The 57,189-nt window shown below is 60.0% G+C and carries 54 protein-coding genes, 1 pseudogene and 1 riboswitch (2 of these 56 running past the window's edge); of the genes and pseudogenes, 34 read left to right on the top strand and 21 right to left on the bottom strand.

Features of this window, described 5'->3' with window-relative positions:
* From P3T20_RS06470 to P3T20_RS06450, 5 genes are all read left to right on the top strand, one after another.
* Positions 1-954: the 3' portion of a glycosyltransferase gene (locus tag P3T20_RS06470; RefSeq protein WP_429286439.1), read on the top strand. The gene continues 420 nt to the left of window position 1, outside the view; only the last 954 of its 1,374 coding nucleotides appear in the window; its start codon lies beyond the left edge, outside the window; it ends in the stop codon at positions 952-954.
* 266 nt (positions 955-1,220) lie between these two features.
* The gene (locus P3T20_RS06465) at positions 1,221-2,066 is read left to right on the top strand and encodes a glycosyltransferase family 2 protein (RefSeq protein ID WP_429286438.1); all 846 of its coding nucleotides are present in this window, start codon (positions 1,221-1,223) and stop codon (positions 2,064-2,066) included.
* A complete protein-coding gene (locus P3T20_RS06460) occupies positions 2,063-3,019 on the top strand; it encodes a UDP-glucose 4-epimerase family protein (RefSeq protein WP_429286437.1) in 957 nt (318 codons plus the stop codon). Before P3T20_RS06465 ends, P3T20_RS06460 begins: the two co-directional genes overlap by 4 nt.
* 8 nt (positions 3,020-3,027) lie before the next feature.
* On the top strand, positions 3,028-4,062 hold the full coding sequence (locus tag P3T20_RS06455) for an MraY family glycosyltransferase (RefSeq protein WP_429286436.1): 1,035 nt from the start codon (positions 3,028-3,030) through the stop codon (positions 4,060-4,062).
* A 5-nt stretch (positions 4,063-4,067) separates the two neighbouring features.
* Complete coding sequence (locus P3T20_RS06450) at positions 4,068-5,954, top strand: polysaccharide biosynthesis protein (protein WP_429286435.1); 1,887 nt, start codon at positions 4,068-4,070, stop codon at positions 5,952-5,954.
* A gap of 70 nt (positions 5,955-6,024) precedes the next feature.
* Here P3T20_RS06450 and P3T20_RS06445 read toward each other — a convergent pair whose 3' ends face one another.
* Positions 6,025-7,125 (bottom strand): MraY family glycosyltransferase, encoded by a 1,101-nt coding sequence (locus P3T20_RS06445; protein ID WP_429286434.1) that lies wholly within the window; start codon positions 7,123-7,125, stop codon positions 6,025-6,027.
* A 213-nt stretch (positions 7,126-7,338) separates the two neighbouring features.
* Between P3T20_RS06445 and P3T20_RS06440 the strand changes: the two genes are divergently transcribed.
* The 6 genes from P3T20_RS06440 (at position 7,339) to P3T20_RS06415 (ending at position 13,384) form a co-directional block, all read left to right on the top strand.
* Positions 7,339-7,725, top strand: coding sequence for a hypothetical protein (locus tag P3T20_RS06440; RefSeq protein WP_074265658.1), 387 nt, complete (start codon positions 7,339-7,341; stop codon positions 7,723-7,725).
* A gap of 170 nt (positions 7,726-7,895) precedes the next feature.
* A complete protein-coding gene (locus P3T20_RS06435; protein ID WP_429286433.1) occupies positions 7,896-9,548 on the top strand; it encodes a methyl-accepting chemotaxis protein in 1,653 nt (550 codons plus the stop codon).
* 204 nt (positions 9,549-9,752) lie between these two features.
* Entirely contained in the window at positions 9,753-10,025 is a 273-nt protein-coding gene (locus tag P3T20_RS06430) for a hypothetical protein (RefSeq protein WP_429286432.1), read from the top strand.
* A 426-nt stretch (positions 10,026-10,451) separates the two neighbouring features.
* On the top strand, positions 10,452-10,928 hold the full coding sequence (locus P3T20_RS06425; protein ID WP_429286431.1) for a GtrA family protein: 477 nt from the start codon (positions 10,452-10,454) through the stop codon (positions 10,926-10,928).
* Positions 10,929-11,004: 76 nt separating this feature from the next.
* Positions 11,005-11,748, top strand: coding sequence for a polyprenol monophosphomannose synthase (locus P3T20_RS06420; RefSeq protein WP_429286430.1), 744 nt, complete (start codon positions 11,005-11,007; stop codon positions 11,746-11,748).
* A complete protein-coding gene (locus P3T20_RS06415) occupies positions 11,738-13,384 on the top strand; it encodes a hypothetical protein (RefSeq protein ID WP_429286429.1) in 1,647 nt (548 codons plus the stop codon). Before P3T20_RS06420 ends, P3T20_RS06415 begins: the two co-directional genes overlap by 11 nt.
* 74 nt (positions 13,385-13,458) lie before the next feature.
* Here the strand turns inward: P3T20_RS06415 and P3T20_RS06410 are convergent, their stop codons facing one another.
* On the bottom strand, positions 13,459-14,367 hold the full coding sequence (locus P3T20_RS06410; protein WP_429286428.1) for a glycosyltransferase family 9 protein: 909 nt from the start codon (positions 14,365-14,367) through the stop codon (positions 13,459-13,461).
* 319 nt (positions 14,368-14,686) lie between these two features.
* Between P3T20_RS06410 and P3T20_RS06405 the strand changes: the two genes are divergently transcribed.
* Positions 14,687-14,869, top strand: a complete 183-nt coding sequence (locus P3T20_RS06405; protein ID WP_429286427.1) for a hypothetical protein — start codon at positions 14,687-14,689, stop codon at positions 14,867-14,869.
* Between the two features lie 34 nt (positions 14,870-14,903).
* Here the strand turns inward: P3T20_RS06405 and P3T20_RS06400 are convergent, their stop codons facing one another.
* Entirely contained in the window at positions 14,904-15,128 is a 225-nt protein-coding gene (locus tag P3T20_RS06400) for a hypothetical protein (protein ID WP_143787552.1), read from the bottom strand.
* A 75-nt stretch (positions 15,129-15,203) separates the two neighbouring features.
* Complete coding sequence (locus tag P3T20_RS06395; protein WP_074265648.1) at positions 15,204-16,166, bottom strand: LysR family transcriptional regulator; 963 nt, start codon at positions 16,164-16,166, stop codon at positions 15,204-15,206.
* A gap of 450 nt (positions 16,167-16,616) precedes the next feature.
* Between P3T20_RS06395 and P3T20_RS06390 the strand changes: the two genes are divergently transcribed.
* Together P3T20_RS06390 and P3T20_RS06385 are read left to right on the top strand one after the other, a co-directional pair.
* Complete coding sequence (locus tag P3T20_RS06390; protein WP_429286426.1) at positions 16,617-17,303, top strand: winged helix-turn-helix domain-containing protein; 687 nt, start codon at positions 16,617-16,619, stop codon at positions 17,301-17,303.
* A gap of 626 nt (positions 17,304-17,929) precedes the next feature.
* Positions 17,930-19,051: a porin gene (locus tag P3T20_RS06385; RefSeq protein WP_429286425.1), complete on the top strand. Its 1,122-nt coding sequence runs from the start codon at positions 17,930-17,932 to the stop codon at positions 19,049-19,051.
* A gap of 134 nt (positions 19,052-19,185) precedes the next feature.
* Here P3T20_RS06385 and P3T20_RS06380 read toward each other — a convergent pair whose 3' ends face one another.
* The gene (locus P3T20_RS06380) at positions 19,186-20,430 is read right to left on the bottom strand and encodes an amidohydrolase family protein (RefSeq protein WP_429286424.1); all 1,245 of its coding nucleotides are present in this window, start codon (positions 20,428-20,430) and stop codon (positions 19,186-19,188) included.
* 58 nt (positions 20,431-20,488) lie between these two features.
* On the bottom strand, positions 20,489-21,886 hold the full coding sequence (locus P3T20_RS06375; RefSeq protein ID WP_429286423.1) for an MFS transporter: 1,398 nt from the start codon (positions 21,884-21,886) through the stop codon (positions 20,489-20,491).
* A gap of 601 nt (positions 21,887-22,487) precedes the next feature.
* Here P3T20_RS06375 and P3T20_RS06370 point away from each other — a divergent pair.
* The 5 genes from P3T20_RS06370 to P3T20_RS06350 all read left to right on the top strand — a co-directional run bounded on the left by P3T20_RS06370 (position 22,488) and on the right by P3T20_RS06350 (position 27,786).
* Positions 22,488-23,792, top strand: coding sequence for a gallate dioxygenase (locus P3T20_RS06370; RefSeq protein ID WP_429286422.1), 1,305 nt, complete (start codon positions 22,488-22,490; stop codon positions 23,790-23,792).
* A 123-nt stretch (positions 23,793-23,915) separates the two neighbouring features.
* Complete coding sequence (locus tag P3T20_RS06365; protein WP_429286421.1) at positions 23,916-25,265, top strand: MFS transporter; 1,350 nt, start codon at positions 23,916-23,918, stop codon at positions 25,263-25,265.
* Positions 25,266-25,331: 66 nt separating this feature from the next.
* Positions 25,332-26,357 carry an amidohydrolase family protein gene (locus tag P3T20_RS06360; protein WP_429286420.1) on the top strand — a complete coding sequence of 342 codons (1,026 nt, stop codon included), beginning with the start codon at positions 25,332-25,334 and terminating at the stop codon, positions 26,355-26,357.
* Positions 26,358-26,374: 17 nt separating this feature from the next.
* The gene (gene ligK / locus P3T20_RS06355) at positions 26,375-27,058 is read left to right on the top strand and encodes a 4-carboxy-4-hydroxy-2-oxoadipate aldolase/oxaloacetate decarboxylase (protein WP_429286419.1); all 684 of its coding nucleotides are present in this window, start codon (positions 26,375-26,377) and stop codon (positions 27,056-27,058) included.
* Between the two features lie 20 nt (positions 27,059-27,078).
* The gene (locus P3T20_RS06350) at positions 27,079-27,786 is read left to right on the top strand and encodes a substrate-binding domain-containing protein (protein WP_429286418.1); all 708 of its coding nucleotides are present in this window, start codon (positions 27,079-27,081) and stop codon (positions 27,784-27,786) included.
* Positions 27,787-27,939: 153 nt separating this feature from the next.
* On the opposite strand, the gene P3T20_RS06345 is transcribed toward P3T20_RS06350, so the two are convergent.
* Together P3T20_RS06345 and P3T20_RS06340 are read right to left on the bottom strand one after the other, a co-directional pair.
* A complete protein-coding gene (locus P3T20_RS06345; protein WP_429286417.1) occupies positions 27,940-29,061 on the bottom strand; it encodes a porin in 1,122 nt (373 codons plus the stop codon).
* A gap of 51 nt (positions 29,062-29,112) precedes the next feature.
* Positions 29,113-29,655, bottom strand: coding sequence for a hypothetical protein (locus P3T20_RS06340; RefSeq protein WP_429286416.1), 543 nt, complete (start codon positions 29,653-29,655; stop codon positions 29,113-29,115).
* Positions 29,656-30,191: 536 nt separating this feature from the next.
* On the opposite strand from P3T20_RS06340, the gene P3T20_RS06335 reads away from it, so the two are divergent.
* The gene (locus P3T20_RS06335) at positions 30,192-31,469 is read left to right on the top strand and encodes a LysR family transcriptional regulator (protein WP_429286415.1); all 1,278 of its coding nucleotides are present in this window, start codon (positions 30,192-30,194) and stop codon (positions 31,467-31,469) included.
* A 190-nt stretch (positions 31,470-31,659) separates the two neighbouring features.
* The gene (locus tag P3T20_RS06330) at positions 31,660-32,916 is read left to right on the top strand and encodes an MFS transporter (protein ID WP_429286414.1); all 1,257 of its coding nucleotides are present in this window, start codon (positions 31,660-31,662) and stop codon (positions 32,914-32,916) included.
* Positions 32,917-32,922: 6 nt separating this feature from the next.
* On the opposite strand, the gene P3T20_RS06325 is transcribed toward P3T20_RS06330, so the two are convergent.
* The 7 genes and pseudogenes from P3T20_RS06325 to P3T20_RS06295 all read right to left on the bottom strand — a co-directional run bounded on the left by P3T20_RS06325 (position 32,923) and on the right by P3T20_RS06295 (position 37,720).
* Positions 32,923-33,324: a hypothetical protein gene (locus tag P3T20_RS06325; protein ID WP_429286413.1), complete on the bottom strand. Its 402-nt coding sequence runs from the start codon at positions 33,322-33,324 to the stop codon at positions 32,923-32,925.
* Positions 33,325-33,376: 52 nt separating this feature from the next.
* Positions 33,377-34,093, bottom strand: coding sequence for a GNAT family N-acetyltransferase (locus P3T20_RS06320; protein WP_429286412.1), 717 nt, complete (start codon positions 34,091-34,093; stop codon positions 33,377-33,379).
* A gap of 22 nt (positions 34,094-34,115) precedes the next feature.
* Positions 34,116-34,877: an SDR family oxidoreductase gene (locus P3T20_RS06315; protein ID WP_429286411.1), complete on the bottom strand. Its 762-nt coding sequence runs from the start codon at positions 34,875-34,877 to the stop codon at positions 34,116-34,118.
* A 74-nt stretch (positions 34,878-34,951) separates the two neighbouring features.
* Positions 34,952-35,833, bottom strand: a pseudogene (locus P3T20_RS06310) (NmrA family NAD(P)-binding protein).
* Positions 35,834-35,916: 83 nt separating this feature from the next.
* On the bottom strand, positions 35,917-36,489 hold the full coding sequence (locus P3T20_RS06305; RefSeq protein WP_074265632.1) for a TetR/AcrR family transcriptional regulator: 573 nt from the start codon (positions 36,487-36,489) through the stop codon (positions 35,917-35,919).
* 110 nt (positions 36,490-36,599) lie between these two features.
* Complete coding sequence (locus P3T20_RS06300; protein WP_074265631.1) at positions 36,600-36,887, bottom strand: GCG_CRPN prefix-to-repeats domain-containing protein; 288 nt, start codon at positions 36,885-36,887, stop codon at positions 36,600-36,602.
* 146 nt (positions 36,888-37,033) lie between these two features.
* A complete protein-coding gene (locus P3T20_RS06295) occupies positions 37,034-37,720 on the bottom strand; it encodes a TetR/AcrR family transcriptional regulator (RefSeq protein WP_429286410.1) in 687 nt (228 codons plus the stop codon).
* A gap of 120 nt (positions 37,721-37,840) precedes the next feature.
* Here P3T20_RS06295 and P3T20_RS06290 point away from each other — a divergent pair, with 120 nt between their 5' ends.
* Positions 37,841-38,146 (top strand): hypothetical protein, encoded by a 306-nt coding sequence (locus P3T20_RS06290; RefSeq protein ID WP_429286409.1) that lies wholly within the window; start codon positions 37,841-37,843, stop codon positions 38,144-38,146.
* Positions 38,147-38,307: 161 nt separating this feature from the next.
* On the opposite strand, the gene P3T20_RS06285 is transcribed toward P3T20_RS06290, so the two are convergent.
* The 4 genes from P3T20_RS06285 to P3T20_RS06270 form a co-directional block, all read right to left on the bottom strand.
* Positions 38,308-39,300 carry a sugar-binding protein gene (locus P3T20_RS06285; protein ID WP_429286408.1) on the bottom strand — a complete coding sequence of 331 codons (993 nt, stop codon included), beginning with the start codon at positions 39,298-39,300 and terminating at the stop codon, positions 38,308-38,310.
* Between the two features lie 258 nt (positions 39,301-39,558).
* Positions 39,559-40,584 (bottom strand): ABC transporter permease, encoded by a 1,026-nt coding sequence (locus tag P3T20_RS06280; protein ID WP_429286407.1) that lies wholly within the window; start codon positions 40,582-40,584, stop codon positions 39,559-39,561.
* Positions 40,585-40,610: 26 nt separating this feature from the next.
* Positions 40,611-41,351, bottom strand: a complete 741-nt coding sequence (locus P3T20_RS06275) for an ATP-binding cassette domain-containing protein (RefSeq protein ID WP_122152164.1) — start codon at positions 41,349-41,351, stop codon at positions 40,611-40,613.
* A 123-nt stretch (positions 41,352-41,474) separates the two neighbouring features.
* Positions 41,475-42,371, bottom strand: coding sequence for a LysR family transcriptional regulator (locus P3T20_RS06270; protein WP_429286406.1), 897 nt, complete (start codon positions 42,369-42,371; stop codon positions 41,475-41,477).
* A 152-nt stretch (positions 42,372-42,523) separates the two neighbouring features.
* Between P3T20_RS06270 and dld the strand changes: the two genes are divergently transcribed.
* Complete coding sequence (gene dld / locus P3T20_RS06265; protein ID WP_429286405.1) at positions 42,524-44,263, top strand: D-lactate dehydrogenase; 1,740 nt, start codon at positions 42,524-42,526, stop codon at positions 44,261-44,263.
* Positions 44,264-44,280: 17 nt separating this feature from the next.
* Here the strand turns inward: dld and P3T20_RS06260 are convergent, their stop codons facing one another.
* Entirely contained in the window at positions 44,281-45,174 is an 894-nt protein-coding gene (locus P3T20_RS06260) for a LysR substrate-binding domain-containing protein (RefSeq protein WP_429286404.1), read from the bottom strand.
* A 153-nt stretch (positions 45,175-45,327) separates the two neighbouring features.
* On the opposite strand from P3T20_RS06260, the gene P3T20_RS06255 reads away from it, so the two are divergent.
* Both P3T20_RS06255 and P3T20_RS06250 read left to right on the top strand, forming a co-directional pair.
* Positions 45,328-46,323 carry an alcohol dehydrogenase catalytic domain-containing protein gene (locus P3T20_RS06255; RefSeq protein ID WP_429286403.1) on the top strand — a complete coding sequence of 332 codons (996 nt, stop codon included), beginning with the start codon at positions 45,328-45,330 and terminating at the stop codon, positions 46,321-46,323.
* A 73-nt stretch (positions 46,324-46,396) separates the two neighbouring features.
* Positions 46,397-46,580: riboswitch (yybP-ykoY riboswitch) on the top strand.
* 12 nt (positions 46,581-46,592) lie between these two features.
* A complete protein-coding gene (locus tag P3T20_RS06250) occupies positions 46,593-47,183 on the top strand; it encodes a TMEM165/GDT1 family protein (RefSeq protein ID WP_429286402.1) in 591 nt (196 codons plus the stop codon).
* 48 nt (positions 47,184-47,231) lie between these two features.
* Here P3T20_RS06250 and P3T20_RS06245 read toward each other — a convergent pair whose 3' ends face one another.
* A complete protein-coding gene (locus P3T20_RS06245) occupies positions 47,232-48,194 on the bottom strand; it encodes a LysR substrate-binding domain-containing protein (RefSeq protein WP_429286401.1) in 963 nt (320 codons plus the stop codon).
* A 178-nt stretch (positions 48,195-48,372) separates the two neighbouring features.
* On the opposite strand from P3T20_RS06245, the gene P3T20_RS06240 reads away from it, so the two are divergent.
* The 9 genes from P3T20_RS06240 to P3T20_RS06200 form a co-directional block, all read left to right on the top strand.
* On the top strand, positions 48,373-49,743 hold the full coding sequence (locus P3T20_RS06240) for an MFS transporter (protein ID WP_429286400.1): 1,371 nt from the start codon (positions 48,373-48,375) through the stop codon (positions 49,741-49,743).
* 44 nt (positions 49,744-49,787) lie between these two features.
* Positions 49,788-51,032, top strand: coding sequence for a CaiB/BaiF CoA transferase family protein (locus P3T20_RS06235; RefSeq protein WP_429286399.1), 1,245 nt, complete (start codon positions 49,788-49,790; stop codon positions 51,030-51,032).
* Positions 51,033-51,055: 23 nt separating this feature from the next.
* Complete coding sequence (locus P3T20_RS06230) at positions 51,056-51,853, top strand: enoyl-CoA hydratase-related protein (protein WP_429286398.1); 798 nt, start codon at positions 51,056-51,058, stop codon at positions 51,851-51,853.
* Positions 51,854-51,924: 71 nt separating this feature from the next.
* Positions 51,925-52,695, top strand: a complete 771-nt coding sequence (locus P3T20_RS06225) for a short-chain dehydrogenase/reductase (protein ID WP_429286397.1) — start codon at positions 51,925-51,927, stop codon at positions 52,693-52,695.
* 172 nt (positions 52,696-52,867) lie between these two features.
* Positions 52,868-53,887, top strand: coding sequence for a LacI family DNA-binding transcriptional regulator (locus P3T20_RS06220; RefSeq protein WP_429286396.1), 1,020 nt, complete (start codon positions 52,868-52,870; stop codon positions 53,885-53,887).
* 65 nt (positions 53,888-53,952) lie between these two features.
* The gene (locus P3T20_RS06215; RefSeq protein WP_429286395.1) at positions 53,953-55,317 is read left to right on the top strand and encodes an ABC transporter substrate-binding protein; all 1,365 of its coding nucleotides are present in this window, start codon (positions 53,953-53,955) and stop codon (positions 55,315-55,317) included.
* Positions 55,318-55,409: 92 nt separating this feature from the next.
* The gene (locus P3T20_RS06210; protein WP_429286394.1) at positions 55,410-56,249 is read left to right on the top strand and encodes a carbohydrate ABC transporter permease; all 840 of its coding nucleotides are present in this window, start codon (positions 55,410-55,412) and stop codon (positions 56,247-56,249) included.
* The gene (locus P3T20_RS06205; protein ID WP_429286393.1) at positions 56,246-57,079 is read left to right on the top strand and encodes a carbohydrate ABC transporter permease; all 834 of its coding nucleotides are present in this window, start codon (positions 56,246-56,248) and stop codon (positions 57,077-57,079) included. The genes P3T20_RS06210 and P3T20_RS06205 overlap by 4 nt, the downstream gene beginning before the upstream one ends.
* An 86-nt stretch (positions 57,080-57,165) precedes the next feature.
* Positions 57,166-57,189: the beginning of an ADP-ribosylglycohydrolase family protein gene (locus P3T20_RS06200; RefSeq protein WP_429286392.1), read on the top strand. It continues 2,073 nt past the right edge of the window; 24 of the gene's 2,097 nt are visible here — the first part of the coding sequence; the start codon lies at positions 57,166-57,168; the stop codon falls past the right edge of the window.

Below are 57,189 nucleotides of genomic sequence, written 5' to 3'. Positions count from 1 at the left end.
AACGTAATTCAGGTGGCTCCGGACTTCGTGCCCGAGGTGTTCAAGACGCTCCGCCGGGAATTGACGGCACAGTCCTACAACATCCTCTGCACGTATTGGGAACTCGCCAAGGCGCCGAAGGAATGGCGGGAACACCTGGCCAACATCGACGAGATCTGGGCGCCCAACCAGTTCATCGCCGATGCATTCGCACATATTTTCGCCGGCCCGATCGTCATCATGCCTCCGGCCATGGAGGACACGGGCGGAGAGCACCCCGGGCGAGCGTACTTCGGACTGGAGGAAGGACGCTTTTACTTCATGTTTAGCTTCGATTACTACTCCTCGCCTTTCCGAAAAAACCCGCTCGGTGTGCTTGAGGCTTTCCAGCGCGCTTTCCCACGCGGCGACGAAAACGTTGGCCTGGTGATCAAGTCGACGGGGGCGCCCGATCACTATCCCGACATGAAGGCCGTGATCGCAGACGCGATGGCCCGTGATCCCCGCATTGCGAGCTTCGATCGAAACATGCCCCGCGAGGAAGTGCTCGGCTTGATACGTGCTTCAGACTCCTACGTATCGTTACACCGGGCCGAAGGTTTTGGCCTTGGAATGGCCGAGGCGATGACCTTTGGGCGCATTGTTATCGGGACCGGTTACTCAGGCAGCGCCGACTTCCTGACAGATGAAACGGGCTATCCGGTTCCCTACAACCTGCGTCCGCTGGAGGCGCACGAATATCCCTGGTCTCGTGGCCAGTACTGGGCTGAACCCGATCAGGATGCCGCTGTAGAAATCATGCGAAAAGCAGTATCAAATCCGGTGGAAGGCAAACAACGCGGAGAGAGAGCCCGCGAGTATGTGTTGCACAGGTACAACCCCGCTGCCGTGGGGGAGGCGATGCGTAAGCGGCTTGATGTCCTGTTTGGAACAGGTGAGGCCGGTGAGATGCCTGGAGAGCACGGTACCCGTTGAGTCGCAGCCAGGAAGACCAAGCCGCAGGGTGGGCCACATCCGGCCTTGGGGCGGCAAGAAATCCTTCACGACCTTACACGTGTAAGTCCATTTATTTTGCAGTCTGCAGCCTGAATTGAGGCAAAATAACTGGGGCTTGATAGTGGCTTCGTGCGCAGTAACAAAAGGAAAATCGGGTTGCCGAACTGCACAACATTGCGCACACTCGGGGGTTGTTGCGGCCACACAACGAAGTGTCGTCCATAAGACACGCAGTTCTCACTTACATGAATGCTACAAGCGCGCCGCGTCCAGAAACTGAAGGGCTGTCCGTCTCCGTTGTCGTCTATCGGCCGGAGCTGGCCCAATTAACGAGTACGCTCGCGAGCCTTGGCGCCGCCTGTGAAGCGCTGCGGGTCGTACGTCCCGGTCTGCCGGTTGCACTGTATATCGTCGACAACGGTGGCTTGCCGGACGTCCAGCGCGAGCTCGACGCACTGAAAACACGTCGCATCGAGACGTCCATTCTCAGCGGTCATGGCAATGTCGGCTACGGTCGCGGCCACAATCTGGCTATCGAGCGTACAGCTAGCCGTTATCACCTCGTGCTCAACCCGGACATCGATCTGGACCGTGACGCACTGCTGCGCGCAGTCGACTTCTTCGAAGCCAACCCCGAGGTCGGTCTTTTGACGCCATGGATCGGCGACGAACAGGGCCGTCAGCAGTTTCTGTGTCGCCGCTATCCGACCTTGCTCGACCTCTTCGTACGGGGCTTTCTGCCGGGCAGCGTCCGCCGTCTGTTCACGCGCCGTCTTGCCCGTTATGAAATGCGCGATGTGATCAACGAACGCGACATCGTCTGGGACCCACCCATCGTGAGTGGCTGTTTCATGTTGTTCCGCACTGGCGTGCTCAAGCAACTGGCGGGTTTCGACGCTCGCTATTTCCTGTACTTCGAGGATTACGACCTGAGCCTGCGTGCGCATGACGTAGCTCGCGTCGTCTACGCACCGGCTGTGCGTGTACTGCACCACGGCGGCGGCGCCGCGCGCAAAGGTTCGGCCCATATCAAGATGTTTATGGCGTCGGCGTACAAGTTCTTTAGCCGCTTCGGCTGGAAGTGGCTATGAGCCAGATCCTCGTAACCGGCGCAAATGGTTTTGTCGGGCGGGCGCTGTGCCGTGCGCTCGTTGACGGCGGACACGCAGTCACAGGCCTTGTGCGGCAGGCAGGCAGTTGTCCTGATGGCGTGCACGAGTGGGTGAGCGCCGGGAAGGATTTCGAGGACGTGAAGACCGATTGGCCGCAAGGCCTGCGACCCGAGAGCGTAGTGCATCTGGCAGCGCGCGTGCACGTCCTCAATGACGATGCCGTGGACCCCGATGCGGCCTTCCACGCTACCAACGTTGACGGTACTTTGCGGATCGCCGAGGCGGCCTTGCACAACGGTGCCCGGCGCTTTGTTTTCGTCAGCAGCATCAAGGCCTTAGCCGAGGGCGATTTGGGGCGACCGCTGCGCGAAGACGATCTGCCCGCTCCGCAAGACGCCTATGGCCGTTCGAAGTACGCCGCCGAACAGGCTCTGCTGCGCTTCGGCGAGGAAACCGGGCTCGACATCGTGATTGTGCGGCCGCCGCTGGTCTATGGCCCGGACGTGCGTGCCAACTTCCTGCGCCTGATGGATGCCGTCTGGAAGCGTATGCCGCTGCCCCTTGGCTCAGTTCGCGCAAGGCGCAGCCTGGTGTATGTCGACAACCTCGCGGACGCGCTGGCGCGTTGTGCGACCGATCCGCGTGCTGCGCGTCAATGCTTCCACGTCGCGGATGGTGACGACCCGACGGTCGCTGGACTGGCGCGCTCGTTGGGCAAGCATTTGGAGAGGCCCGCGCGGCTCGTGCCGGTGCCGACGAGCTGGCTGCGATTGGCAGGACGGCTGACGCACCGCTCGCCGCAGATCGAGCGCCTCGTGGGGAGTCTTCAGGTCGATTCAGGCCGGATCCGCTCCGTTCTGGGTTGGCAACCTCCGTATTCCACCGAAGACGGCCTGGCTGCGACGGCCCGTTGGTATCGATCGACGCGTTGAGGTCGTCCATGCTCATGCAAGTTTTTGGAAATTCACTTTGGACAGATGTCGGCGTGGTCGCAGCGGCAGCCGCGGTCGTTTGTGCGGCGATCCTCCTCGCGTTGTTGAAGACCGGTCTGGCATGGCGTCTCGCCACTGACATCCCGAACGACCGTTCGCTGCATGTTCGCCCCACGCCACGAGTGGGTGGCTGGGGGCTGGTGCCGGTATCGGTGGTAGCAACGCTGCTCATGGCGCCGAGCCTGTGGAGCGCCGCCGTGGCGGCGGCATTCCTGGCGGCGGTTTCGCAGATCGACGACCGCCGTGGACTACCCGCCCGGGTCAGATTTGCCGCGCATCTGATCGCGGTGGTGGGATTCGTCGTGCTCAATCCTGCGCCGGTGCCGTGGTGGGTGCTCGCCGTCCTGTCGTTTTTGATGCTCTGGCTGGTCAATCTTTACAATTTTATGGATGGCGCGGACGGTTTGGCCGGTGGCATGGCGCTATTCGGCTTCGGCGGTTACGCCGTGGCCGCGCTCATCGGCGGCCATGCGCTGCCCGAACTGGCAATGGCGTGCGCCGCGGTCGCCGGCGCGGCGCTGGGCTTTCTGTTGTTCAATTTCCACCCGGCGCGAATTTTTCTCGGCGATGCAGGCTCGATCTCGCTGGGCTTTCTGGCCGGCGCGTTAGGGTATTGGGGCTGGCTGGGCGGTGCCTGGCCTATCTGGCTCCCTTTCATGGTGTTTGCGCCGTTCATCACCGACGCCTCGATCACGCTCGCCCGCCGCCTTTTGCGTGGTGAAAAGTTTTGGCAAGCGCACCGGGAGCACTACTATCAACGCATGGTGCGCTCGGGCGTGGGTCACGCTGGAACCGCTAGCTTGTGGTATGCGGTGATGGCCACAGGCATAATGATTGCTTTAAGCATACTTGGCCGTTCTGCGGCTGTTCAATGGTGCGCGGTCGCGGCATGGATCGTCGTTCTGTGCCTGATGGGCGCGGCGGTCGATTTGCGCTGGCGTCGTTTTCAATCAACACTGTCTGAACAATCAACTGAGGTATAACGCTGATGCTAAGAAACAAGGCCTCGCTGCTATCTCTCAGCGCATTTCTATTCGACCTGTGTGCGGTCTGCGCGGCGTGGCTCGTCGCGTACGTCATCCGTTTCAACGGTTCCGTCCCGGTGGATTTCCGGGCGGGCGCATTGCATTCGCTGGTCTGGGTGCTCCCCGTCTACGGCGTGATGTTCCGGATTTTTGGCCTATACCGGGGCATGTGGGTGTTCGCGAGCCTGCCGGACCTAATCCGGATTGCGAAGTCGGTCGCAACCGGCGCAGTAGTCGCGATGGTCGTGTCGGTGATGGTTCAGCCGATTCCGATCGTTCCGCGCTCCGTGCTGGTGGTTTCGCCGCTGTTTCTTTTCCTTGCAATGGGCGGCTCGCGCGCGCTCTATCGGGCGACCAAAGAGTTTTATCTTTACGGTGGCCTGGTTGCGCAGGGTAAGCCCGTCGTGGTTCTGGGCGCAGGTTCCGCAGGCGCGAGCCTCGCTCGTGAACTCTCGCGCTCGAGCGAGTGGCGGCTCGTGGGGCTGCTCGACGACGATGTGTCCAAGCATGGCCGAGAGATTTACGGCTACAAGGTGTTAGGCCCGATTAGCGAATTGCCGCAGCTCGCCGAATCGCTCAAGACCGAATACGCGATCATCGCCATCCCTTCAGCTTCAGTCGAAGCGCAGCGTCGCGTCGCAACGCTCTGCGTGCGTGCAGGCGTGCGCGCAATGGTGTTGCCGGCGTTGACCACGCTGACGCAAGGGCAGGCGTTCCTGTCGCGCGTGCGCCAGATCGACCTTGAAGACTTGCTGGGCCGCGATCCGGTGAAGATCGATACGCCGCACGTGGAGGCGCTGCTCCGCAATCGCGTGGTGATGGTGACCGGAGCGGGCGGTTCGATCGGCTCGGAACTGTGCCGTCAGATTCTTCGCTTCGAGCCGGCTCAACTCATCGCCTACGATTTGTCCGAGTTTGCGATGTACAAGCTCACGGAAGAGTTGCACGACCGCTTCCCTGGCTTGTCCGTGGTGCCGGTGATCGGTGATGCGAAAGATTCGCTGCTGCTCGATCACGTGCTGTCGCGGTACACGCCGCATATCGTCTTTCACGCCGCGGCCTACAAGCATGTGCCGCTGATGGAAGAGCAGAACGCATGGCAGGCAGTGCGCAACAATGTGCTCGGTACCTACCGTGTGGCGCGTGCGGCGATCCGTCATGACGTCAGGCACTTCGTGTTGATCTCGACCGACAAGGCGGTCAACCCGACCAACGTCATGGGCGCGAGCAAACGGCTCGCGGAGATGGCGTGCCAGGCCTTGCAGCAAACAAGTTCGCGGACGCAGTTCGAGACGGTGCGTTTTGGCAATGTGCTCGGCAGCGCCGGCAGCGTGATTCCGAAGTTCCAGCAGCAAATCGCGAAGGGTGGTCCGGTCACCGTGACTCACCCTGAGATTACGCGTTTCTTCATGACTATTCCCGAGGCTTCGCAACTTGTGTTGCAGGCGTCAAGCATGGGACGCGGCGGCGAGATTTTTATTCTCGACATGGGCGAGCCGGTGAAGATCGTGGATCTTGCCCGCGACCTGATTCGGTTATACGGCTTCAGTGAGGAGCACATCCGCATCGTCTTTACGGGTCTGCGGCCGGGCGAGAAGCTGTACGAAGAATTGCTGGCGGACGACGAAACGACCACGCGTACCCCGCATACCAAGTTGCGGATCGCGCAGGCGCGCGGGGTGCCCGACAACCTGCTGGACGAACTGCTGCCGTGGCTGATGCAGCACCGCGTGCCGGCAGACGACGAAGTGCGCCGCGATCTGCGGCGCTGGGTGCCTGAGTATCAGCCAAGCCTCGCGCCGCCGCTGCAAGGTGTTCCGGCGGTGACGGATGTTCGCGCCGCGCTGTGAGGGATTGAATTACCTCGACCGCAGGCACTTCGTTGAGAGACAAAAAAAGGCGCCCAGTGCGCCTTTTTTGTTATTTCCTACCCTTCCGGACCACCAGCCACCGCGGCGACTTGAACCGCACAATGCTTACGTACAACCACACATAAGTTGCTGCGAAGACCATCACAAAGCAGAACAGGTGTAGCGTGTGCCGCCAGAACAACGTGGCCGGAACCACAGCCACCAGACACAGCAGCCACAGGTAGGGCGAGGTCAGCGAATTGCGCCGCGTCAATTCGCGCGCAGTCCGTACCCCAACGGCCCAGCGCATCAACCGCTTGTACACCAGCATGTGGAGATGCACGCCGTCCGGAATTCCCGGTGACATCCCGCGAATAAACTTCTTCCGGTAGATCGAGAAGCAGGTCTCGAAGATCGGGTACATGAACAGCAGAACCGGGTACCACGCCGAGACGTCGCGGTTGCGCATCACCAGCATGATCGAGAGTTCGGCGAGCATGAAGCCGATGAAATACGCCCCCCCGTCCCCGAGAAAGATCAGACCGGCCGGGAAATTCCAGATAAAAAAGCCCATCACCGCGCCCATCATGATGAGCGACGCGGACAGGACGACCGGGTCCGATACCTCGAACGCCACATACGCGAGCGATGCGAACATCATGAACGCGACCATCGACGCCAGTCCGTTGAAGCCGTCGATGATATTCACCGCGTTCGCAAGTGCCGCAACGGCGAGCACCGTCACCCCACACGAAATGACTGCGTAGGAGAGCAGAAAATCGAGCGGCGGCACGCTGATTCGCGTAACGGCAATATTCAGCAGGAAGTAGGCGAGGGCCGCTGCGGCCATCGTACAAACGAGCCGCACGAGCGGGGAAACCTTCTTGGTCAGGTCTTCGACGAGCCCCGACCCGAACGCCGGCAGACCGCACGCCACGAGACCCAGAATGCCTCCGGAGACGGCGGGGTAGGAGTAGTGCAACTGCAAGGCCGATACCACCAGTCCGATCAGAATGCCCGTTCCGCCGATCCGCGGCACTGGGCTGGCGTGAAATTTCTGCACGCCGGAGAGGTCGGTATCGGTGGAGAATTTTTCATGCAAATGCGCGTAGCGCACGATCAACAGGGTGACCAGCAGTGAGACGAGAAACCCGAGCGCGAAACTAAGCATGAAAGTGAGCCTGAGCGAAGACGCCGAATTATACAAACGAAATGTGCGGGCCTCGAAAAAGCGCGCGGGGACGGACTACAGTTCAGTCAGTGACCACGGCCAGTGGTCTCATCAGGCCCAGTCGACGGCGCCCGTAGGGCTACCGCGTCGCCACTGAAAAGAATTGGCCGTTCAGTCATACTTTCGGCTTGTTCGTCTGACAGAGTGCGCCCTATGTTTGGGAAGTTTCACGTTGCTTTCATTCTGCTTTTTGTAGCGTGCGTTGCCATGGCCGATGGTTATTCGCATCCCGTGGTAATGACCGGTGTCACCCAAATGGCCGATACGGCCGAGTTGCATTTCGACCCCGCCCCTGCGCATAGCGGCACGCTGGTCGTTCTTGGTGATCACTCGAAAACACCGCGACAGAGCTATCCCTTTGTCTACAACGTGCCGGCACCGCAACACACAGAGGTTGATCCGCCGGTCAACCTCGATTTCACCAATAAGCAAAAACTGACCCTCTTGTGTGATCCACGCTCTGATAACTGCATGGCGACCGGCTATCTGACCATGGGGGAGACGACGTTCTCCATTCTGTGGAAAGTCACCCAGCGGTAACGACAGCCTCCGTCAGTCCCACATACTGACTCCGTCTCTCCCGGCAAACCCCTGTCTGTCATGGATTCCCCCTATCTAGCACGGGGTCCGCTCGTCCGTTAACCCAGAGGCGGCGAAGTGTAAGGGAGCCTAGGTCATGCGCCGCAGGACCAGGACGATACGGAGAAACAATGCTAAATAACATCACTATTCGGGGCGGATTGACGCTGGTCATCGGCGTGTTTGTCGCGTTCTTGCTGACTGTGATTGGAGTCGGTTACGGCGCGCTCAAGCTCGCGAGCAATGGTCTGCAGGATGTGCAGCGCAATTCGGCTGCGCTGACGCACCTGAACGAAAGCTCTGCGAAACTGCTCCAGGCGCGCCTCGCGCTGGGCACTTACGAGACCTTGTTTAGCGTCGGTAAGAGCACGGACGATCTGTTGCCGGCTGCGCACAAGGTGCTGGTCGAATCGAACAACGACTTCCATGCCTATGCAGACGGTCCCTTCGGCAGCGCAGACGAGGAGCGGCTCGCCCACACCGTGGCGACGGCACGCGCCGCCCTGGTCGATCAGGCAATCGAACCGGAATTCAAGGCGCTCGCGGACAACGACTTCAATACCTTCCGCAACATCCAGGGCGAAACGGCCAACGGCTTCTACGCCACTTATTCGAAAGCGATTGATTCGCTCGAACAGCTGGAAGCCGATAACCAGCGACTTCAGGCCGAAACGGCTGCTTCGCGTTTTCGCATCTCGACGCTGTTGTTCGCAGCGATCGGTCTGGTTTCGATCGTGATTGGCGTGATGGCGCGCGTCGGTCTTTCGGCCGCCGTGATCAAGCCCGTTAACCAGACCATTCGGCATTTCCAGCGCATTGCTGCCGGCGATCTGACGATTGCCGTGAAGGTGAGGTCGCGCAATGAGATGGGCCAGTTGCTCGCTGCCCTGACGCAGATGCGCGATGGCCTGGTCGACACCGTATCGAAGGTGCGCGGCAGCACGGGCGCGATTACTCAGGGGGCCAAAGAAATCGCTTCAGGTAACGCTGATCTGTCGAGCCGGACCGAGCAGCAGGCGGCCGCGCTCGAGGAGACGGCGGCCAGCATGGAGGAGTTGTCGGCGACGGTGAAGCAAAACGCCGACAACGCGCAGCAGGCTAATCGGCTTGCTCACGGCGCTCTGGAGACGGTGACGCGCGGCGGCACCGTAGTGGGCCGTGTGACGGAGACGATGGACGGCATCACCACCTCATCGCGCAAGGTGGCTGAGATTATCGGCATGATCGAAGGTATCGCTTTCCAGACTAACATTCTCGCGCTGAACGCGGCGGTCGAGGCCGCGCGAGCGGGCGAACAGGGGCGGGGGTTTGCGGTGGTGGCGTCCGAGGTGCGTAGCCTCGCACAGCGCTCAGGCACGGCAGCGAAGGAGATCAAGGAGCTGATCGGCGAGTCGGCTGCGAAGGTCGAACAGGGCGCGTCGCTGGTAGCCGAAGCGGGCAAGACGATGCGTGAAGCGATGCAGTCGGTGGAGCGCGTGACCGGCATCATGGGTGAGATCGAAGCGGCAGCGCTCGAACAGAGCGAGGGTATCGCGCAGGTTAACAAGGCGATTACCCAGATCGACGAGGTCACGCAACACAACGCGGCACTGGTCGAAGAGGCCGCTGCGGCAGCGAAGTCGCTGGAAGAACAGGCGGCTGTGTTGAGAGAGGCGGTGGCGGTGTTCAGGCTTGAAGATGACACGTCGGCAGCGCCAAGCGCGGGCTTTGCTGCGATGCCGTCTGGCGTGAGCGAGAGTTATTCGGGACAACTGCACGGCAGTGCTGCTCTCCAGACTGCCTAAGTGCAAATTTGCCACGCTTTGGATCGACGTTTCGCAATCGATGTTTCGACTGAGGACCGAACTCATGGTATTTTGAATTGACACATGACCGACCGTCTGTGCGGATAGAATCACGCTGCCTTGGTCCTCTCTTCAGCACTTATGTCCAATTCCTTCTTCCGTTTGCAACTCACGGTCCCCTCCGGCGCTATCTGGCGGGGAACCGTGAAGCAAAGCGCAGCGGCCGCGGGGATCACCCTGCTTGCAGCATGCACGACCGTCTCGACCGTGGGCTCACGGCAGGACGGCCACCTGAGCCTGACGAGTCGCGCGCGCAACTCTTTCACCTCGTGGTCCCATGTCAAAAGCGCTGGATTGAAGCATGCGGCTGCCTACTGCAATGCGCGAAACGCCCAGCTTCACGTAGTCACTGTCCATACCGATAGCGTATGGGGTGTGACGGATGAGATGGTCGAAGTCGTGTTCGACTGTTTCTGAGCGTCAAAACCTTAGCTGCTATAAAGCCGTAAATTCCATTTGCTCGCAAGCGCCGCTACCTGCCGAAGTCGTCGCGGGTGGGAGAATTGAGTACAATGGCCGCTGCTTTGCCGGGCTGTTCTACGGCAAATCGGTAAAACATGCGAATCGGCGGCTGCGGTTCGGCAGATGCGAAAGGCAGCATAGGTTCCGGCCACAGCGCTCCAGGTGTTAAGCAGTTCGAACACTTGAGTGCCCTCTGCTTTATTCCCCGTGCTTCCGCCTGTCGTCGCATCGTCAGCATTACCGAAAATTGCTTTGAAGTTGCGGTGATGCCGTCCAGCCTCATACTGGGTTGGCACGGGAAATGAGTTTGGAGATTCGGATGTCAGCGTAGGATTGTCGCCATCGCGATAAGCCGCGTGGGCGGTGAACATGCGGATAGACATGGAAATCGAGATGAGCGGCTATTTACATTTACCAAAGAAAGTAATTAATCATAGGTTTGTCAAATTTGGCCTAGTAGGTGTCTCGGGTATCCTTGTCAATATTTGCATGCTGTTTGTTGGGAAAGAATGGTTGTTCAGGGGAGTAACCAGCAATTTCCATGGTGTGGATCTGAGATTGAATCTGGCTTTGACAGTCGCGATTCTGGTCTCCATACTGAACAATTTCATCTGGAACCGTCACTGGACATGGTGTGACCGGAAGCATGAAACTTTCGAGGCAAACATTTCCATTGAGTTTCTCCGATATGCCATGGCTTCATGGCTCGGCATTGGCGTACAGTTTTTCCTGACAAATTTTTTGATCAAAATTGGTGTTTATTATTTGATCGCAAATCTGTGCGCAATATTGGTCGCAAGTGGCTTCAATTTTGTCTTGAACGATAAATGGACCTTTCGTAAAAAAGTCAAATATTGATTGCGAGAGCCGGCTGGTGGCCTATTTTGTTTGTACTGGTGAGAGGGAATCGGAGGGTGAAATATGGGACATTTCTATGAAAATTGCCGTCTTAGTCCCCACGTACAATGAATCGGGGAATATCGGAATATTGCTCGAGGCGCTCAGAAAAGTAAGCGACAGATTTCTTGACGTAAATTTTGACGTTGTCGTGCTCGATGATTCTTCTCCTGACGACACGGCAGTGCTTGGAAGGGATGTCGGCCAGCAGTTGAAATCGGACAATTATTCCGTAACCATCACGATTAGGGAGAAAAAAGAGGGTTTGGGCAGGGCGTATATTTACGGATTCAAAGCGGTGATGAATTTCGAAGATACACCTGACTACATTTTGCAGATGGATGCTGATCTTTCCCATAATCCCGAATATATAGATCAATTTATACTCGCGGCAAGGAATGGCGCCGATTTTGTGACCGCTACCCGGTATATTGACGGTGGCGCGACACCTGATTGGAGCTGGTACAGAAAAATACTGAGCCGAAGTGGCAATTTTTATGCGAAAACCATCCTAGGCCGGGAACTAACCGACTATACCGGCGGGTTCAATATGTACAGCACAAAGCTGTTGGCACAGATTGATTTCGATTCGCTCTACAGCGCCGGGTATGGCTTCCTGATCGACCTAAAGCATCGGGCTGCGATGAAAAGCCAGAAAATTGCTCAAGTGCCGATCGTGTTTCATGACCGCCAACATGGAAAGTCAAAGATGCCGACCAGAACGATCATTGACAGCCTGTTTCTGGTTGTGAAAATAAGGTTCGCAAAAAATGACCGATGATATGCGAAAAACGGACGAGATTTCGTCTCCCATTGTGGGATACGCTCGTATTCTCGGATTATCCGCAATCGTATTGCTGATTACGGGAATTGCTCTGGCACATCTGTATCTGACGCCATGGGCGAGTTTGCTTCTCTACAATGGTGATTCGCTAACACTGGCTCTCATTGCGAAATCTATCCGCGCCGGGGAAGATTTTCATTGGATCTTGTCTTCTCAGTTGTTCCTGTTTCCAGAAGGATTGTTTTATGCGGTGAGCAGCATTCTGGTGCCAGCAACCAAGTATTCGTTCTTGTTCAATGCTTTTCTTAACCTGCTTTCTCTGTTTGTGCTATATTTTTTTATAGCGAAGTCAATTCTTAAGGATGTGGGAAAAAGCGAAGCTTTTGCGATGACTGGATTGTGTCTTGCTGTTTTTTATATGCTTTGCGAGGTACAGCCTGAGGTTAACCGACGAACCATCGCGTCAGTTTTCCTGATTACAACCTACTACTATGGAGTGATCCTCGCATCGCTCCTTTTGCTTTATTTGCATACTGCACTCATAAAAAAGGGCAACGTCGACACCAGTGGCCGAGTGAATAGGTTACTCGGGAGCTCTATCGTGGTCGTCACAGGGTTAACTTATTTTTCGGACCCGTTGCTGTTACTTCAGTTTTCTCTTCCATTCCTCGCAACAATTTTCCTAGTCTGGACTCTCGGGCGACTCTCATTTCGCCAGTTGGTAGTGGCCATTGCGCTCCAATTGTTTGGCCTGATTGCGGGCCAGATATTTCGACATCTGTGCCGCGATCTAATAGGGAGTGCCGTTGCAGGCTATATCGACTTTGGTAACATTATCGCAAGCATTATGGATTGCTGGGGCATTTTAGTGGAGATCGTGAGGAATGGCCCGAGCCTGCTCGAATATGGCACCATGACTGGTGTGTTCCTGATTTCCCTAGGCATTGTGATATTTTTATGCACGGAGAGGCGGCGAAATTTTTTTCACGGCGATAGCACCTTAAGCGCTATTGCGTTGATTGTTATGCTTTTTTCTGTGATTTGCCCGCTATCTACGATATTTGGGACAATTGTTAGTGGGAATTCGTACACGCGTTATTTTGTTCCACTGGTGTTTATCCCGACGCTGGGTTTAGTCCCTTTGTTTTACGTATGGAAAGGTTTTTCCCGTGAAAAAGCGCTCGCGTTCTTCTTCGTTTTTGTCCTGATTGTGTTTGTCTGGTATGTGCCTTCGCGACTGGCTGATGCCGGGGCGGCTAGCTATTCTGATTCGGAATCTGTTGATTGCTATAACCATTATATGAGTCAGCAGCCGTTCAACGCTGCCGGCGGATTCTGGACCGTTCGAGCGCTTGATTTATATTCAACTTCTGGCAGTAGAGTGCTGCAGATCGTTGGCCTTGGCCGCACGAGATGGATGAACAATAGTTCCCCATATTTCAATTTGTCTTTCAATGGAGTGATAGTAGATAAATCGACGAGCGGTGAACGAGCTCGTGACTTTATCTATGCGGAAGATGTGGCGCCGCTTGGGCCGTACACAAAGAAATTAAGCTGCCAGAAGTTTGATATCTATTACTACGCCGAAAATTCACCAGGATTCCGTCTGCTGAATTCCGCGCTGAAGAAATAAGCAATATATTGACTTCCTTGCCCGGGGGCGATCCAGCCATGCAGGGTCGCCCCCCAACACGCATAACAACGCCCTCAACCCCGTTCCGCCGCATCCTGCAATTCCGAAAACGCCTTCACGACGCGAGACACCGGTAAAAAATATTTCCAGAGTTTATCCTTCGCGATTTTCCCAGGCAAAATCGGGAACGGCAGCACAGCTCTGCTCTCAGTCCAATCGGGTCGCCAGCGCTTGGCAATCTTGTTTCGAACCATCAGCGAAACCGCCGGCGTCCCTATATTGGATGCCAGGTGCGCGAGACCGGAGTCGTTACCTACAAATCGACCCGACTCATAGATGTACGCGGCAACATCGCTCAACGACTGGAAATCCGGCATCCCGAAGCCACGAGCTTCCACATGACGCCACGCTTCCCGCTCATTCGGGGCCAGGATGAACTCTGGCTGGAACCCTCTATTGCGCAGCTGGCTGGCTAACGCAACGAAGCGGCGCGGCACCCACATCTTCCCCTTCAAGGTTGCGCTTGGGTGAATCGCCACGCGCCCGGGATGAGCCCTCATCCGCAAGTGGCGGGGTGCCTGACATCCATTGCCACGAATGACGTCTTTCAGGCCAAGCTCGTTCTCGCAAATCTCAACATGAATGTCGACCATGCTCTTCACCTGACGGAAGATGGGCCACTCGTCCATCACCAGCACTCGACGGTGCCAGTCACGTGTATTCCCAACCACGTTACGCGGGTAGGTGTGCAGCACCACGTCGAAGTCACTGTAGGCGGCATACGCCTCATCATCCTTCGGAGTGCGATGAATCTCGAAGTCCGGGAACCAGTCGCGCAAGGAGTACATGTAGTCGCCGAAAACGACGACGCGATGACCGTTTCGCGCCAGGTTGTTGACAACGATCATTGCCAACAGAGAGTCGCCCAGGGACTGAGACATCTGGAAGGCTACGCTCTGACCCATTTCGATACGATTTGTCATGAATACGCGGTATGTGAGCTCTGGGGCGTTTAGTTAAATACTTCCACAGGTCGTGCGCCGGTTCTTTCGCACGCTCTGCTCCGAACGGATTTACCACCCGTGCATGGAGTGCGGCGGCGCACGTTGTAGGCGACATCTTACTCATATGTCGTGTCGACTGTTCGATGCACCACCAAGCCGAATAAAGTGCCCCATCTCGTTTCGGACAAATTCGAGGTCCTGGCCGCACATTCCGCTTGCACATGTGCGCCGGACAACGTACTTAATCCGGGCCGCGCGCACAATACGATCTCCTCTTCAAGGAAAGCGAGGTGAGATCATGGAAAACACAATCTATTGGCATGATCGCCAGGTCGGAATCGAATGCGCGGGACGAATCTCATGGTTTCCCTCTGCACCGACAGAGGCGATCGAGGAGTATGAGCTGCATGCGCATGCAGAAGTGAAGGCGGTGACCGCCGACAGCGACAAAACGGCTAGCATCCTCAGGGTCGCGAACTAAGACCCTTTCAGGCAAAACGCTCGCCCCTCGCGCTCTAGTTGTCCGAAACGTAGATCTCGACAGCCTGCGGACGGGTGAACTGAAAAGTGTTCACCCGCGCGGCGCGCACGTCGAGAATGAGCTGCGCTAGCAACTCCACTTCCTGCCGCTCAAATTCAACATCGCCGCCCGGCGTGGTCTCAATCTTCTGCAACCAGCGCCGACGCCGATCCATTAAATATGCGACGGCGCTTGCGCGTTGCATAAAGAAGCGATCCATTCACATGTACATCAATATTGATCGGACGAAACTATAGCGTGGCGATCGCCGCAGCGCATTCGTCCGACCACAGCCTCAGATGGAATGCGGTTCGCGAATCAAACCATGCCCGAACGCATCCAGCTCGCTTTCCTGCGCAGCCAGCGAGAGCGGTACCTGTTCCCGAAAAAACTCCACAAGGGTTTTGATCTTGGCGTCGAGGTAGCGTCGTGACGCGTACAACGCGTAGACGTTGTTGGCGCGCAGACGATGCTCAGGCAGCACGCGCACGAGGCTGCCGTCGCGTAGCGCCGGAAGCGCGACCGAGATGGGCAACGGCCCGATACCCATCCCTTCGCGAATCGCCTCTGCCAGCGCTTCGGAGACATTGACCGTGAACGGCACCGGCCGCGCGAGACGAAACACAGGATCGTCCACATCTTCGAAATGCCATTGTCCGAGCGGAACATCGGGTAGAACCAGTTGCAGGCACGTGTGCTTGTTGAGGTCCGCGAGGCGCAGGGGAGTGCCATGCCTCGCCAGGTATCGCGGCGAAGCGCAGAGGATCGTATAAAGACTGCCGATGCGTTGCGACACCAGCGCCGAGTCTGCCAGGCTGCGCGCCACCACCACCGAGACGTCGAAACCTTCGTCGACCATATCGGGCACACGTTGCGCGAGTACCAGTTCGATCAGAACGTCAGGAAAACGCCGGTTATACCGTGCAATCAGCGGCGCCAGATGGTGCTGTCCAAATGTGGTTGTTGCGTGAACCCGCAGCTTCCCTGACGGCTGGCCACCCGCGCCTGCCGCTTCCGCTTCCGCCAGATCAACCTGCGCCAGAATCTGCTCGCAGTGTTGCAGATAGCGTTCGCCGGCTTCGGTCAGCGACATATGCCGTGTTGTTCGATGAAGCAGACGCGTGTGCAGCCGAGACTCGAGGTCGGTGATCGCACGCGACATCTGAGGCGTGCTCACAGAGGAGAGCGACGCCGCTTTGGTAAAGCTGCCCGCCTCGACGACTCGAACGAACATCCGCATGCTTTCCAACGTATCCATCGGAATCCTGACTACAGAAATAGGGGGTGACGCAGATACACGCCAGGCAGTGGGGCGGGGCCCTGACGCCGCTTCCGGGACCGGTGGCCTCCGGTCTGCGCGCACGTACGTTACTGCATTGAGCTTGATGGACGGATTGAACCGTGACGCGCTGGCGCTTCGAGAATAGGCCCTTTCGAAAACTTACCCGATTGTATCTTGATGGGTATTTCCAATATTGCTGTGATATCGATCAAAACAGTATTGCAACACTCGAAATGATTCCGGTTTTAAAGGGTTGTCGGTAATCATGGTGCCTTGACATGCACGCTGAATGTGCCTAAATCAGATAGGACGCTGCCACGTCGCGCACGCTGTTTGCGAGTTGCGAGTATTGTTTACGCGAGTTATTGAGCGGGAAGAATGATGAAGCTGGTCACACTCGAGAATGATCCTGATAATCCATGGTCGATGACCACTATGCTTCGGCATGCCGGTTATCACTGTCGCGGCTATGGCAGTCCTCATGCGCTGATCGATAGTCCATGGGTACTCGAAGCCGATCTGGCAATTGTCGATAGCGACGCAATGAAGCTCGACAAACGGCTCGTTTCGTATCTGGCGGAGATTTTCTGGCCCGACCGGAGAATGCTGCTGGTCGGAAGCGACGAGCGCCGGCTGAGCCAGATGATCCGCGAAAAGGATGGGCTGCTTGTCAAACCCGTTTCCGCGCGAGCGTTGGTCGCGTCAGTGAAGAGCACTCTCAGCGGGACGTGGGATGGCTACGCCACCACCACTGCCACCCAGTTTGGCCGCTACGCCTTCGAGACGCGCGGGCGAGGCGTGCTGGTGGGTGAGACACGGGTTCCCCTGACGCAGAAGGAGTACCAGCTGGCCCTGATCCTTTTCAGGAACCTCGCGAGGCCCGTGTCACGCGTCTACCTCGCCGGGGCCGTGTGGCGGCACAACGAGCGCATCAATGCCCGCACGATGACGGCACACATCTCCGCGATCCGCTCGAAACTGCAGTTGCGCGACGACGGCGACTTCGTCCTCACACCCATCTACAACTACGGTTACCGGCTCGACCCGGTATCTGGATACCAGTCGCTCAGCCAACCGCACGCTTCGCCGCGGATGCCCGCCGAAGCGTTCTGACCGTCCGCATCACCGTCCCCGTCCCTGTAGTCCCCGAACCTCGCGCGCCCGCTGGCGCAGCGAGGCGGGCGTCGTTGCGCCCGTTTTCAATGTCATCAGATCAGGAAAATAACTATTGCTAAATTAGCAATCAAATTCGCATTGATATTGCACGTGCGGCGATTGTTAGCGAATTCGATAATCAGCTGTTTCCGGTTTTATTTCTAATCGCCACAATGTGAAAAATTTTGCCGCTTTAGCGCTGAGGCATCCTGTTATGTGAAATTCGATGGCATCCGATTGACAAATGGAGTGGCGAGTTTCTTTCAATCAGGTTGTGTTGCGGTTTGGGCACATGCGATTAAACCGGACTGGATTGTTGTGCCTCCTGAAAGGTGTTTTGGTAGACTGGTAACCAAAGTAGTAAAAGAGACACAATTAAAAGTAGTTTTGCTCCACCCATTGGGCGGATTGCAGACAGGAGACCGGCTGCGAGGCGCCACGCCCGCAATTGCCGAGACGAATTTCTGTGCCCGTCCTCCACGTGAAGCTCCTAATAAGTTGATGCCCATTCGGGTATTGCCGGCGAGGCAATACCGCATGTAGTCGGTCATTCCTTTTAAAACGGTATGGAGGAGAGGATGAAGGTGAAGAAGAGTTTGGTTGCCGCCGCGTTGATGTCGGTCGGTGTGGTTGCGCAAGCTCAAACGAGCGTGACGCTGTATGGCCGGCTGGATGCCGGCATCGAGTATATAAGCGGCTTGCCGGGCAACAACGGTACCGGGTCTACCTCGCGCTGGCGGCAGGAGAGTGGCGACTGGGGTACGAGTCTGTGGGGCCTCAAAGGCTCCGAGGATCTGGGTGGTGGTACCAAGGCCGTGTTTCAGTTGGAAGGTGCGTTTAGTACTGCTACAGGCTCGCTGGGCTTGTCGGGCTCGCTCTTTGACCGGATTGCTAACGTTGGACTTTCGAACGACCAGTTCGGTACGTTCCTGATGGGGCGTCAGTTGCAGATCGCTAACGGCGACTGGGACTTCGATCCGTTCGGCCAGTCGAACTGGTCGTCGGCCTCGCTGGTTCGCGGTCGCAACTGGGAACACACCAGCAACAACTTGTCGTACCAGTCGCCGAAGATCGCTGGCTTTGACGCGTATGGCCAGTATGGTCTCGGCAACTCCACCAACTGGAATGAAGGCGTTGCCGGTGCGGCAACCGGCCGTAGCGACGGCCTGCAGGTCACGTATACCAATACGTTGTTCCAGGTGCGCGGTATCTACGACGAAATTCGCGACCCGCTCAACGGCCAGCTCGACAATCCGTTCACGGCATCGCGTGAATACTTCGTCGGTGCAAACCTGTTCCTCGGTCAATTCAAGGTCCAGGCCAGCTATACGGCTGAGCGCACCTCGGGTGGCGTGGTCACGCCAGTCGGTTCGCCAACGTCGCCGAGCACGGCCGACATGGAATGGGGCGGTGTGACGTGGCAGGCCACGGCGGCTGCGGCGCTGATTGCTGCGGTCTACCACGTGAACACGAACAACGGCGGCGGCAACGCGACCATCTACACGGTGGGCGGCACGTACAACCTGTCGAAGCGTACCTTGCTCGATTTCCAGGTTGCGCAAGTGCGTAACAGCAGTACCGCCAACTTCGGTCTCGATGCCAACAGCGAAGGCCCTGGTGGCCTGACCAACGGCTCGTTCAACGAGAACCCGACGCAAGGCCGTACCCAGACCGGCGCGTACGCGGGCATTCAACACTCGTTCTAACGTAACGGAAACCGGCAACGGCGCTGGCACTGGCGCCGGACTGCCGGGTTTTTTCACGCTGCCACGAGAGGCGCGTCTCGGCGCGATGCTTTTGAGCATGGCGCCATTTTTTATTTATGCCTCCGGCGCGTCAGTCAGTGCAGGGTGCCAAACTCCACTTTGCCGCCTTTCATGACCACATGAATGTGCTCGCCTTGCCCAGTCAGGCAGTTCAGGTCTTTGAGCGGATTCCCGTCGACGATGAGCAGATCGGCAAATGCCCCGGCCGCAATACGCCCGAGCTTGCCTGTCATGCCGAGCACTTCGGCGCCTATCGTCGTTGCGCTGCTGATGATTTCGGCCGGCGTCAGGACTTGCGCGCGAATCGTGAATTCGTCGCTTTGGAGGCGGTGCGACGGACCGAGCAGGTCGGATCCGAAGCCCATCTTCACCCCGGCGCGTTTAAAGATTTCCAGCGACTGCAGACCCGCCACGCGCACGGTTTCGATCTTGGCTGCGCTCTCGGCAGGCAAACCGTATTTCACGCCCTCGCTGTGTAGCGCTTCATAAGCGACGAGGGTAGGCACCACGAAGGCGCCGTGCTCAGCCATCAGTCTGGCCGTCGGCTCATCGATCAGATTGCCATGCTCGATCGTGCGTACGCCGCAGCGCACCGCGCGCTGCATCGACGCGGCGGTATAAGCGTGCGCCATCACGTAGGTGCCGCGACCCTGCGCCTCCGCGACGACCGCGCGGATTTCGTCCTCTGAGTAGCCGAACGCCCCGATTGGATCGGTCGGCGATGCAACGCCTCCCGATGCCATGATCTTGATCTGATCTGCGCCCATTTGTAGTTCTTCGCGCACCGCCTTGCGAAGCTCGTCCACGCCGTCGACCACCCGGCTCAAAGCGCCGACCCGGACGCAACAGTTGCACGGAGCGTCCGGGACGATGAAGTCGGCGCGCCCGCGCGTGTCGCCGTGTCCACCGGTCTGGCTCAGCGCCCGGCCGGCGATGAACAGGCGCGGTCCCTGGGCGAGTCCCATCTCGACCGATTGCTTGAGCGCGAGCCCTGAGCCGCCAGCGTCGCGCACGGTCGTGAAGCCGCGCCGCAAGATGCCTTGCATGATCGGCAAAGCCTTCAGCGTGACGAACACGTTAGGCATTCGCACCTGACCCGGCAGGTCGAATTGCGTCGCGATCATGTGAGCATGCAAATCGATCAGCCCCGGCATGATGGTCTTGCCTTTGAGGTCGACGACGTGAGCGCCCGTGGACGATATCGGCCGGTCGGACACTTCGCGGACGGTGTCGCCTTCGACGAGCACTTCGTAGCCTGGCCGCAATTCTGCCTCCAGCGGATCGAGCAAAGCGCCGTTTTTAAACAGGATGCTAGTCATGCAGGGTCCTCCTCCAGGATGTCATCGGGTTCGCGTCAGCGATGGGTCATCGTGTGCGTCATTGCCTCGACTCAACCAGTTCGAGACGATCGTTGCCGGTGCTCGCGGCAATGTCTTCCAGCGACCTGCCCCGCGTGGGCACACCCATCAACACAACGGCCACGGCGCCGATCAGCAGCACCAGTGTGGTTGCACCGAACACGCCGGCGAACCCGAACACGGGGTAGAGATATCCGACCAGGATTGGCGCCGCGATCGCGCCCAGCCGACCGATAGCGGAAGACACGCCCATGCCGGTTGTGCGCACATCGGTGGGGAAGACTTCAGGCGTGTAGGCGTAGACGCCGGCGTACGTGCCGTTCATGAAGAACGACAGGAAGATGCCCGAGACCATGATGCCGCTGTTGGTGTGGGTCAGCGCCATGCCGAGTGCGGCCATGCCGCCAAGCACCATGTACGAGGCGATCGTCGCTTGCCGGCCGATTCTCTCGTTGAGCCAGGCGCCGGAAAAGTAGCCTGGGATCTGCGCGAGATACATGGCGAGCGAATAGGAGAAGCTGCGCGTAATGGTCATGCCGCTTTGCACCAGCAGCCCGGGAATCCACGTGAAGAATGCGTAATAGCTGAACGTGATGGAAAGCCACATCAGCCAGGCCATTGCGGTGGTGCGTGCGAGCCTGGCGGACCACAACGTCTTCAGATTCCCGAGTACGGTCTTGCCGTTTGTGGTGACCGGCGCGGCGGGCACGTCCACCGATTCCAGCGGCGCGAGCTCGACCCCCGCCGACCGCAATTCCGCCTCGATCCCGGCGACGATCACCTCCGCCTCCGCGGTGCGGCCCCGGCTGTCGAGCCAGCGAGGCGATTCGGGCAACGCCTTGCGCCACCACAGCAGCATCACGATGGGCAACGCGGTGAGAATCATCACCGCACGCCACGCGTCCGGACCGAGCGGGATCACGAAATAGCCGAGCAGGGCGGCCGCAACAAAGCCGAACGAAAAGAACGAGGCGAGACTCCCGGTGAAACTGCCCCGATATTTCCGGGCCACGAACTCCGACAGGAACGGCGCCACGATGGCACTCTCCGCGCCGGTGCCGATTCCCGCGATAATTCGTGTCACGATGAAAAAGGGCCAGTCGTTGGCGACGGCGCTTGCCACGGAGGCCGCGCAATAGATGGCGAGCGACCACATCATGACCTTGCGGCGGCCAATCAGGTCGCCGAGGATGCCCGCCACCGACGCTCCCACGAAATAGCCGATAAACGTGCCACTGCCAAGTACGCCGGTCTGCACGCTGGTCAGGTGCCACTGGACTCGCAGCACGGGCAGCAGGAAGGCCAGCACGGCGGCGTCCATGGCATCGAAGACATACCCCAGCCCGCCCATGAACAGCAACCGGCGGTGGAAGCTCGAATACGGCATCCGTTCGATACGGGCGGGAATCGTCGACATAGCTTGCCTCCAGAAGAAGATCGCAGATGGGCGATGGTTCGGCCTGCCTGATGTTCCGGGCGTGAAAAATGGTCGCGACGGCGGGTGACGCGCGAGTACCACTCCTCAAATTGACCACGATGGGTGGTTTGAGTTTAGGCAGACGAAATTGTCGCGTCTTGAATACAACGGGCGCTTAAGATGCGCATTTCGGCACAGGGGCCCGCGATCGCGCACCTTGTTGGCGGAAGCGGGTCTTCCTTGCCGGGACCTGTTGCGACTTCATTCTCACCGCATCTAATCTGTTTATCGGCCTGTTTTGCCGTGAATCGCCGCTGACATTTCCTTCGATATTTGACCGGTCCCGCCAATCCCTTGTTGGACGGGCCTCTGGAGAGACACTCTTTGCTGTAAGACACGCTTCGCAACACCGAATCTCCGCACGTTTTCGTCAATGTATGCGGTTAACCCCCCCTTTTGATGTTCCCCTCCCAGGGCTACCTTTCGTCCTGACAGGCGGCGCCGTTCCGGCGGCCGTCCTATGCGTCCGCAATGTGCAGGGATTACACAGCCATTACGCAGAAACGAGCGGACGGACGCGACTCTCTGGAGAAGTACTGGCATGGCACGGATTATTGGCGGCATCGCCGCCTCGCACACACCTACGATCGGCTTTGCGTTCGACAAGAACAAGCGTGACGACCCCGTCTGGGCGCCGATCTTCGAAAACTTCGCGCCGCTGGCCGCCTGGCTGGCGGAAAAGAAACCCGACGTGATCCTGACCATTTACAACGATCACGTCACCTCGTTTTTCTTCGATCACTATTCGGCCTTCACGCTAGGCGTCGGTTCGGAATGGCAGGTGGCGGACGAAGGGGGCGGCGCACGCGATCTGCCGTCGATAAAAGGGCACCCCGGGTTGGCCGCGCACATCGGCAATTCTCTGGTGACCGATGAGTTCGACATGTCGTTCTTCCAGAACAGGGCGCTGGATCACGGCTGCTTCTCGCCCTTGTCCATGTTGTGCCCGCACAAGCCTGAATGGCCGGTGAAACTGGTGCCGCTGCAGATGGGCGTGCTGCAATTGCCGGTGCCCAGTGCGCGGCGCTTCTACAAGCTCGGGCAAGCGCTGAGGCGCGCCATCGAAAGTTATCCGGAGGATATCAAGGTCGCGATCCTCGCCACCGGCGGCCTGTCGCACCAGGTGCACGGCGAGCGCGCCGGATTCAACAACACGGAATGGGACCAGCGCTTCCTCGACCTGTTCGAGCACGATCCGGAGCAACTGGCCGACATGACGCTGGCCGAATACGCCGAACTGGGCGGCTTCGAGGGCGCGGAAGTAGTCATGTGGCTCACCATGCGCGGCGCGTTGTCGGCCAATGTCACCTGCAAGCACCGTAGCTACTATCTGCCCTCGATGGCAGGTATCGCCACGGCAATCTACGAAGGTGAGGATGGCGAAACGAATCCTGCGGTGGTGGAACGCCATCGTCAGCGCATGTCGGTTCAACTCGCCGGCATCGAGAAACTCGAGGGCACGTACCCGTTCCGTATCGAAACGGCGGTGCGCGCTTACCGCATCAACGAATACCTGCATCGCATGGTCGAGCCTGCCCAGCGCGAAGCGTTCCTGCGCGATCCCGAAGCGAGCTTCGAGGCGGCCAGCCTGAGCGAAGAAGAACGGGACCTGATCCGTCGCCGTGACTGGCGCGGTCTGCTGCACTACGGCGTCATCTTTTTCATGCTCGAAAAACTCGGCGCTGTCACGGGAGTGTCGAACCTTCACATCTATGCCGCCATGCGCGGCGAAACGCTGGAAGAGTTTCAGCGCACCCGCAACGCGCCGGGCGCTTTGTATTCGGTGGCAGGAAAAACTGCAGGAAAACTGGATTGGGATAGTACGGGGAAAAAGAAGGGCGAGTAAGCGGACCGTTCGTGGGGCGTCTTTCGCATGATGACCCCACGCGACTCTAAATAACCACTGCATGGGGCAGGCGGACCATGGCGGTCACGCCCGAAGCGCAGGCAAGGAGACAGGAGAAAGCAGATGGCAAGCGGTAAAACGATTGATATCAAGGCCTTTATTGATGACCGGGCGATCTCGGCGTATCAGTGGCTACTGGTGGTGCTGTGTTTTCTCGTGGTCACGGCAGACGGCATGGATGTCGCCATCATGGGATTTATCGCACCTTCGATCATTCACGACTGGGGCATTTCACGACCCGCATTCGGTCTGGTGATGAGCGCGGCGCCGATTGGTCTCGTGATCGGTGCGCTGACAGCCGGCCCCGCTTCGGACCGTATTGGCCGCAAGTGGGTGTTGATTACGTCGATTTTCCTGTTTGGCATTTTCACGATCGCGACGGCTTTTACCCAGTCGCCCGCGACCATGGCATTGCTGCGATTGCTGACGGGCATTGGCCTCGGCGCCGCGATGCCGAACACGACGACCTTGCTGTCGGAGTACGCACCGCAGCGCAAACGTGCGCTGCTGATCACGATCATGTTTACCGGTTTCAACCTGGGCTCAGCGCTGATCGGCTTTGCCGCCGGCTGGCTGATCCCCGCTCATGGTTGGCGCGCCGTGTTGATCTTCGGGGGCGTGCTGCCGTTGGCGCTGATTCCGTTGCAGGTCTGGTTGCTGCCTGAGTCGGCTCGTCTGCTGGCAGTGCGCGGCGTCGCGTCCGCGCGGATTGGCGCTATCCTGGGCCGAGTGACCGGCACACGCTTTTCCGGTGACGAGGTCTTCGTCTCGAACGAACCGCCGTTGCCCACGCGCAAGCCGATCGGCGTGCTGTTCGCGCATGGCTACGGCGTCACGACCGTGGCGCTGTGGGTCACATACTTCATGGGCCTGCTCGTCATCTATCTGTTGACCGGCTGGCTGCCCACGCTGATGAAGGACGCAGGACTGACTGTCAGCACGGCTGCCAACGTGACGGCCATGTTCCAGATCGGCGGCACCATTGGCGCGATTCTGGTCGGTTGGGTGATGGACAAGGTCCGGCCTGCGCCTGTGATCAGTGCGGCCTACGTGGGCGGCGGTCTGTGCGTGCTCGCGCTGGGCTGGATCGGCGCCATGTCCTCGTCGCTCACGTTGCTGGTGTTCCTCGCTGGCTTCTGCATGAGCGGTGCGCAGACGGGCTTGAACGCCTTTGCGCCGAGCCGGTATCCGACGGTTGCGCGTGCAACCGGTGTGAGCTGGATGCTTGGCGTGGGCCGCTTCGGCAGCATCTTTGGCTCTGCGATCGGCGGCGCATTGCTCGGGCTCGGCTGGCAGTTCGGCGCCATTCTCGCGATGCTGGCCGTGCCCGCTGCATTGGCCGCTATCGCCATCTTGCTGGCTCAGCGTACCAACGCCAGCGAGGCGGTGCCGCAGCCGACCGCGGCGCATTAAACAATTCGGCGCGCTCGCCAGCCAGCGTGGCGCGCTGAAACCTGCTTCAGTTATCTGGAAACAACGATGATCATTGATATTCACGGCCATTACACCACCGCTCCGAAGGCGCTGGAGGCGTGGCGCAACCGTCAGATCGCGGGCATCAACAATCCCGCAGAGCGGCCGAAGGTCGCCGAGTTGCAGATCAGCGATGACGAACTGCGCGAATCGATCGAGAGCAACCAGTTGCGGCTGATGCGCGAGCGCGGTCTCGATCTGACGATCTTCAGTCCTCGTGCAAGCTTCATGGCGCATCACATTGGCGACTTCGAAGTTTCCAGCACCTGGGCGGCGATCTGCAATGAGCTGTGCTATCGCGTGAGCCAGCTGTTTCCCGATCATTTCATTCCCGCGGCCATGTTGCCGCAAAGCCCGGGTGTCGACATCGCCACCTGCGTCCCCGAACTCGTCAAGTGCGTGGAGCAATACGGCAACGTTGCGATCAATCTGAATCCGGATCCGTCCGGTGGTCACTGGACCAGTCCGCCGCTGTCTGACCGCTCGTGGTATCCGATCTACGAGAAGATGGTGGAGTACGACATCCCCGCGATGATCCATGTGAGCACGAGCTGCAACGCGTGTTTTCACACCACCGGCGCGCACTACCTGAACGCGGATACCACTGCCTTCATGCAGTGCCTCACATCGGATCTGTTCCGCGATTTTCCCACGCTACGCTTTGTGATTCCGCACGGCGGCGGTGCCGTGCCTTACCACTGGGGCCGCTTTCGCGGACTGGCGCAGGAACTGAAGAAGCCATTGCTCAAAGACCATCTGCTCAACAACGTGTTCTTCGACACCTGCGTGTATCACCAGCCTGGCATCGACCTGCTTACGCGTGTGATCCCGGTGGAGAACATTCTGTTTGCGAGCGAGATGATCGGCGCCGTGCGCGGAATCGACCCGGAAACAGGCCACTATTTCGACGATACGAAGCGTTATGTCGAAGCCGCGCACATGAATGCGGACGAGCGCTACAAGATCTACGAGGGTAACGCGCGCCGTGTCTATCCGCGCCTCGATGCAGCATTGAAATCCCGAGAACGTTAAAGGAAGGAAGATCGGTCATGTATGAACTGGGAGTCGTATATCGCAACATTCAACGCGCAGATCGTGACGTGTCGGCCAGGCTGGGCGCGCTCGGCTCTGCAACCGTGCACGAGGCGATGGGCCGCACCGGCCTGATGAAACCGTACATGCGGCCGATCTATAGCGGCGCAAGCGTAGGCGGCGCGGCCGTGACGGTGCTGCTGCAGCCAGGCGACAACTGGATGCTCCATGTGGCGGCGGAGCAGATCCAGCCGGGCGACATCGTCGTTGCGGGTGTCACGGCGGATTGCACCGACGGCTATTTCGGCGATCTGCTGGCGACCAGCTTCAAAGCCCGCGGCGCCGTTGGACTGATTATCGATGCAGGTGTGCGCGACGTGAGCGTGCTCGCTGAGATGAAGTTTCCAGTGTGGAGCAAAGCGATCTCCGCCAAAGGGACAGTCAAGGCGACGCTGGGCTCCGTGAACGTGCCGGTGGTATGCGCAGGCGCACTGGTGAATCCCGGCGATGCCGTGGTGGCGGACGAGGACGGCATCGTTGTGGTGCCTGCTGCCTCAGCGGCCAAGGTCCTGGAGAAAGCGGCTGCGCGTGAAGCTTTCGAAGGCGAGAAACGAGCCAGGCTTGCCTCCGGTGTGCTGGGTCTGGACATGTACAACATGCGCGAACCGCTGCAGAAGGCAGGTTTGCGATATATCGATTGAACAGGACGGCAATCGAGGCCATGCACGAAATCGAAACCATGAATCAGGCGATCACGGGTGTCTCTTCAATGGCCACCCGTGATGTGCTGGCCGAATTGAGCGCTGCCTATGAGCGGCGTTCCGGACGGAGCGTGCTGATTGAATCGAAGGGGGGTGTTGTTGCGGCCCGTCTCGTTCAGGATGCCGAACCGTTTGACATTGTGGTGCTGGCGGCTGACGTGATCGAGCGGCTGGCAGAAGCGGGCCATGTTGTGCCGGGCAGCAGGGTCGACCTTGCGTGTTCGGGCGTCGCGGTAGCGGTGGCTGCAGGTGCGCCGCGGCCCGATATCAGCACTGAAACTGCGACTCGCGAAGCCATTCTCGCCGCGCGCAGCATCGGTTATTCCACGGGGCCTAGCGGCAAGAAACTGGTTCGTCTGTTCGAACACTGGGGCATTGTCGAGACCATCGCGCCGCGTATGGTGCAGGCGCCGACTGGCGTACCAGTCGGCACGCTTGTCGCACGAGGCCAGGTCGAGCTGGGGTTTCAGCAATGGAGCGAGATGATGCATGTGCCAGGCATCGATGTCATTGGCGCGCTGCCGGCTGAAATCCAGATCATCACGGTATTCTCGGCCGCTATCTGCGCTGTGTCCGAGCAGCGCGAAGCAGCTCAGGCGCTGCTGTCGTTTCTGGCGTCGCCCGAGGCTGCTTCGGCCAAGCTGGCTCATGGGATGGAGCCGGCCTGATAAGCCGGCCTGATGTGCGAGCCCGTCTAGCGGGCCTATGTAAGTCAACAGGCCAGCGGTTTACGCTGGCCTGCTTCAAACGTTTCCATTTCTACTGAGTCATCGACACGCAGCCTGGATCATCCTCGCGGATAACCGGGCTGCGATGCATCGTCAGAACATGTGGCGAATGCCGATCTGTGCGCCGGTTTCGCTCTGACCTGCGCCTGGCGTCAGGAACGATCCTGTTGTGATGCTGGCGCCAGTCATCTTGTACGCGGCCGTGTTGGAATTGTTCAACCTCGATACCACTGCGTACAGTCGGGTCGCCTTGGAGAGGTCGTAGTTGACGATGGCGCTGAACTCGCGCGCCGTGTTGTCGAGCGACGAACTATCCGTGATGAACGCGTATCCAGCCCCTATGCTAAAGAACGGATTGATGTGGTAATCGGCTGAGAACGAGTAGGTATTGTGGTAATTGCCTGCCACGTTGCCGACCACGCCTGTCGCCGGATTGTATTTCCCGGCGGGATTGGCCAGCGCATTTCCGGTTGTTGAGGAGATGATGTCATTGGCTCTGAAGAAGCCGAAATAGATCTTTCCCCAACCGTAGTCGTAGTTGGCGCCCGCCATGGCTTCCTGAACACGCACACTGTTCGTTGGGTTGGCTGCATTCAGGTAAGCCAACGCAAGGTAGACCGGACCAACGTTCGACTGGACGGCGGCCTGATAGACGGCATTACCCGCCGTGTCACCCGCTTCCCCGCCCACCGAATAGTGAAGTTCGACCTGGGTGCCGTAGAACTTCGGTGAGATATACGCAATATCGTTATCGACGCGAGCCTGCCAGTTGGCAAAGTTGTTGAAGCCAGACCCGTAGGTCGCCGCGCTAAACGCGTCCAGATTGCCGCTCCAGGCGAACATCGGCGTGTTTTGACGGCCGAGTCTCACGTCACCGTAAGGCGACGCGATACCCACCCATGCCTGCCGGTCGAAGAACCGATAGGCGTTCTGCATGGAGCCCGTGCCTGGATCGAAGCCGTTCTCGAGGTCGAATATCGCGCGGTAGCCGCCGCCAAGATCCTCGCTTCCGCGTAGGCCCCAACGGCTCGTGAGTTCTCCGTTGTTGCCGAGCGCAACCAGAGACTGGTTCTTCCCGCCGGTTTTGCTGGACTGGTATCCAACAAACTCGTCGAGTACCCCGTACAACGTGACCGATGATTGTGCCTGCGCGTGTTCCGCAGAGATGATCCCCAGCACCAATATAATAAGGACTGCTATTTTACGTGGATTCATTTTTTTGCCTTACTCCTCTTGCCTTTATCGCTCTAGACTGGATTCGTCGAACTACGCACCCGGATGCGATGCCAGCAGTCTCTTCACGGTCAGCGCGAGCGGCACCGTGAAGCAGAAGTGCGACATGAAGCCACCAATGATGACGGCGGGGTCGTAGTAATTCGGGTGATTGTCCGAAGCGATCGAGATGGCCACGTGCATCGCGATCCACGCAATGATGGCGTAGAACAGCGCGATGAAAGTCGCTTCGTACCCGCGGCGACGGAAATACGGCCAGATGAGAGCAAACAGGACACCCCAGCCGATCGCGAAGGAGAAGTGAATCAAGGTGCCCAGAAGATACGCCCAGATGCCAAGCGCTTCCTGCACGGCCTTACCGAACACGAGACCCGTCGCGTTGCGCGGAATGCCCGCCAGCGGCATCAGGTGTTGCACTCCAACCCAGATCAGTGCTTCGTAAATCCAGATGCATACCGCACCGGTCAGGCCGCCAATCGCGCCGGCACGAAATATGGTTTTCAGATCCTGCTTGTCCGAGTTCAAAGCCGAACCCTTGTTGACGTCGTTACCGCTCATGCTGAAGTTACCGCTCATGTCTACTCTCCTCGAGAAAGCCCCGTATAAAACGTCATGGTGCGAATGATCCGCGCCACTTCGCGTGCTGAGCTACGTGTACCCGGCTCATGCAAAATCGAATACGCTGCGGTGGCCGGGCGGCCATAACAACGTGATCCGTTGGGACACGAAGATATAGAAAGTAGGGATCGTGCTGAAAGTTGGGGTTAACCATTCGCGATTCGTATAAATTGCGGATCCAGCACCATTTTGCGTTTGCGGTGAGGCGGCGTAAGCTTCTGAAATCCGTACTGTGTAAGGAACTGTTGGTATCCCGAAGCTTTGGCGGATACGCTTGCAGGCAACGGTGATATCCGCAGGGTCATAAAGAAATCAGATGGGAAAAGAATGAAGTCGCAATCTCGTCTGTGCACGCAATACAACAGTGGCAGGGGTGTAAGGAATGCCTGAATCAACGGAGGGAAATCCTTTCTGCGTCCGCCTGGGACTCGCTCTCGTCGCGGGGGCTTTCGAAGCATCCCGCTTCAATCTTTGACCGATAACCGACGATCACCGTGAGCAACAACGAACTTCTCAATCTGGCCCATCTGCGAGCGTTCAAACTTGTTGCCGACACAGGCAGCGCGACACGCGCTGCCGCCGAGCTCTTTCGCGCGCAGTCGGCCGTGACCCGGTCGGTGCAGGAACTCGAATCGGCGCTCGAGGAACCGCTCTTCGAGCGCAAGCCGTCCGGCATGTTGCCCACGCCGACAGGGCGCGCCGTGCTAAAGCGGTGTGAGCGGATCTTTGCCGAAATCGGCGGGCTGGCGCTGTGGTGCGCGCTCAGACAGGCTCGCCGGCGAGTGCCTGCCGAAGGCACGCTGCCGGCCTACCTGCTCAACACGCGGCGCCTGCAGATTTTCCGGGCACTGGCGCGTCATCGTCACATGCCCACCGCCGCGAGCGCTTTCGGCATCAGCCAGCCGGCTGTCAGTAGTGCTATCCGGGTTCTCGAAAGCGGCTCGGGTTTGCGGCTGTTCCATCGCGGCCCGCGAGGCATCCTGCTGACCACCGAGGGCGAGACCTTCCTGTTGTACGTGGGACGCGCGTTGAACGAACTGCGCCACATACCAGATGACATTGCTGCGCTGCACGGCAACATTCAGGGTGCCGTGACGGTCGGCGCGTTGCCGCTTGGCCGCACGCTGATTCTTCCCAATGCGATTGCCCGTCTGAGTGCGCAACATCCGGGGGTGCGGGTCATAACGGACGAGAGTGCCTATGAAACGCTGGTGGCCGGCCTGCGGGCGGGCGACATCGATTTCATTCTTGGTGCGCTGCGGGACAATGAGCCCACCAGCGGTCTGCAGAATGAGAGGTTGGTGACCGAAGACATGGTTGTGCTGGCCCGCCGGGATCATCCCCTTGCATATGTGCGCGGTCTGACCATGGCGGACTTGCGCCAGGTCCAGTGGATTGTGCCGCGCATCCATGCTCCGGCCCGCGGGCTGTTTGAATCGCAGTTTCGCCGGTTGAAGCTGAAGCCGCCCATGCCCACGGTCGAAACGGCCGACCTGGCTGTGATTCGCGGACTGCTGCTGCACACCGACATGGTGACGGCGCTCTCGGCGCAGCAGTTGCATTACGAGTGCGAGTCGGGCCAACTCGTCGTGCTGGACGTGCCGTTACATAACACGCAGCGCGATATCGGCTTGACGGTGCGGGCAGAAGGGACGCCGTCGCCCGCGGCGCGTGCCTTGATCGATGCGATCCGCCTGTCTGTAGGTGCCCTCAAGCGGCCGGGGTTTCGAGCGCCAGTGGCATCAAACGAGGGCGCCACATCCTTGACGTGAGCCGGCGGCAACGCCAACACCGGTATTCCCGGTACTAGTATGAGTAATGGACTGGATGTCTACCCGGAGACGCCGTAGGATCGCAAGCTGTCGCCCCTGAAACCGTTTCGTGGGGTAAAGCAGCGGCAATACTCAACGGAACGCCAATAGGATCCGTTGAATGACGGCCACGTCTTCCCCGGATCGAATCATGGCGAACCCGCCCGCTAGCGTCTCGCAGCCTCCAATGCCGCCCGCCCAGGACGGCGCCGTCCATTGGCGCCGTAACCTCATTGTCTGCGTCTTCGGCTCGTTCACCACCATTGTGGCGATGACCCTGCTGCTGCCGTTCCTGCCGCTTTATGTCGAAGAAATGGGCGTCAAGAGCCATGCGGCGATTGTGCAATGGTCCGGTGTCGCATATGGCGCGACCTTCCTGTCCGCCGCGTTAACCGCTCCTTTGTGGGGGCGGCTCGGCGATCGTTACGGCCGCAAGCTGATGCTGATTCGCGCCAGCCTGGGTATGGCGGTTGCCATGTCGCTGATCGGTATGGCGCACAACGTCTGGCAACTGGTGGCGTTGCGACTGCTGGCAGGACTTCTTGGCGGCTACGCGTCGGGGTCCACCGTTCTGGTCGCCACCCAGACGCCAAAAAGTCGCTGCGGCTGGGCGCTTGGTGTGTTGTCGTCGGGGATCATGGCCGGCAATCTTGCGGGTCCTTTGATTGGCGGCTCGTTACCTCCGCTGATCGGTGTGCGCGCAACCTTTTTTGCCGCCGGGGCACTCATTTTTGTCGCGTTTCTCGCTACGGCGTTTCTTCTCAAGGAAGACCCGCGACTTGCGCCGAAGAAGACCGAGAAGCAGCAGGTCGACTGGCAGGCCATCCCGGACCGACGCCCCGTCGTCGCGATGCTCGTCACCGGTGCGTTGCTGATGGTGGCGAACATGTCGATCGAGCCCATTATCACGGTGTTCGTCGCACAGATCGTCGAGGTGCGCCAGGTGACCTTTGTGGCGGGACTGGTGATGTCCGCCGCGGCCCTGGGAAGCATACTTTCCGCGTCTCGCCTGGGACGGTTGGCCGATCGGATCGGACACTGGAATGTGATCGTCGGCTGTCTGGCGGTCGCAGCAGTGCTTCTGATTCCTCAGGCGTTCGTGATCGCGGGGTGGCAACTCGTGGTGCTGAGATTTCTGATGGGAACGGCGCTCGGTGGTCTCTTGCCGTGCGTGGCCAGTGTCATCAGACACAACGTGCCACAGACGGTTGCAGGAAGAATGCTGGGCTATTCGACGTCCGCCCAGTACACCGGGCAGGTGCTTGGACCTTTGTTAGGCGGGTTCGTTGGAGGACACTTCGGAATGCGCGCGGTGTTTCTCGGAACTTCGGTGCTGATGGCCATCGGCGCGATCTACAACCATATCAACAGGACCGCGCCGAGCCGCAAGACCGTCCCGGTTCAGTGAGGGCATTTACTGCCCGCACTGAACGTCCTTTCTTTGCACCACGATAATCGCCGGATAGGTGCCCTGATCGAGTTCCACGCGCGCGGTCACGGTGATCGTCGCGCCGTCACTGTCGTCGTACACACTCATCTGTTCATGCTTAAGGTTGGTGACGCCGGTGCAGTCAAATGCACGGCCCTCGTCGGAGATCTTGCATTGGATCTGGTGGTCCGCGAAGTAGCGATATCTGTCTCTGTCCGGGAGCGCGAGGTATTCGCGGAAGCTCTGTGCCGCGCCACCCACACCGGTGACATACCCTGAATCGCAATGTTGTTTGGGCGCATCGCCACCCCCGGATGTTTGGGCTATCGCAACGGTGCTTGTGGTCGCGATGACCAGCGCGAGTGTCGATGCAAAGAGATGTTTCATGGCGCGAATCACGATTGTCGGATCGAAGTGAGGGATTGTAACGGCTAACCGTCTAACCCCGCGCGTCGCTAACCACCGCCAGATGCATCTCATGCCGGTCAACAAACCCCAGCTTGCGATACAGCGCTATTGCAGACTGGTTCGATGTGAAAACGTGCAGAAACGGTGTCTCGCCGCGTGCGCTGATCGCCGCAATCAGCAGCTTCATCAGATCGCCGGCATAACCGCGGCCCCGAAACGCCGGATCCACGCAAACGGCGCTAATCTCGGTGAAGCCGTCAAGCCTCATGCGTTCGCCGGCCATCGCGGCCAGCTTGCCCTCACTACGAACACCAATGTATTGACCGAGTTCGATGGTGCGTGGGCCAAAGGGACCCGGCTCCGTGGCAGCGGTCAGAGCGAGCATGTCTGGGACATCGGCCCCGGCGAGGCTGACATGCTGCAGTTCGCTCTGTTGACCGAGCTTGCCTTGCCAGATCATCTGAAGCAATGCCGCGCGCCTGATGACAGAGAACCCGGAAGGCAACGCAACCTCATCCGCGGTAACCAGGGCAACCGAATCCTGTGCGTCGATCAGCGAACGCAATGCCTCAAAGGACTCCGGGCTGTGATCGGTCACTGCAGCAAAACGCCCGATATCCGTCGGATACCGCCGTGCGCGAGCATCCCCGATTGCCAGGTGATTCTGCTTGCCAGCGAGCGCGTTCCATATCACCGCGTCGAGAGGATGAGCGCCGTTCGCGTCGCTTCGGGGTTTTGCTTCAGACATCGCTTCTCCTGCGTTAAGTCTGTTAAGGCATCGGCAAAGGGTTGTCGATGATCATCTGGTTGAGGTAGTTCACGACCTCATGCTCATTCGGCCCGGCGCTGTTGCGCAACTGCTGGCCCGCTTCGACGACGACCTCCGTGCTGGCGGTCTCGAGCAACGCCATGGTTTCCGCAATGAAGGGTTCCAGTTGCATCGCGCGCGCGTCGCCGCTCTTGTATATCAGATCGGTGTCGACCCAGGGCGGTGCGATTTCCAGCACCCGCACGCTTGTCTCACGCAACGCAAAACGTTGGGACAGCGAGTATGAATGGATTGCAGCCTTGGTTGCCGAATACAGTGCGGCCATCGACATCGGAATGTACGCTACAACCGAACTGTTGTTAATGATAAATGCTTCCGGCTGCTTCTTCAGATGTTCGATCAATGCACCGCTGATCCGGACGGGGCCCAGCAGATTGGTGTTCACCAAATGGACTGCCTGCGCGTCATCCAGTGGACCGGTCACATCGTCGAACGGCATGATGCCCGCATTGTTGATGAGGACATTGAGCGCCGGGTACTTTTGCTTCAGGCTCTCGGTCACGCTGGCGATTTGCGCCGGACTGCTCACGTCGATCTCCACTGCATCCATGCCGGGGTTGGCCCGCGTCACTTCATCGAGCAAGGCTTTTCGACGGCCGCCGATAATGACCTTGTTGCCCCTGCTATGAAATGCTTCGGCGAGGCCGCGGCCGATGCCTGAGGTTGCGCCGGTAATGAAAATGGTATTCCCGCTGAGCTTCATGATTGGCACTCCTTTAAGATAACTGCATGAGAAGTATGTTTTGACAGACTAAAAAAGCCGCATACCTGGAAAAATTACTGCTCGAACGCGCGGCGATTGGCTTGCACGAATTCACCAACGGTTTGCGGGGCTCGCCCGGTGATCTCACTGATGACGCCGTCCGCTCCGGAGAAAATTCCGTTCTGGTAGTCAACAGCGATCGCGAGAAAATGCTGGATCAGGAATTCCGGCAGACCATATTTCTCCAGATGCTCGCGGTATTGTTCGATGGTCGACGGGCTATAAGTGATCTTGCGGCCCAGGACCTTGCCGATCTCATCGGCAATCTCTTGCTGGTTCAGTTCGACGGGGCCAAGCAACGGATAAGTCTTGCCGATATGGCTAGCCGGTTGTGTAAGCACAGCGGCGATCAGGCGAGCCTGGTCTTCCGCTGCGATTGGCGCATGGCGTCCCGCGCCGTATGGCAGCGTGATCTTGCCTTCCTGCACGATCGAATCGAGCACCCACGGAAAGGTCAGCCATTCGGAGAAGAAGGTCGGGCGAATGTGGACGGTCGGCACACCGGACCAGTCGAGCACACGTTCTGCAATCCAGTGATCGCGTGCGGCATGACTCTTTGAGTCTTCCCGCGCGGAGATCTGCGACATCTCCACGACAACATCAACGCCTGCGCGTCTTGCAGCATCTGCGAAGTACGCGGTGGCCTGGATATAGCCGGGAAGCACGGGATAACAAAGATACGCGCCCGTCACACCGGTCATTGCACGAATGACATCGTCATGCTCGAGAAGATCGCCAACCACGACTTAGGCACCTTCCTCGCGCAACGCCGCACTCCGCGCGTCCTCCTTGTGGACGAACGCGCGAACGGCATGCCCACCTTTGAGAAGATTTCGAACCGTATGGACGCCCGTTTTTCCAGTGGCGCCCGTGATGAGGTATTGATGTTGCTTCATGGTGGATTCTCCAATGTGCACTGTAGGTGTATATGCACACAAAAAGTCAAAGGAAGTGACGGATGCAAAATCACCGGGAATACCTAGATCGCTTCGAGGTGTCGCCTGACGTCCTGCAATACCGACAGTGAAGCGTCGGGGTCTGCAATGATTCGCGACATCGTGATGGCGCCGATCATGGCCGAGAGCGCGAAGACAGCCTCGGACCTTGCCGCTTCCCGCTGCCGGCGCCCGATGCGTTTCGCCAATACTTCGACGAGCTCATCAAACCCGTGTGAGGCCGCGGCGCGGGCCTGTTCGTCGGCGCGTGCCAGTTCACTCCCCAGACCGGCAAGCGGGCAGCCATGTTCCGGCTCGTCGCGATGCGTCGACGAAACATAAGCTTCAACGATAGCCCTGAAACCGTCCTTGCCTTCGCTGCCCTTGGCCGCTTCCTCGAGCTCTCCGATCATGGTGGTCAGTCCCGCTTCGCATGCTTCAGCGACCAGTTGATCTTTCGAGTCGAAGTGCCGGTAGAAGCCGCCATGAGACAGTCCCGCCTCGGACATCAGGTCGGCGACGCCAGTTGCCTGGATGCCGTTGGCCCTGAATTCCCGTGCGGCCACCTCGACGATTCGCTGACGAGTCTCGGCGGTTTCTGCCTTGGATTTCCTCATGATTCGTGGTTCCCGGTGACATCTTGGTTTAGATGATAGTTATCATCTAAAAGAAAGTCAAGCCGTCCACGCAGTGCGATTGCGACGCATGATCGATGCATCAGGCGGCCTCACTGGTACATCCCGTTCGGCAAACGGCCATGGTAGGGCGTGTTGCGGCAATGTCCCCACGGACCGAGCCAGTATCCCGGCGGGCAGGCGTAGTTCGAAACGGGGGCCGCAGGCGCGGCATACACGACCGGGGCGGTCTGGACGATAACGGGAGCCGCATAACGGCATTGACCCCAGGCATTCCTCCATCCTCCCGGTCCGCAGCCTTGTGCTGCTTGTGCGTTGCCGATGGAAAACGCTAGCGCTGTCGTAGCGATAACGAGTGACGCAGTAAGTTTCATGTTCATGATTGGCTCCTGTCGCATGTGTGGGTGAGACGCTCTTGCTGACAGGAGCCATTCTGCGTGGCGAGAATTAGCCAAAAATGAGCGCCTTCGCCGTGGCTGCTTCTTATCGTTTTTGCGTGATTTCTGGATCGCGCATCCAGTGGCGCTCAGTCATGAGCCGAGGCGATGTACACGCGCAGCAGCTTGCGAATTTCCGAGAGGATTTGCGTCCGTGTGGCGGGCGCTTCTGTTTCGGCTCGTGTCACGGCTTTGAGCGTATGCAAGACGACAATAGCCATGGTTCTCGACCGGGCGGTTCCCAGGTCGGGAATCGCTCTGCGAAGTATCTTTGCAATGTGGCTACGCATGGCATCTCTGAACTCGACGCGTTTCTCGTCTCGGCCGCCGCGCTCCTCGAGCAGTGAAATCGCGAAGCTGTGCTGTGGGCGCACTGATAGCGAGAAATCCATCAGTGCATCGGCCACTTCGTCAGGCGACATGCCCGACACGTTCGTTTCGAGTGCCGTCAACTCCGTCGCGACAAGTTGGGCGTACTGCAGGAGCAGTGCGTCTGCTAGCGCCTCTTTGGATGGAAAGAACCGGTAAAGCGAGCCAATCGCCGTCCCCGACTGCGCTGCAATCTCGGTCATCGTCGCCGCGTCAAAGCCCTTTTCCTTAAACAGCCTGACGCCCGCCTCGATGATGGCCGCGACGCGATCGCGGCCTCGCTGTCTCTTTGGTTCTTGCGCGACGGTAGGACGGGTGGATGGCATGGGAACGAGGTTCTCGCTGAAGATAGTTGAGGTTTTGAGAGCGAATCCTCTCATATTTCCCCGGCCGTTGTAACGAAGCAATAGCGCAAGAAAGACGGCTTCTCTTCCCAGGGCCTCAAATTACTTATGCGAGGCTTGCCTCTAGTATCTCATTTATGAGAGGATGCCCTCGCAAATCCAGACAACTCTCAGGTTACCGCCATGTACTACATCGCAATGTTCTTTTCCGGACTATTCATCTGCAATTCCTTGCCGCATCTCGCGAGCGGCTTGAGGGGAGAGGCATTTCCCACTCCCTTCGCAACGCCAAGAGGAGTAGGGCGCTCGTCACCGCTTGTGAATGTCCTCTGGGGGTGTGCCAACCTTCTGGTTGGAGGCTTTCTTCTTGCGCGCCATGGAATCCCCGCCGCGACTGACCCCGCGCTCGTCGCAGGATGTCTTGGTTTCGTCGTGATGGGCGTTATTTCGGCGATCCACTTCGGCAAAGCCCGCAAGACATGGGAGTAGGCATTCGGCATGAAGCCGACGCGCACGCTCGCCAAAGCGAATGCCCGCGTCGAAGCCTTCCTCGGGGGCATGGCCTGTTCTACAAAGCGCCAACAAAAAAGCCGAGGCATCACTGCCTCGGCTCCTCATCCATCCCCGCAACTAATGGACGCTACCCGTCCTCAATGCTTGAGACAGGTGTCGGCGTTCTTCCAGGTGCATGTGTCGAGACCCGTATGGATGACCGGCGGCACCGTCTTGCCTTCCGCGAGATCACGCATGACCATGGCTGACCGGTAGCCCATTTCCTCCGGCCGCTGGCCGACGAGCACGTTGACCTTGTGATCCTTGAGCGCCTGGATCTCCGGTCCGAGCGTATCCGCCGAGACGATCACGAACTTGCCGCTATTGATCTTGTCCATGATCGGCTGAATGACCTGCGAATAGGCCTGCGGTGCAAACAGCGGCCAACCGCCCTCGAGCACGAAGGCATCGAGGCCGGTCGCGTTGGCCGTCAGCGTGTCCTGCATCATCTGGTTCGCCTTGGCGGCATCGTCATTCACGTAAAGCGGACAGGCGCTGATTTCCTTCCAGCCGTTTTCTCCCGCCAGCTTCTGGACGCCCTTCTTGCCGGCGAGTGTGTCACGCGTACCTGCTGCGCGCTGGTTGATGTTCTCGGCCGCGGGGTTCCCCATGACGAGGCAGATATTGCCACCCTTGGGCATCAGCAGCTTCAACTGCTCGCCGAGCTTGACGCCCAGTTCGTAGTTGTCGGTGCCGACATAAGTCTTGCGCAGTGACGCATCCTTCGGCAACAGATCGGCATCCGCGGTGATGACTGGGATCGTTACATTGCGGCGGCGCAATTCTTCGGCCACGGCCGGCGCGTTCGCGGGCGAAACCGCGATGGCGGAAACGCCCTTGGTCAGCAGGTCGTCGATGATCTGCACTTCAGCGCTTTCGTCGGCGGCGGTCGCGGGACCGGTGTAGTAGCAGGTGTAGCCCTGTTTGCCGAGCTCCTTGTTCGCCCGGTCGCATCCCTGATGCATCAGGTCGAAGTAGGGGTTGTCGAGCCCCTTCACGACCAGCGCCAGGGTTTTATCGGCTGCGGACGCGGAAGTGCCCAGTACAGCGAGCCCTCCGATCGCAGCAAGACACATCAACATTTTCTTCATTGTCGCCTCCTGTGTCGGCCGGAGTGAGCGCTTTGGCGCCTCGTCCGGTCCCATACAAAGTAATAGGCGCCGGCTCTGCGGTGCCTATGTCTGCTCGCACGATTGTCGTAATAATCGCAAGGCAAGTCCGTCTCCGGACCTTAACCTTCTTGCGGAACATGGCGTTTCTTGTGAGCCCCTGCGTCCGGCAGTTCCGCGTCTCGCCCGGTCGCACCCCAGGCACCGGTCGCAATCGCGGCCAGTGCGTCCGAAGACATGTCAATCTCCCTGCCGCTCGCCACCCAGCCGGTTGAACAGCACGGCGACGATGATGAACGCACCCACGACCGTCCCCTGCCAGAACGAGTCCACGCCGAGCAGGATCAGGCTGTTGCGGATCACCTCGATGAGTGCGGCGCCGACCACGGTCCCAAACGCGCTGCCGATCCCGCCCATCAGATTGGTGCCGCCGATCACGGTCGCGGCGATCACGCGCAATTCGTCGCCGGTGCCGAGGCCCGTGGTCACCGCGCCGAGCCAGCCGACTTCGAGAATGGCCGCGACGCCCGCCATGAGCCCGGCGAGCAGATAGACTGAGCAGATGATGCGACGCACCGGCACGCCCGTGAGATTGGCTGCATGGCGGTTGCCGCCGACCGCGAACACGTAGCGGCCCCAGCGCGTAAACGCGAAGGCGAACCAGAACAGCACGGCGAGGACCAGCAGGAACCACACAGGATTGGCGAGGCCGAGGGTCTTGCCGCCGCCGAGTGCGAGCAGCTTGGCGCCGTCGGGACCGAAATCGAAAATGGTCCGGCTGCCGGAGAACACCAGCGCGAGGCTGCGGCCGACGCTCAGCATGCCGAGCGTCACGACAAACGGCTGCATGTCGAGATAGGCGATCAGGAAACCGTTCACGAGGCCGACGACTCCGCCGGTCAGAAGACCCATGCCGATGCCCGCCCAGATCGGATAGCCGGCATTCATGACCACCGAGAGCACGATGCCGGACAGACCGATCGTCGAGCCGACCGAAATGTCGATGCCGCCCGTGACGATCACGGCCATCATGCCGAGCGCGACGATGGCAACGAAGGCAAAATTGCGCGTGACGTTGAAAAGATTCTGCGGCGTTGCAAAGGTGGAGGTGACGAACGAGAGCACGACGCAGGCGACGATCGTGGCCGCGACCACCCAGAACACCTGGCTTGCGAGCAGCCCCGACCAGCGGGTATGTGTCCGCGCGGCTTGCGGATTATCGAGCAATGCCGAGAGGGGGGTGGGCTGTTCCTGCGGATCGTTCAATTTCGGGACTCCTGTTCGAGTCAGATTCAGGCGGTGGCAATCGCTCCGGTGATAAGGCCGGTGACTTCTTCCGGAGACGACGCTTCGATGTTCTTGTCCGCGACCTTATGCCCGCGCCGCATGACGACCACGCGCTGGGCGACGGTGAAAACATCGGGCATGCGGTGGCTGATGAGAATGACAGCAATGCCATGTTCGGAGAGGCGCTTGATGAGATCGAGCACCTCCGCTACCTGCCGCACGCTAATGGCTGCCGTCGGTTCGTCCATGATGACGAGCCGCGCTTCGGAGAGGCGCGTGCGGGCAATCGCCACGGCCTGTCGCTGGCCGCCCGACATCTGCCGGACCAGATCGAGCGGACGTGTCTCCGATTTCAGTTCTTTGAAGAGTTCGCCGGCGCGCCGGTACATGGCTGCGTGATCGAGAATGCGGATGGGTCCGAAGCCGATGCGCGGCTCGCGTCCAAGGAAGACATTGGCTGCCGCCGTCAGGTTATTGCAGAGCGCAAGGTCCTGATAGACGACTTCGATCCCTTGACCACGGGCGTCAACCGGACGGTTGAAATGCACCGCCTTGCCGTCGATGAGAATCTCGCCGTGCGATGGCGGAAAGTTACCGGCAATGACCTTCACCAGGGTCGATTTGCCGGCGCCGTTGTCCCCCATGAGACCGACTACCTCGCCGGCCTCCAGACTGAACGTCACTTCGTTCAGGGCGCGAATGGCGCCGAAATGTTTGGATACGTCTCTGAGCTCCAACAGACTCATGGATTATCGTTCTCGCTCCAGTGGAGCCGCCCGTTTCTTCGGCAGGGCGACCGGAAGATACGCTGACCAGCATTTTTTTATAGCACAACGTTGCCTTTTCGCAAGACATGTGGCTACCGGGGTTTACCTGCGGTCGCCGGTTCGTTGCTGCCGCAAGACCCTTACAAAGTTCAGCACAGTGGGCGACTTTTCGCGCGGCCGATGGATCAACGCGATACCCGTCGATAGCGGTTTGCCCTTCAGTTCGTGATACGACACCCCTTCCACCTGGACCTGGCGGATCGATGCGGGCACAACGGCGACGCCGAATCCAGCCGCCACGAGATTTGCCGCCGATGAGATCTGTGGCGACTCCATGCTGATCGAGGGCGCGAAGCCGGCTTCGTGGCAGGCAGCGATGATCGAGTCATGCAGATCCGGGCCGATCGGCCGTGGAAAGAGGATGAACGGGTCACCCGCAAGGTCTGCCAGATCGATGCGCCGTCGCCGGTTCAAGTGATGGTTCGCTGGTAGAACCGCTAACATGTCTTCATCCACCAGCGGTTCGACGATCAACTCCCCGCAATCGAGCGGCATGCGCACCAGTGCGGCATCGAGCTGGCGCTCGGCGACCTTGTCGAGCAGCGCCGAGCTGTTGCTCTCCTCGCAACTGATCGACACGCGCTCATACGCGTGCCGATACTGCTGCATCGTCGTCGCGACCACGGGATGAAACACCGTCGAACCGGCGAAACCGAGCGAAAGCCGCCCCGTCTCTCCGCGTCCCGCGTTCTGTACTTCGACGAAAGCCTGTTGCGCATCCTCGACGATGCGCCGTGCGCTCTCGCGAAAGAGCCGTCCCGCTTCGGTCAATTCGACGCGACGCGGATGCCGGATGAAAAGCGCCGTGCCGATTTCCCGCTCGAGCTTGAGAATCTGTTGGCTCAAAGGTGGCTGGGCGATACCCAGATGCGTCGCGGCATCGGTGAAATGCAGATGCTCGGCCACCGCGAGGAAGTAACGTAGCTGACGAAATTCCATATCTTTTTCGTCTCCAAAAAGTGGCTTCGAGATATTGGACTAATGACTTGCTTGATTTTAACCTTGTGTCAACCGGATGCGCTCAAAGGTCACGCCTGACCGGCTGCTTCAGGTTGGTGCGCGTCTTGCTCAACATTTTTCAGGAGATTTCAATGTCAGCAACCCGTGCATCGTCGGCAGTGGTCGCGAATAATGCCGCTAACACCTTGATTGCGGATCTGCGCCACATCGTCGGCAAGGAGCACGCCCTGACCGATGATGGCTCAACCCGCCGCTATCGCACCGGCTTCCGGTTTGGCACAGGCAAGGCGCTCGCGGTGGTGCGTCCCGGTACAATCGTCGAACAATGGAAAGTGCTGCAGGCGTGCATTGCAGCGAATGTGATTGTGATCACGCAGGCGTCGAACACGGGCCTCACCGGCGGCTCGACACCGGACGGCGACGACTACGATCGCGACATTGTGATCGTCAGCACGAGCCGCATGAAGACGGTGTACGTGATCGACGCCGGCAAGCAGGTCGTCTGCCTTCCCGGTGCGACGCTCGACCAGCTGGAAAAGACATTGAAGCCTCTTGGCCGCGAGCCGCATTCGGTGATCGGCTCGAGTTGCATCGGCGCGTCGGTGTTCGGCGGGGTCTGCAATAACTCGGGCGGCGCGCTGGTGCATCGCGGCCCGGCGTATACGGAAATGGCGGTATTCGGCCAGGTGGATTCGGCAGGAAAACTCAACCTCGTCAACCATCTGGGAATCGAGCTCGGCGATACACCTGAGGATGTCCTGGGCCGCCTTGAGCGCGGCGAATTCACCGATGCCGATATCCGCCACGACTCGGGAGCTGGGTCCGATCACGGCTACGCGACGCATGTTCGTGAGATCGATGCCGATACGCCCTCACGCTTCAACGCCGATCCACAGCGCCTCCATGAAGCGTCAGGCTCGGCCGGCAAGGTGATGGTGTTTGGCGTGCGGCTCGATACGTTCCCGATTGAGCAGAACGCGAAAGTGTTCTATATCGGCACGAACCAACCCGACGAACTCACGGAGATCCGCCGTCACGCGCTGCACGACTTCAAGCACCTGCCGATCTCGGGAGAATATCTCCATCGCGACGCTTTCGACATCGCTGAAGAATACGGGAAGGACACCTTCCTTGCGATCAACTATCTCGGCACGTCCCGGTTGCCCGCGTTTTTCGGACTCAAGAGCCGCTTCGATGCATTGTTCGATCGCCTCGGCTTTCTTCCTTCGCATCTCACCGACCGCGTCATGCAGGCTGCGAGCCGGCTTTTTCCAAGCCATCTGCCGCCGCGCATGAAACAGTATCGTGACAAATACGAGCATCATCTGATGCTGAAGGTCTCGGCCGAAAGTGTCGAGGAGACGCGTGCTTTCCTCGCGGATTTCTTCGCCAATGCCACTGGCGGTTATTTCGAGTGCACGGACGAAGAAGGCACGAAAGCGTTCCTGCACCGCTTCGCTGCCGCCGGCGCGGCTGTGCGCTACCGCGCCGTGCATACGCGGGACGTGGCGAACATCGTCGCGCTCGACATCGCATTGCGGCGCAATGACCGCGACTGGATCGAGACGCTGCCACGCGACATCGAAGAGACGATTTCGATCAAAATGTATTACGGCCACTTCCTCTGCCATGTGTTCCACCAGGATTACATCGTCAAGAAGGGCAACGACTGCCTCGAAGTCGAACACAAGATGTGGACACTGCTGGACCGCCGCGGCGCCGAATATCCGGCGGAACACAATGTCGGGCACCTGTACCGCGCGAAGCCGCAGCTTGCGACGTTCTATCAGGAACTCGATCCGTGCAACTGCTTCAACCCAGGGATCGGCCAGACATCGAAGTTCGCGAAGTATCGGGGAGCGGAGGTTTAATTGACGTCAATAGCGTCTCAAACCTCAGGACGCTCGAACGCCGCGACGAGGTATTCGATAAACACGCGCACTCGCATTGGTACCCGGCGGCCAGCCGGATAAACGACATGGCTCGGCACCTTCTCCGGCTGTAAGCCCGGCAGCAATACCCTGACCTCGCTGGAGCGGATCTCTTGCGCCAGCAACCAGAACGGCGCCTGCGCGATGCCGAGGCCGCACAGCACGGCCGCGCGAATATGCTCGGCATCGCCGGTAATCACCGAACCATGCGGAACGTAAGAGACGGTTTCGCGCCCGACCTTGAGTGACCAGGGGCTGCGCTCACGGCCTTTCGCAAACGCGATGCAGGTGTGCGCGTCCAGTTCCGAAAGCCGGGTCGGCACACCCTTCGCGGCCAGATAGCCTGGGCTTGCCACCAGCACGAAATCGGTCTCGGACAATTTCCTCGCGGTGAGCGAGGAGTCGACTAGCCTTCCATGACGGATGGCCAGATCGACCCCTTCTCCAACCAGGTCGACAGGCCGCTCCGACGTGGACAATTCGATCGTGACATCGGGATAGCGCCGAAAGAATTCGGGGAGTAGCGGCGTAATGCAAAGCCGGCCATGCGCTGGCGCGGTACTGAGCCTGACCAGGCCGCGTGGCGACTGCTGGCGCACGCCCACCGAAGACTCGAGCGCGTCGAACTCGTCCACCAGTTGTCTCGCCGATTCATAGAAGGCTTGTCCCGCGTCCGTGATTGCGACCTTGCGCGAGGTACGCAAAACGAGTTGCGCGCCGAGGTGCCTTTCCAGCGCAACGATCTGCTTGCTGACCGCAGGTTGTCCGATTCCCTCCTCACGCCCCACGGCGGAAAAACTGCCGCATTCGACGAGACGTACAAACAGCCGCATCGCATCCAGTCGGTCCATGTGTTTCACCGCCATTCATTCCAAAGTGGAATTGATGGTATGTCCTGAAGCTACGTTTCGGCAATGGATGAAGTTGCTTATGTTACGGGCTGTGCAGTCATTGGCGCCGCAACCGGAATCGAGAGCGGAGCCGAAACAATCAGGAGCTGATCCATGAAAGCGATTTGTGTGACACCCAGCCGCGAGCTGGAAGTGCGTGACATCCCGACCCCGACCGAGCCTGCGCCGGGCCATGTCCTTGTCGACATGGATGCGTCGGCAATCAACCATGGCGACAAGACGTTCCTCAAAATGCCGGCAGCGGCGGGCAACCCGTTGGCAGTGGGCCAGCGTGACGTGTGGGGTGCGTCGGGAGCAGGGAGGGTGGTCGCAGTCGGGGCAGGCGTGCCGGCGGAATATGCGGGCAGGCAAGTGGCGATCTACCGGTCGCTCGGCAGAAGCGCCGAGGGTATCGGTCTCTGGTGCGAGAGAGCGCAGGTGCCCTACACGAGTTGCGTGATCCTGCCGGAGCATGTGCGTGCGAGGGACTATTCCGGTTCGCTGGTCAATGTCATGACGGCCTTCGCGTTTCTGGAAGAGATTGCCGAAGCGGGCCACAAGGGCGTCATCGTCACGGCCGGGAATTCGGCGACGGGACATGCGCTCGCTTCACTCGCACGCGGCAGAAACCTGCCGGCGATTTTCCTTGTGCGCACCGAAGCGGCGCGGGAAGCGCTCCGCGGTCTGGGCGTGGGGCACGTGATCGTGACGAACGAGGGCTTTACCGGCACGCTTGGCGCGTTGTCCGCCGAACTGGGGACGACAGCGGTATTCGACGGCGTCGGCGGCGACCTGCTCGGCAAGATTGCGCCAAGCCTGCCGATGAACTCCACGATCTACATTTACGGCTTTCTCGGAGCGAGCACGCCGATCTCGATTCAGTCCGTGCTGTTCATGATGGAGAATCTGACCATGAGGCGTTTCAGCAACTTCGAGAGCAGGACGGTGAAGGAGCCGGCGAAGCTCGTGTCCGCGCTGAAAGCACTTGGCGGCGTGATTGACGATCCGATGTTCACGACCCGAACCGGCAAGGAATTCAGTTTTGACCAGATCGAACAGGCCATGGCTTACCAGCCGTCTGACGGGACCAAGGCGATCCTGGTCGCGTAGGTAACCGGGCCATTGCATTTGTAACCTTTCCGACAGGAAGGTTGCATCTGTAACGCACGGCGCGATAGAATCGCGCCTGCTCATTGGGGAGTAGCCGCCCTGAACGCGACGTTCAGGGGCGCACGTCAACATGCTTGGTAGGTCGCAAGACCTGCCATGGCGTACGCAGCGAAATGCCTGGCAAGACCGATGACACGCATTCCGACCTAACCGGGTCGCCGGAATGCGCGTCATCGCGTTTTTTCGGCGCGGCCCGGGTACAACATCCCATGCAATCCTTTCTCGTTTCAACCAGCGTTGTTGGCCTGGCCGAAATCGGCGATAAGACGCAGCTGCTCTCCCTCGTGCTGGCGGCCCGTTATCGCAAGCCCATTCCCATCGTTCTTGGCGTGCTGGCCGCGACGCTTATCAACCATGCGGCGTCTGGCGCGCTAGGAGCATGGCTTGCAAGCGTGTTGCGACCCGGCATCCTCAACTGGGCGGTCGTCGCGTCGTTCGCGGTGATGGCTGTGTGGATTCTCGTCCCGGACAAACTGGACGACGCCGATTCAGCGGTTTCGAAAAATACGATGGGTGTCTTCGGCACAACGGCCGTGACCTTCTTTCTCGCGGAGATGGGCGACAAAACCCAGATCGTGACCATCGCGCTGGCTGCGCGCTTTCACGAGTTTTTCGGGGTCGTCGCGGGCACCACCCTGGGCATGATGCTGGCGAACGTGCCGGTCATCTATCTGGGACACAAGTTTGCCGACCGCTTGCCGACGAAAGCCGTTCACGTTCTCGCGGCCATCATCTTTGTGGTGCTCGGTGGCCTTGCCTTGAGAACGGCGCTGTATCCGAACGCGCATCCGATGTTTTAACACCGCCCAGTGGGCCGGATCGATCTCTGCGGTCGGCCGCGGAGGGCACTATTCGCTAGTGCCGATAGACTCAACCCCTCGCCAGCCGGGCGACGCCGCAAGCTGCTGCAACTCTGCCAGCAATGCGGTGCGGACCACTTCGGCGGCCGGGGACAGCGGCACCCCAGCTGGCTCGCATAGCGAGAGTTCCCGCTGCAGCGGGGCGTCGGCCAGCACACAAGCTGCAATGCGCCGATGCGCCACATCCTCGGCGAGCGCACTCCAGGGCAGTACCGTGGAGCCGACTCCCGCCGCCACGAGACGGATCAGCAGGTCGGTCGCGCTCACTTCGGCCGCGAGCCTGTAGGGCAAGTGCGCCGCAATCAGCGCGCTCTCGATGCGGCTGCGAATCGTACTCGGCGGACTCGGCAACAACAGCGGTTGCGCGGCGAGTTCGGCCAGCGTGATTGACGGTAGGCCCGTATCCGGATCATTGGCTGCAGGCTTGCGACCGCCGCGGCTACGCCGCTGAACCACATACAACTGTTCGTAGAAGAGCGGTGTGAGCGAGACGCCGCGCACACGCTCGGCGTCCACTGCAATGGTCAGATCGAGTGAGCCCTGCGCGGCGAGTCCCACGAGTTCGGCGCTGGGACGCTCCACCAGTTCCACCAGGATATCCGGGTAAGGCTTCAAAGCCGTCAGCAGGGGCGCGGCCAGAATGCGCGCGGTGCTGCCGGCGATGCCGATCACCACGCGGCCAGAAGGGCGCGCGATCTCGTGATGGATGGCCTCGCGCATATCGTCGATCTGCAGCAACAGGCTGCGCGCGTGGCGAAACAGGATCTCGCCTGCGGGGGTCACGCTCATGCCTTGCGGTCCGCGCTCAAACAGCCGGCCGCGCATTTCCGCTTCGAGGCTGGCGAGCTGCTGGCTCAGTGCCGGCTGCGCGACATGCAGCGACTCGGCCGCGCGTGTCATGTTGCCGTGTTTGACGATGGCCGCGAAATATCGCAACTGACGCAATTCCATATGCCCGCTCCCTGATTGCCCTCGTTAATAAGTTTGCCTTATCGGCCGATCTCGATTCGGTATTTTTTCATATCGGGCGATCTTCCTATACTCCGAACACATAAAAGAGCCGCCTGGCCGTTCCTTTACGGCCTGCGCAACCGATCGGCACCGTATCGGCACAATCAAGGAGACAAGCATGACTTCCCGCTCCGGTGTCCTCGCGCTCGACGAAACGCAGGATGCCGTCTGTCGCAAGGTGGTTCGGCGCCTGACACCGGTCCTGTTCCTGAGCTACCTGTTCTGCTCGATGGACCGCTTCAACATTTCCTTTGCGCAGTTGCAACTGCATGAGTCGCTCAGGTTTTCCGATGCCACCTACGGTCTCGGCGCGAGCCTCTTCTTCGTCACGTATGTCCTGTTCGAGGTGCCGGCGAGCATCCTGCTCAGACGCTTCGGCGCGCGGCGCGTGTTCTGCACGATCATGGCCGGCTGGGGCCTGTGTTCTTCGGCCATGCTGTTCGTACGCACGCCCCACGAGTTCTATGCCGCGCGCCTCCTGCTCGGCGTCCTCGAAGCCGGTTTCTATCCAGGCGTGATCTACTACCTGAGCAGTTGGCTGCCGCAGGCACACCGCAGCAAGGCCATCGCCATCTTTGCCTCGGGCATCGTGATCGCGGGTGTCGCGGTCGGCCCGCTATCGGGCTGGATCATGACTGCGTTCGACGGCGCCCACGGCCTCGCCGGATGGCAGTGGCTGTTCCTGCTCGAAGGTCTGCCGAGCCTCGTCATGGCAGTCATTTGCGCGGTGCGCCTCGCGGACCGGCCCGACGCGGCCACATGGCTCACCGCCGACGAAGCGGCCACACTCGAGGCCTGCCTGGTCGCTGAGCGCGAACTCGTGGGTATGCGTCTCGGAGGCAAGACGATGGGTTCGCTGCTGCGCGAACCCAGGGTCTATCTGTTCGCGCTGGTGTTCTTCTGCGCCACCTCGGGGATCTACGCGCTCAACTTCTGGGTGCCGAGCATCATCAAGGGCTTCGGCCAGAAAGATCCCCTGCACATCGGCCTCTATTCGATGATTCCGTGGGGCAGTGCCGCGATCGCGACCGTGCTGATCGCGCGTCACTCGGACCGCACCGGCGAGCGCCGCTGGCACTTTGCCGCGACCGCCATCGCCGGCGCGTGCGGCTTGGCCCTCTCGGCGCTTCCTGGGATGCCGACCTTGTGGTCGCTCGCCTTCCTGAGCGTCGGCGCGATCGGCATCTCGGCGACGCTGCCGGTGTTCTGGTCGATGCCGAGCGCGGCGATCGCGCCGACGCTCGTCGCCGGCGGTCTTGCCTTCATCAACAGTCTCGGGGCGACCTCGGGCATCGTCGCACCCTACACGATCGGGCTGATGAAGGAAGCCACCGGGTCCCTGACTTCGGGGCTCTATCTGCTCGCCGCGGTGCTCTGCTTCGGTGGTCTGTTGTTGCTCGCCATTGTGCCGCGCAGCCGTGCGTCCACGCCGATACGTGGCGACGGCAAGGCGCCCCTCGTCGCTCGCGCGAACGTGACCGAGCGCTGAGCGCGGGTTACCACTGGCCCCCCATTTTCCTGGAGTCACTTCACATGCTTTCGACCTCAACCGATCTCGACCAGCCGCTCGCCGGCGTCAAGGTCCTCGAACTTTCACAGATCATGGCCGGCCCGACCTGCGGGCTGATGCTTGCCGACCTCGGTGCCGACGTAATCAAGGTAGAGCGCTATCCGCAGGGCGACGATGCGCGCCGCTACCGGCGCGAGGGCGACAGTGGATTGCCGCCGTCGTTCATGATCCTGAATCGCGGCAAGCGTTCGATCGCGCTCGACGTCAAGCATCCCGATGGCCGCGCCGCGCTGCTGCGGCTGGTCGCCGACAGCGACATCCTCACCGAGAATTTTCGCATGGGCGTGATGGAGCGTCTTGGCCTCAGCTACGAGGCGCTGCGCGAGATCAATCCTGCGCTCGTCTACTGTTCGATCACCGGTTACGGCCGCACGGGGCCGCTCGCGTCGCGTGGCGGCTTCGATCTGATCCTGCAGGCCTTCAGCGGCCTCATCAGCGTGACCGGCGAGGAGGGCGGCGAGCCGGTCAAGCCTGGTGTCTCGATCGCCGATGTCAATGCGGGCATCCTTGCCGCGTTCGGTTCGCTTGCCGCGTACATCCGGCGGCTGCGCACGGGCTGCGGGCAACGCGTGGACACCTCGCTTCTGCAGGCATCGATGCAGCAGATGTACTGGTACGCGGCCGCCTATTTTTCGCGTGGCATCGTGCCGAAGCCGGCTGGCACCGCGCATCCGCTGATCGCACCGTACCAGGTTTACAAATGCCGCGACGGTGGTCTCGCCCTGGGCGGCGCCAACGAAACGAACTGGGGCCGCGTGGCCGAGGTCCTCGGTCATCCCGAGTGGCTCGAGGACCCCCGTTTCAATACGCCCGATATCCGGCTCGCGAACCGGCGTGAACTCGAGACCCTGATCAACGCCGAACTTGGCCGCGACACGCGCGCTGCGTGGACCGAGCGCTTCGAAGCCGCGCAGGTGCCATGCGGACCGGTGCAAACGGTCGGTGAAGCGCTCGATCACGAGCAGACACGCTCGGTGCGTATGGTGGTCGACGTGCAATCGCCGGACGGCGGCACCATGCGCGGTCTTGGCCTGCCGGTGCTGTTCGACGGCGCTTCGACGCTCGCCGATGCGCCAGCGCCTCGGGTCGGGGAGAATACTGCTGAGGTGCTACGCGAGTTCGGCTTCGCCGATGGCGAGATCGAGTCGTTGCTGAGCTCGGGCGCGGCGCACCAGAGCCCGCAAGTCGCCGCCGCTGTAGCCAACTGATCGAAATCAACGGGGACGTTTCCATGCAAAACCAGACGACGGCATCCGCCGATGCCATTCAGGTCACGCTCGAAGACAGCATCGCGCGTGTGACCTTGAACCGCGCCGAGCGCCGCAATGCGCTCACCTTCGCACTGTGGCAGCGCCTTGGCGAAACCTTCGACGCGCTGGGCGAGCGGCGCGACGTTCGCGCGATCGTCCTGACTGGCAATGGCACGAGCTTCTGCGCGGGCGCCGACATCTCGGAGTTCGGCACCGTGCGCGCCGACGCGGCGCAGGCACTCGAGTACGAACACGCTTACGAAGGCTGCTGCAACCGGATCGCCGCGTGTCCGAAGCCCACCATTGCCGCGATCAACGGCTTCTGCATGGGCGGCGGCTGCAACGTCGCGATGTCGTGCGACTTCCGCTTCGCCGTGCCGGGCGCGAGCTTCGCGATTCCGGCGGCGCGGCTGTCGATCGTGTACGGCATCGCCGGGACTCGCCGCTTGTTGTCGCTGGTCGGGCTTGCGAATGCCAAACGCATCCTGTATTCGGCCGAGAAGTTCGATGCTGAACGCGCGCTGCGTATCGGCTTCATTGACGAAATCGCCGACGACGTACTCGCGGCGGCCCAGGCGTTTGCGGCTCAGCTGAAGGACTGCGCGCCACTCACCATCTCCGGTTCGAAGACGATGCTCGACGCGCTCGCGTCCGGCAACGGCGCGCTGCGTGACGAGGTCGTCACCAGGCTTCTGGAGCAGGCGGCGCAAAGTCATGACTACGCCGAGGGCCGCGCCGCCTTCGCCGAAAAACGCGCCCCGAACTTTCGCGGCGACTGAGCAGGGAAAAGAAGAGAAGTGGGCAATCTGCCACGTCCGATATGGAAGGCACAACTAACGAAGGAGTAACGATGGATCTGGAACTCGGTGGCAAGTCGTCGCTGGTGACGGACGGCTCGCGTGGCATCGGCCTCGCCTGCGCCAGAGCCCTCATCAAGGAAGGCTGCGCGGTGCATCTTGTCTCCTCGAATGCCCAGGCGCTGGAAGCGGCACGCGGCGAACTCGAATCGACGTACGGCGTGCCGGTGCGGACCACGGCGGCGAATCTCGCCGATGCCGGTGCCCGTGCGGCGTTACTGGGATCGGCCGGCCCGCTCGACATACTCGTGAACAATGCCGGCGCCATTCCAGGCGGCGGCCTGCAGGCCGTCGACGAAGCCGTGTGGCGCTCGAGCTGGGAGCTCAAGCTGTTCGGCTACATCGATCTCGCGAAGCTCGCGCTGCCGTCGATGATGGAGCGTGGCAGCGGCGTGATCGTCAACGTCATCGGAATCGCCGGCGTGATGCCGCGGCAGGACTATATCTTTGGCGCCACGGCGAATGCCGCGCTGGTCGCATTCACCCAGGCGGTCGGCGTGCATGCGACGACGCGCGGCGTGCGGGTGGTGGGTGTCAATCCCGGCCCGTGCACGACCGAGCGGCTCGAAAAGCTGTACCGCGACCGCGCGCAAAGCGCCTTCGGCGACGCCTCGCGCTGGAAGGAACTGCTCGGCACCTTACCGTTCGGGCGTGCCTCGGAACCGGAAGAGATGGCGGACCTCGTGGCGTTTCTGGCATCCGCCCGAGCCTCTTACCTGAGCGGCGTCGTTATCGATGCCGATGGCGGCGCCCGCTATCGCTGATCCTGCGGGGGACTGACTCGGAAGCTGCGAACGGTCCCCTTCTCTACGCCTTGAGCGTTCCCCATTTTCCTTTCACTTTTCGGGTTCTCTCTGGGTATTTCCTTGTTGCACCCCGCAGAATCGAGTGATATGTTTCGACTAATACGAATTACTAATTCGAATTATTGCGGAAATGAAGCCAACGCCATCAAGGCGGGCGACGCAGCGCGAGGTAGCCCGTCTCGCCAACGTGTCGCAAACCACCGTGTCTCTCATCCTTGGCAACTCGACGACCCAATCGTTCCCTGGGGATACGCTCGAGCGCGTATTCAGAGCCGCGCGGGAGCTCGGTTACATGCCGAACATGCTGGCCCAGGCGCTGAGGACACAGCGGACGATGACATTGGCCTGCGTGGTACCGGACATCGCCAATCCCTTTTACCCCGCCTTGGTGCGTGGCGTGCAGGTCGCAGCCGAGGACGCCGGTTACGACGTCATCGCGCTTAACACCCAGTCCGACGCGGACCGTGAGCGCCGCGTTCTTCAATGGGGCATGCAGGGCCGGGTCGACGGCATCATCGGCGTGTTCTTCGCGTTGCGGGCGACAGAGTTCGAACCGCTGACGCGCGCGAATGTCGGGGTCCTGCGCATCGAAACCTCGGCCAAGAAAAGCGGGCCGCTGCCGATCGACAATCTGTTCGTCGACAACGTCGCGGCGGCGACGGCGGCCACACGCTATCTGCTCGAACGCGGGCACAGACGTATCACGATGATCACGGGCACCGGTGGCCCGCAGGACAATCGGGCGCGCGGCTACCGCAACACCATGCTTGAAGCGGGTCTTGTGCCCGATATCGTCGTTCACGGCGGCTTCGACGAGGAGGCCGGCGGTAGCGCGGCCCGTGAAGTGCTGCTGCGTGCAGACCGTCCGAGCGCGCTTTTTGCGGCCAACGACCTGATGGCGATCGGCGCCATGTCTGTGATTCGGGAAGCCGGATACCGCATTCCCGAGGACATCGCCGTGATGGGCTTCGACGATATCTTTGCTGCGCGAGTTCTCACGCCGGCGCTCAGCACCGTCAACCAGTTTCAGAACGTCCTCGGGCAGGTGGCCGCGCACATGATGCTGCAGCGGCTCACCGAACTGCCCGAAAACACGCCAGGGCGTCACCGCGAAATGCCATTCGAAGTCGTACCGCGCCAGTCCACGTGAGCACCTGAGCACCTGAGCACCCCGGCGCGGCGATACAGATCCAGCCTATCAAGGAGCAGACGTCGATGAAGATGACAGCAATAGTGGGTAAATCTCGTGTCACGGCGTCGCGGCGCGTCGCCTTGATCTGCGCGATGCTCTCCGTGCTCGTGCCGGCTACTACGCCGTCTGCTTTCGCCGGCGATCCGGTCGCGCTCTGGTATCAACGCGGCGCCACGCCGGATCAGCAGCGCATCCTGCAGAAGGACCTCGTCGACCCGTTTAACGCCGCGAATCCCGGCAGCCCGCTCACGCTCGATGTCAAATCCGGCGGGGCGGGCGACAAGCAGATCCGTATGGCCGTCCTCGCCGGCAGAGGGCCGGACATCGTGATGACGCCCGGACCCACCTATGCGCTCCCGCTGATCGAGTCAGGGCATCTTCTTCCGCTCGATGGCTACATCCAGAAGTATCACCTCGACCAGCGCATCCTTGCGCCGGCGCTGAAGGCCGGTATCTACAAGGGGCACATTTATGTGCTGCCGCGCACCTTCGAGACGATGGTGCTCTACTACAACAAGACGCTGTTCGATAAAAACGGCTGGCAGCCGCCGAAGACGCTTGCCGATCTGAACAAACTCGCGGCAGCGATGCAGGCCAAGGGCATCACGCCGTTCTCGGTCGGCAACGGCGACTGGCGCGACGCGAACGAATGGCATGTGACGGTCGTGCTCAATCACTTCGCGGGGCCGGACAATGTCTACAAGGCGCTGAAAGGCGAGCTGCCGTGGACGGCCCCGGTGTTCCAGCAGGCAATTGGCATGCTGAACGACTGGTACCAGAAGGGCTGGTTCGGCAAGGACTACTTCTCGCTATCGAGCGACCAGCAGGCTTTGCGCCTGGCCAAGGGGGAGGCCGGGATGGCGCCAAACGGCACGTTCTCGTTCGACTTCATGACCAAAGCCTTCGCGCAGACCGGCCAGCAACTCGGCGTCGTCGCGTTACCGAGTCTGCGTGATGGCGTGCCTTACCCGACGTACGAGATCGGCATCGGCAGCACGATGTCGATCAACAAGGGTTCAGGCAATCCGGACGCCGCCGCCGCTTTCCTGAACTATATGTACTCCGATGCGTTCTACGACAAGATCAGCAAGGACTGGCCAGGCGACTGGAACCTGCCGCTGACGTCGGTGGATGCCGCCAAGCTCGAGAAGAACGTTTCGCCGCTGTTCGCGAACACGGTGACGTCGTTTTCGAAAGGCGTGCGTGATGGAAACTACGGCTATACGACGTGGACCTACTGGCCGCCCGCGACCGAGGATTATCTGATCCGCGGCATCGAGCAGGTCTGGCTCGGCAAGATCACCGTCGCGCAATATCTGCAAACCATGCAGGATACCTTCGCGAAGGAACTCAAGGAGGGCAAGGTGCCGCCATTGCCGCCGCGCTGATGGGTTGCCGAGGAGTTGCCGCCGCGCGCGTTGGTCACGAGACTGTCGCGCTGTCCCGTTGAAACGTTGAAATGCCACTGTGAGCTGACCTTATGTGGTTTCTCTTGCCGGCGTTGCTGATTAACGTGCTGATCATCCTGATCCCGGCGTTGCTCACGATCGCCATGGCGTTTGTCAGTTGGGACGGCACGTCGGATCCGGTGTTCGCGGGGCTCGACAATTTCCGCGCGATGTTCGCCGATCCCGTGTTTTTCTCGGCGCTTCTGAACAACGTCAAGTGGACCGCGTTGTTCCTCACCGTGCCGATCATCATGGGTCTGGTTGCTGCGTCCCTGCTGCTGATGGTGCGGCGCGGACGAACCTTTTTCCAGATTGTCTATTTCCTTCCCGCCATCATCGCCACCGTGGTCATTGCGCGGATCTGGCAAGGGATGATCTACAACCCGGACGGCGGGTTGATAGGCTGGCTGCATGTCTTCGGCGTACACCTCGACGACCCGCTTGCGCATCCGTCGACGGCATTGCTGGCTGTTGCATCGGTGGATCTCTGGCACTGGTGGGGATTTCTCGCCGTGATCTTTTTTGCGGCGTTCCGGCAGGTCGATCCCGCGCAGATTGAAGCGGCCCGGCTCGACGGCGCCGGTTACTTCCAGCTGATGCGCTACATCCTGCTGCCGGCCATCCGGCCCACCGTCGTGCTGATGATGATCATGACCGTGATCTGGTCGTTCCTTGCGTTCGACTTCGTTTATGTTTTGACGCAAGGGGGCCCCGCGTTTTCGAGTGAAGTGCTCTCGACGCTCTCCTATCGCTACGCGTTCTATAACTTCACCATGGGGCCCGCTGCTGCGGTGGCGCTCGTGATCAGCCTGTTCGGTTTGGTGGCGACGATTTTCTATGTTCGCATTCAGCAACGGGAGCTTGAATCGTGAACCATGCGATAAGCCGGGGCACGCTGACGATCACCTACGTGATCCTCGCGCTAGGTGCCACCATCGCGCTGTTCCCGCTTGCGTTGATGGCCGTAAGCGCGCTGAAGACGAGCGCAGAAATCGTGGCCAATCCGCTCGCATTGCCGCATGTGCCGCAGTGGATCAATTTCGTGCGGGCATGGCGCGACGCGGAGATGGCGAGGTCGCTGCTAAACAGCGTGAAAGTGACCGGTCTGACGATCGTGCTGATCTGCGCGACTGGATCGATGGCGGCGTATGCACTCGCCCGGCAGAAAGTGCGCGGCTCGCGCTGGATTGCGACGTACTTTCTCGCTACCACTACCTTGCCTATCCAGCTTTACCTGTTCCCGCTGTATTTCGGTTTCGCGAAGCTCAACCTGCTGGACAGCATCGTCGCGACCTCGTTGATTTATACGGCGATCTACAGTCCGTTCTCGATCTTTCTGCTGCGTACTTATTTTCTGGCGATTCCGGTGGAAATCGAAGAGGCTGCGATCATGGACGGTGCGACGCGTTGGCAGGTGTTCAGCCGCGTCACGCTGCCGCTCGTATCGCCGGGGCTGCTCACCGTGGCGGTGATCGCCGGCATGAACACCTGGAATGAATTCCTTATCGCGACAACCTTCCTGCAGGGACATCCCGTGCAGACCGCCGTGGTCCGCTTTTACTCGATGGGCGGTCAGTACAGCAGCGACTGGGGCGAGATCATGGCCACCGCGCTCCTTATCGTCGCGCCCATGGTCGTGTTTTTTCTTGTCATGCAACGACGTTTTATCGAAGGCATGGCGAGCGGATCGGTCAAAGGCTGAAGGCCACGGCTGCATCGTACTGTCTTGTGCGAGCGGCTTCGCCTTTCGCACTGTCGTCAACCGTATCGTATTGAGAGGTGCCACTCATGTCTCTTCAGCAAGATTATCTT

The organism is Paraburkholderia sp. GAS206C, from assembly GCF_050435645.1.
In the GTDB taxonomy this organism is placed as follows: domain Bacteria; phylum Pseudomonadota; class Gammaproteobacteria; order Burkholderiales; family Burkholderiaceae; genus Paraburkholderia; species Paraburkholderia phenazinium_B.
The sequence above is the reverse complement of the archived record's forward strand: the minus strand, read 5'-3'. Positions and strand labels throughout refer to the sequence as shown.

Bases quoted from the DNA above. Each gene is read 5' to 3' on its own strand.
- P3T20_RS06445 (WP_429286434.1), bottom strand. From the start codon at position 7,125: ATGCTTAGTTTCGCGCTCGGGTTTCTCGTCTCACTGCTGGTCACCCTG.
- P3T20_RS06465 (WP_429286438.1), top strand. From the start codon at position 1,221: ATGAATGCTACAAGCGCGCCGCGTCCAGAAACTGAAGGGCTGTCCGTC.
- P3T20_RS06290 (WP_429286409.1), top strand. From the start codon at position 37,841: ATGTACTACATCGCAATGTTCTTTTCCGGACTATTCATCTGCAATTCC.
- P3T20_RS06375 (WP_429286423.1), bottom strand. From the start codon at position 21,886: ATGTCGACGATTCCCGCCCGTATCGAACGGATGCCGTATTCGAGCTTC.
- dld (WP_429286405.1), top strand. From the start codon at position 42,524: ATGTCAGCAACCCGTGCATCGTCGGCAGTGGTCGCGAATAATGCCGCT.
- P3T20_RS06360 (WP_429286420.1), top strand. From the start codon at position 25,332: ATGATCATTGATATTCACGGCCATTACACCACCGCTCCGAAGGCGCTG.
- P3T20_RS06400 (WP_143787552.1), bottom strand. From the start codon at position 15,128: ATGGATCGCTTCTTTATGCAACGCGCAAGCGCCGTCGCATATTTAATG.
- P3T20_RS06275 (WP_122152164.1), bottom strand. From the start codon at position 41,351: ATGAGTCTGTTGGAGCTCAGAGACGTATCCAAACATTTCGGCGCCATT.
- P3T20_RS06405 (WP_429286427.1), top strand. From the start codon at position 14,687: ATGGAAAACACAATCTATTGGCATGATCGCCAGGTCGGAATCGAATGC.
- P3T20_RS06330 (WP_429286414.1), top strand. From the start codon at position 31,660: ATGGCGAACCCGCCCGCTAGCGTCTCGCAGCCTCCAATGCCGCCCGCC.
- P3T20_RS06390 (WP_429286426.1), top strand. From the start codon at position 16,617: ATGACCACTATGCTTCGGCATGCCGGTTATCACTGTCGCGGCTATGGC.
- P3T20_RS06340 (WP_429286416.1), bottom strand. From the start codon at position 29,655: ATGAGCGGTAACTTCAGCATGAGCGGTAACGACGTCAACAAGGGTTCG.
- P3T20_RS06440 (WP_074265658.1), top strand. From the start codon at position 7,339: ATGTTTGGGAAGTTTCACGTTGCTTTCATTCTGCTTTTTGTAGCGTGC.
- P3T20_RS06350 (WP_429286418.1), top strand. From the start codon at position 27,079: ATGCACGAAATCGAAACCATGAATCAGGCGATCACGGGTGTCTCTTCA.
- P3T20_RS06320 (WP_429286412.1), bottom strand. From the start codon at position 34,093: ATGTCTGAAGCAAAACCCCGAAGCGACGCGAACGGCGCTCATCCTCTC.
- P3T20_RS06345 (WP_429286417.1), bottom strand. From the start codon at position 29,061: ATGAATCCACGTAAAATAGCAGTCCTTATTATATTGGTGCTGGGGATC.
- P3T20_RS06315 (WP_429286411.1), bottom strand. From the start codon at position 34,877: ATGAAGCTCAGCGGGAATACCATTTTCATTACCGGCGCAACCTCAGGC.
- P3T20_RS06380 (WP_429286424.1), bottom strand. From the start codon at position 20,430: ATGACTAGCATCCTGTTTAAAAACGGCGCTTTGCTCGATCCGCTGGAG.
- P3T20_RS06305 (WP_074265632.1), bottom strand. From the start codon at position 36,489: ATGAGGAAATCCAAGGCAGAAACCGCCGAGACTCGTCAGCGAATCGTC.
- P3T20_RS06455 (WP_429286436.1), top strand. From the start codon at position 3,028: ATGCTCATGCAAGTTTTTGGAAATTCACTTTGGACAGATGTCGGCGTG.
- ligK (WP_429286419.1), top strand. From the start codon at position 26,375: ATGTATGAACTGGGAGTCGTATATCGCAACATTCAACGCGCAGATCGT.
- P3T20_RS06220 (WP_429286396.1), top strand. From the start codon at position 52,868: ATGAAGCCAACGCCATCAAGGCGGGCGACGCAGCGCGAGGTAGCCCGT.
- P3T20_RS06365 (WP_429286421.1), top strand. From the start codon at position 23,916: ATGGCAAGCGGTAAAACGATTGATATCAAGGCCTTTATTGATGACCGG.
- P3T20_RS06240 (WP_429286400.1), top strand. From the start codon at position 48,373: ATGACTTCCCGCTCCGGTGTCCTCGCGCTCGACGAAACGCAGGATGCC.
- P3T20_RS06260 (WP_429286404.1), bottom strand. From the start codon at position 45,174: ATGGACCGACTGGATGCGATGCGGCTGTTTGTACGTCTCGTCGAATGC.
- P3T20_RS06215 (WP_429286395.1), top strand. From the start codon at position 53,953: ATGAAGATGACAGCAATAGTGGGTAAATCTCGTGTCACGGCGTCGCGG.
- P3T20_RS06435 (WP_429286433.1), top strand. From the start codon at position 7,896: ATGCTAAATAACATCACTATTCGGGGCGGATTGACGCTGGTCATCGGC.
- P3T20_RS06270 (WP_429286406.1), bottom strand. From the start codon at position 42,371: ATGGAATTTCGTCAGCTACGTTACTTCCTCGCGGTGGCCGAGCATCTG.
- P3T20_RS06245 (WP_429286401.1), bottom strand. From the start codon at position 48,194: ATGGAATTGCGTCAGTTGCGATATTTCGCGGCCATCGTCAAACACGGC.
- P3T20_RS06415 (WP_429286429.1), top strand. From the start codon at position 11,738: ATGACCGATGATATGCGAAAAACGGACGAGATTTCGTCTCCCATTGTG.
- P3T20_RS06235 (WP_429286399.1), top strand. From the start codon at position 49,788: ATGCTTTCGACCTCAACCGATCTCGACCAGCCGCTCGCCGGCGTCAAG.
- P3T20_RS06250 (WP_429286402.1), top strand. From the start codon at position 46,593: ATGCAATCCTTTCTCGTTTCAACCAGCGTTGTTGGCCTGGCCGAAATC.
- P3T20_RS06450 (WP_429286435.1), top strand. From the start codon at position 4,068: ATGCTAAGAAACAAGGCCTCGCTGCTATCTCTCAGCGCATTTCTATTC.
- P3T20_RS06460 (WP_429286437.1), top strand. From the start codon at position 2,063: ATGAGCCAGATCCTCGTAACCGGCGCAAATGGTTTTGTCGGGCGGGCG.
- P3T20_RS06300 (WP_074265631.1), bottom strand. From the start codon at position 36,887: ATGAACATGAAACTTACTGCGTCACTCGTTATCGCTACGACAGCGCTA.
- P3T20_RS06325 (WP_429286413.1), bottom strand. From the start codon at position 33,324: ATGAAACATCTCTTTGCATCGACACTCGCGCTGGTCATCGCGACCACA.
- P3T20_RS06210 (WP_429286394.1), top strand. From the start codon at position 55,410: ATGTGGTTTCTCTTGCCGGCGTTGCTGATTAACGTGCTGATCATCCTG.
- P3T20_RS06230 (WP_429286398.1), top strand. From the start codon at position 51,056: ATGCAAAACCAGACGACGGCATCCGCCGATGCCATTCAGGTCACGCTC.
- P3T20_RS06225 (WP_429286397.1), top strand. From the start codon at position 51,925: ATGGATCTGGAACTCGGTGGCAAGTCGTCGCTGGTGACGGACGGCTCG.
- P3T20_RS06285 (WP_429286408.1), bottom strand. From the start codon at position 39,300: ATGAAGAAAATGTTGATGTGTCTTGCTGCGATCGGAGGGCTCGCTGTA.
- P3T20_RS06425 (WP_429286431.1), top strand. From the start codon at position 10,452: ATGGAAATCGAGATGAGCGGCTATTTACATTTACCAAAGAAAGTAATT.
- P3T20_RS06370 (WP_429286422.1), top strand. From the start codon at position 22,488: ATGGCACGGATTATTGGCGGCATCGCCGCCTCGCACACACCTACGATC.
- P3T20_RS06410 (WP_429286428.1), bottom strand. From the start codon at position 14,367: ATGACAAATCGTATCGAAATGGGTCAGAGCGTAGCCTTCCAGATGTCT.
- P3T20_RS06255 (WP_429286403.1), top strand. From the start codon at position 45,328: ATGAAAGCGATTTGTGTGACACCCAGCCGCGAGCTGGAAGTGCGTGAC.
- P3T20_RS06395 (WP_074265648.1), bottom strand. From the start codon at position 16,166: ATGGATACGTTGGAAAGCATGCGGATGTTCGTTCGAGTCGTCGAGGCG.
- P3T20_RS06420 (WP_429286430.1), top strand. From the start codon at position 11,005: ATGAAAATTGCCGTCTTAGTCCCCACGTACAATGAATCGGGGAATATC.